53 protein-coding genes (1 of these 53 only partly in view) are annotated in these 56,601 nt (G+C 65.7%); 27 read left to right on the forward strand and 26 right to left on the reverse strand.

Annotated features, from left to right (window positions below):
* Positions 1-155: 155 nt before the first annotated feature.
* The 3 genes from VGN62_RS11295 to VGN62_RS11305 form a co-directional block, all read right to left on the reverse strand.
* Complete coding sequence (locus VGN62_RS11295; RefSeq protein WP_327453818.1) at positions 156-824, reverse strand: DUF4197 domain-containing protein; 669 nt, start codon at positions 822-824, stop codon at positions 156-158.
* 635 nt (positions 825-1,459) lie between these two features.
* On the reverse strand, positions 1,460-3,244 hold the full coding sequence (locus tag VGN62_RS11300) for a sensor domain-containing diguanylate cyclase (protein ID WP_327453820.1): 1,785 nt from the start codon (positions 3,242-3,244) through the stop codon (positions 1,460-1,462).
* 88 nt (positions 3,245-3,332) lie between these two features.
* Positions 3,333-3,947, reverse strand: a complete 615-nt coding sequence (locus VGN62_RS11305; RefSeq protein WP_327453822.1) for a TetR/AcrR family transcriptional regulator — start codon at positions 3,945-3,947, stop codon at positions 3,333-3,335.
* An 85-nt stretch (positions 3,948-4,032) separates the two neighbouring features.
* Between VGN62_RS11305 and VGN62_RS11310 the strand changes: the two genes are divergently transcribed.
* Entirely contained in the window at positions 4,033-5,475 is a 1,443-nt protein-coding gene (locus tag VGN62_RS11310) for a carotenoid oxygenase family protein (RefSeq protein ID WP_327453824.1), read from the forward strand.
* Here VGN62_RS11310 and VGN62_RS11315 read toward each other — a convergent pair.
* Positions 5,396-6,256, reverse strand: coding sequence for an NTP transferase domain-containing protein (locus VGN62_RS11315; RefSeq protein WP_327453826.1), 861 nt, complete (start codon positions 6,254-6,256; stop codon positions 5,396-5,398). The two genes, VGN62_RS11310 and VGN62_RS11315, sit on opposite strands and share 80 nt — an antisense overlap.
* Positions 6,253-7,281: a phosphoribosylglycinamide synthetase gene (locus VGN62_RS11320; RefSeq protein ID WP_327453828.1), complete on the reverse strand. Its 1,029-nt coding sequence runs from the start codon at positions 7,279-7,281 to the stop codon at positions 6,253-6,255. The genes VGN62_RS11315 and VGN62_RS11320 overlap by 4 nt, the downstream gene beginning before the upstream one ends.
* Before the next feature lie 287 nt (positions 7,282-7,568).
* Here VGN62_RS11320 and VGN62_RS11325 point away from each other — a divergent pair, with 287 nt between their 5' ends.
* Positions 7,569-8,615: a hypothetical protein gene (locus VGN62_RS11325; RefSeq protein WP_327453830.1), complete on the forward strand. Its 1,047-nt coding sequence runs from the start codon at positions 7,569-7,571 to the stop codon at positions 8,613-8,615.
* A gap of 123 nt (positions 8,616-8,738) precedes the next feature.
* On the opposite strand, the gene rplL is transcribed toward VGN62_RS11325, so the two are convergent.
* On the reverse strand, positions 8,739-9,110 hold the full coding sequence (rplL, locus tag VGN62_RS11330) for a 50S ribosomal protein L7/L12 (RefSeq protein ID WP_093513122.1): 372 nt from the start codon (positions 9,108-9,110) through the stop codon (positions 8,739-8,741).
* A gap of 59 nt (positions 9,111-9,169) precedes the next feature.
* Positions 9,170-9,685 (reverse strand): 50S ribosomal protein L10, encoded by a 516-nt coding sequence (rplJ, locus tag VGN62_RS11335; protein WP_056373887.1) that lies wholly within the window; start codon positions 9,683-9,685, stop codon positions 9,170-9,172.
* A gap of 373 nt (positions 9,686-10,058) precedes the next feature.
* Between rplJ and VGN62_RS11340 the strand changes: the two genes are divergently transcribed.
* From VGN62_RS11340 to VGN62_RS11365, 6 genes are all read left to right on the forward strand, one after another.
* Entirely contained in the window at positions 10,059-10,502 is a 444-nt protein-coding gene (locus tag VGN62_RS11340) for an acetyltransferase (protein WP_327453835.1), read from the forward strand.
* Positions 10,503-10,602: 100 nt separating this feature from the next.
* Positions 10,603-11,208, forward strand: coding sequence for a PadR family transcriptional regulator (locus VGN62_RS11345; protein ID WP_414713277.1), 606 nt, complete (start codon positions 10,603-10,605; stop codon positions 11,206-11,208).
* Positions 11,208-11,525 (forward strand): DUF2218 domain-containing protein, encoded by a 318-nt coding sequence (locus tag VGN62_RS11350; protein WP_327453837.1) that lies wholly within the window; start codon positions 11,208-11,210, stop codon positions 11,523-11,525. Before VGN62_RS11345 ends, VGN62_RS11350 begins: the two co-directional genes overlap by 1 nt.
* Positions 11,526-11,686: 161 nt before the next feature.
* Positions 11,687-12,211, forward strand: coding sequence for a DUF2975 domain-containing protein (locus tag VGN62_RS11355; RefSeq protein WP_327453839.1), 525 nt, complete (start codon positions 11,687-11,689; stop codon positions 12,209-12,211).
* Positions 12,211-12,420, forward strand: coding sequence for a helix-turn-helix domain-containing protein (locus tag VGN62_RS11360; protein WP_058539484.1), 210 nt, complete (start codon positions 12,211-12,213; stop codon positions 12,418-12,420). Before VGN62_RS11355 ends, VGN62_RS11360 begins: the two co-directional genes overlap by 1 nt.
* A 122-nt stretch (positions 12,421-12,542) precedes the next feature.
* Positions 12,543-12,857, forward strand: a complete 315-nt coding sequence (locus VGN62_RS11365) for a zf-TFIIB domain-containing protein (protein ID WP_327453843.1) — start codon at positions 12,543-12,545, stop codon at positions 12,855-12,857.
* Here VGN62_RS11365 and VGN62_RS11370 read toward each other — a convergent pair.
* The 3 genes from VGN62_RS11370 to VGN62_RS11380 form a co-directional block, all read right to left on the reverse strand.
* A complete protein-coding gene (locus tag VGN62_RS11370) occupies positions 12,854-14,251 on the reverse strand; it encodes an amino acid permease (protein ID WP_327453845.1) in 1,398 nt (465 codons plus the stop codon). The genes VGN62_RS11365 and VGN62_RS11370 overlap by 4 nt on opposite strands.
* Positions 14,252-14,325: 74 nt before the next feature.
* A complete protein-coding gene (locus VGN62_RS11375) occupies positions 14,326-14,967 on the reverse strand; it encodes a YoaK family protein (RefSeq protein ID WP_327453847.1) in 642 nt (213 codons plus the stop codon).
* 5 nt (positions 14,968-14,972) lie between these two features.
* On the reverse strand, positions 14,973-15,260 hold the full coding sequence (locus VGN62_RS11380) for a 4a-hydroxytetrahydrobiopterin dehydratase (protein WP_327453849.1): 288 nt from the start codon (positions 15,258-15,260) through the stop codon (positions 14,973-14,975).
* Positions 15,261-15,311: 51 nt separating this feature from the next.
* Here VGN62_RS11380 and VGN62_RS11385 point away from each other — a divergent pair, with 51 nt between their 5' ends.
* Genes VGN62_RS11385 through VGN62_RS11400 form a run of 4 tightly spaced genes read left to right on the forward strand, consistent with a single transcriptional unit; the run spans position 15,312 to position 17,363 of the window.
* Positions 15,312-15,731 (forward strand): metallopeptidase family protein, encoded by a 420-nt coding sequence (locus VGN62_RS11385; protein WP_327453851.1) that lies wholly within the window; start codon positions 15,312-15,314, stop codon positions 15,729-15,731.
* Positions 15,728-16,312, forward strand: coding sequence for a heme ABC exporter ATP-binding protein CcmA (gene ccmA / locus VGN62_RS11390; RefSeq protein WP_327453853.1), 585 nt, complete (start codon positions 15,728-15,730; stop codon positions 16,310-16,312). Before VGN62_RS11385 ends, ccmA begins: the two co-directional genes overlap by 4 nt.
* On the forward strand, positions 16,309-16,956 hold the full coding sequence (locus VGN62_RS11395; RefSeq protein WP_327453855.1) for a heme exporter protein CcmB: 648 nt from the start codon (positions 16,309-16,311) through the stop codon (positions 16,954-16,956). Before ccmA ends, VGN62_RS11395 begins: the two co-directional genes overlap by 4 nt.
* A complete protein-coding gene (locus VGN62_RS11400; RefSeq protein ID WP_327453857.1) occupies positions 16,953-17,363 on the forward strand; it encodes a VOC family protein in 411 nt (136 codons plus the stop codon). The genes VGN62_RS11395 and VGN62_RS11400 overlap by 4 nt, the downstream gene beginning before the upstream one ends.
* A gap of 213 nt (positions 17,364-17,576) precedes the next feature.
* On the opposite strand, the gene rplA is transcribed toward VGN62_RS11400, so the two are convergent.
* The 7 genes from rplA to VGN62_RS11435 all read right to left on the reverse strand — a co-directional run bounded on the left by rplA (position 17,577) and on the right by VGN62_RS11435 (position 22,830).
* A complete protein-coding gene (gene rplA, locus VGN62_RS11405) occupies positions 17,577-18,275 on the reverse strand; it encodes a 50S ribosomal protein L1 (RefSeq protein WP_327453859.1) in 699 nt (232 codons plus the stop codon).
* 4 nt (positions 18,276-18,279) lie between these two features.
* Positions 18,280-18,711 (reverse strand): 50S ribosomal protein L11, encoded by a 432-nt coding sequence (rplK, locus tag VGN62_RS11410; protein WP_293644906.1) that lies wholly within the window; start codon positions 18,709-18,711, stop codon positions 18,280-18,282.
* Positions 18,712-18,864: 153 nt separating this feature from the next.
* The gene (locus tag VGN62_RS11415; protein ID WP_327453863.1) at positions 18,865-19,803 is read right to left on the reverse strand and encodes an acyl-CoA thioesterase; all 939 of its coding nucleotides are present in this window, start codon (positions 19,801-19,803) and stop codon (positions 18,865-18,867) included.
* A 52-nt stretch (positions 19,804-19,855) separates the two neighbouring features.
* The gene (gene nusG, locus VGN62_RS11420) at positions 19,856-20,392 is read right to left on the reverse strand and encodes a transcription termination/antitermination protein NusG (protein ID WP_037516051.1); all 537 of its coding nucleotides are present in this window, start codon (positions 20,390-20,392) and stop codon (positions 19,856-19,858) included.
* A gap of 34 nt (positions 20,393-20,426) precedes the next feature.
* Positions 20,427-20,624, reverse strand: a complete 198-nt coding sequence (secE, locus tag VGN62_RS11425) for a preprotein translocase subunit SecE (RefSeq protein WP_137752919.1) — start codon at positions 20,622-20,624, stop codon at positions 20,427-20,429.
* Between the two features lie 186 nt (positions 20,625-20,810).
* Positions 20,811-22,097 (reverse strand): MFS transporter, encoded by a 1,287-nt coding sequence (locus VGN62_RS11430; RefSeq protein ID WP_327453869.1) that lies wholly within the window; start codon positions 22,095-22,097, stop codon positions 20,811-20,813.
* Between the two features lie 127 nt (positions 22,098-22,224).
* Positions 22,225-22,830, reverse strand: a complete 606-nt coding sequence (locus VGN62_RS11435; protein ID WP_327453871.1) for a TetR/AcrR family transcriptional regulator — start codon at positions 22,828-22,830, stop codon at positions 22,225-22,227.
* 140 nt (positions 22,831-22,970) lie between these two features.
* Here VGN62_RS11435 and VGN62_RS11440 point away from each other — a divergent pair, with 140 nt between their 5' ends.
* From VGN62_RS11440 to VGN62_RS11455, 4 genes are read left to right on the forward strand one after another with little or no spacing between them, the layout of a single operon-like run.
* Positions 22,971-24,125 (forward strand): efflux RND transporter periplasmic adaptor subunit, encoded by a 1,155-nt coding sequence (locus VGN62_RS11440; protein ID WP_327453873.1) that lies wholly within the window; start codon positions 22,971-22,973, stop codon positions 24,123-24,125.
* Between the two features lie 6 nt (positions 24,126-24,131).
* Complete coding sequence (locus VGN62_RS11445; RefSeq protein WP_327453875.1) at positions 24,132-27,296, forward strand: efflux RND transporter permease subunit; 3,165 nt, start codon at positions 24,132-24,134, stop codon at positions 27,294-27,296.
* On the forward strand, positions 27,289-28,689 hold the full coding sequence (locus tag VGN62_RS11450) for an efflux transporter outer membrane subunit (RefSeq protein ID WP_327453877.1): 1,401 nt from the start codon (positions 27,289-27,291) through the stop codon (positions 28,687-28,689). The genes VGN62_RS11445 and VGN62_RS11450 overlap by 8 nt, the downstream gene beginning before the upstream one ends.
* 9 nt (positions 28,690-28,698) lie before the next feature.
* On the forward strand, positions 28,699-29,805 hold the full coding sequence (locus VGN62_RS11455; RefSeq protein WP_327453879.1) for a DNA alkylation repair protein: 1,107 nt from the start codon (positions 28,699-28,701) through the stop codon (positions 29,803-29,805).
* 15 nt (positions 29,806-29,820) lie between these two features.
* Here the strand turns inward: VGN62_RS11455 and VGN62_RS11460 are convergent, their stop codons facing one another.
* The gene (locus tag VGN62_RS11460; RefSeq protein WP_327453881.1) at positions 29,821-31,884 is read right to left on the reverse strand and encodes a transglycosylase domain-containing protein; all 2,064 of its coding nucleotides are present in this window, start codon (positions 31,882-31,884) and stop codon (positions 29,821-29,823) included.
* A gap of 185 nt (positions 31,885-32,069) precedes the next feature.
* Here VGN62_RS11460 and VGN62_RS11465 point away from each other — a divergent pair, with 185 nt between their 5' ends.
* From VGN62_RS11465 to VGN62_RS11515, 11 genes are all read left to right on the forward strand, one after another.
* On the forward strand, positions 32,070-34,283 hold the full coding sequence (locus VGN62_RS11465; RefSeq protein ID WP_327453883.1) for a polysaccharide lyase 6 family protein: 2,214 nt from the start codon (positions 32,070-32,072) through the stop codon (positions 34,281-34,283).
* On the forward strand, positions 34,280-36,442 hold the full coding sequence (locus VGN62_RS11470; protein WP_327453885.1) for a heparinase II/III domain-containing protein: 2,163 nt from the start codon (positions 34,280-34,282) through the stop codon (positions 36,440-36,442). The genes VGN62_RS11465 and VGN62_RS11470 overlap by 4 nt, the downstream gene beginning before the upstream one ends.
* Positions 36,439-37,722 carry an MFS transporter gene (locus VGN62_RS11475; RefSeq protein WP_327453887.1) on the forward strand — a complete coding sequence of 428 codons (1,284 nt, stop codon included), beginning with the start codon at positions 36,439-36,441 and terminating at the stop codon, positions 37,720-37,722. The genes VGN62_RS11470 and VGN62_RS11475 overlap by 4 nt, the downstream gene beginning before the upstream one ends.
* Positions 37,723-37,735: 13 nt before the next feature.
* Positions 37,736-38,488 (forward strand): SDR family NAD(P)-dependent oxidoreductase, encoded by a 753-nt coding sequence (locus VGN62_RS11480; protein WP_327453889.1) that lies wholly within the window; start codon positions 37,736-37,738, stop codon positions 38,486-38,488.
* A 22-nt stretch (positions 38,489-38,510) separates the two neighbouring features.
* Positions 38,511-39,350 (forward strand): rhamnogalacturonan acetylesterase, encoded by an 840-nt coding sequence (locus VGN62_RS11485; protein ID WP_327453891.1) that lies wholly within the window; start codon positions 38,511-38,513, stop codon positions 39,348-39,350.
* A 115-nt stretch (positions 39,351-39,465) separates the two neighbouring features.
* Positions 39,466-42,342, forward strand: coding sequence for a TonB-dependent receptor (locus VGN62_RS11490; RefSeq protein ID WP_327453893.1), 2,877 nt, complete (start codon positions 39,466-39,468; stop codon positions 42,340-42,342).
* Positions 42,343-42,352: 10 nt separating this feature from the next.
* The gene (locus tag VGN62_RS11495) at positions 42,353-43,243 is read left to right on the forward strand and encodes an alpha/beta hydrolase (protein WP_327453895.1); all 891 of its coding nucleotides are present in this window, start codon (positions 42,353-42,355) and stop codon (positions 43,241-43,243) included.
* 83 nt (positions 43,244-43,326) lie between these two features.
* On the forward strand, positions 43,327-44,073 hold the full coding sequence (locus VGN62_RS11500; protein ID WP_327453897.1) for a FadR/GntR family transcriptional regulator: 747 nt from the start codon (positions 43,327-43,329) through the stop codon (positions 44,071-44,073).
* Positions 44,074-44,092: 19 nt separating this feature from the next.
* Positions 44,093-44,878, forward strand: a complete 786-nt coding sequence (locus VGN62_RS11505) for a 2-keto-4-pentenoate hydratase (protein ID WP_327453899.1) — start codon at positions 44,093-44,095, stop codon at positions 44,876-44,878.
* Between the two features lie 2 nt (positions 44,879-44,880).
* Entirely contained in the window at positions 44,881-45,900 is a 1,020-nt protein-coding gene (locus VGN62_RS11510; protein WP_327453901.1) for a sugar kinase, read from the forward strand.
* Between the two features lie 94 nt (positions 45,901-45,994).
* Positions 45,995-47,926, forward strand: a complete 1,932-nt coding sequence (locus VGN62_RS11515) for a hypothetical protein (protein WP_327453903.1) — start codon at positions 45,995-45,997, stop codon at positions 47,924-47,926.
* Here VGN62_RS11515 and VGN62_RS11520 read toward each other — a convergent pair.
* The 8 genes from VGN62_RS11520 to VGN62_RS11555 form a co-directional block, all read right to left on the reverse strand.
* Complete coding sequence (locus VGN62_RS11520) at positions 47,923-48,405, reverse strand: DUF421 domain-containing protein (RefSeq protein ID WP_327453905.1); 483 nt, start codon at positions 48,403-48,405, stop codon at positions 47,923-47,925. The two genes, VGN62_RS11515 and VGN62_RS11520, sit on opposite strands and share 4 nt — an antisense overlap.
* Positions 48,405-48,920, reverse strand: coding sequence for a hypothetical protein (locus VGN62_RS11525; RefSeq protein ID WP_327453907.1), 516 nt, complete (start codon positions 48,918-48,920; stop codon positions 48,405-48,407). The genes VGN62_RS11520 and VGN62_RS11525 overlap by 1 nt, the downstream gene beginning before the upstream one ends.
* Before the next feature lie 102 nt (positions 48,921-49,022).
* Positions 49,023-50,201 (reverse strand): dipeptidase, encoded by a 1,179-nt coding sequence (locus tag VGN62_RS11530; RefSeq protein ID WP_327453909.1) that lies wholly within the window; start codon positions 50,199-50,201, stop codon positions 49,023-49,025.
* On the reverse strand, positions 50,198-51,775 hold the full coding sequence (locus tag VGN62_RS11535; RefSeq protein WP_327453911.1) for a serine hydrolase: 1,578 nt from the start codon (positions 51,773-51,775) through the stop codon (positions 50,198-50,200). Before VGN62_RS11535 ends, VGN62_RS11530 begins: the two co-directional genes overlap by 4 nt.
* A complete protein-coding gene (locus VGN62_RS11540; RefSeq protein ID WP_327453913.1) occupies positions 51,775-52,911 on the reverse strand; it encodes a hypothetical protein in 1,137 nt (378 codons plus the stop codon). Before VGN62_RS11540 ends, VGN62_RS11535 begins: the two co-directional genes overlap by 1 nt.
* Positions 52,908-53,948: a DUF1611 domain-containing protein gene (locus VGN62_RS11545; protein WP_327453915.1), complete on the reverse strand. Its 1,041-nt coding sequence runs from the start codon at positions 53,946-53,948 to the stop codon at positions 52,908-52,910. Before VGN62_RS11545 ends, VGN62_RS11540 begins: the two co-directional genes overlap by 4 nt.
* A 19-nt stretch (positions 53,949-53,967) precedes the next feature.
* Complete coding sequence (locus tag VGN62_RS11550; protein WP_327453917.1) at positions 53,968-56,154, reverse strand: TonB-dependent receptor; 2,187 nt, start codon at positions 56,152-56,154, stop codon at positions 53,968-53,970.
* 4 nt (positions 56,155-56,158) lie between these two features.
* Positions 56,159-56,601 carry the end of a dipeptidase gene (locus tag VGN62_RS11555; RefSeq protein WP_327453919.1) on the reverse strand. The gene runs 700 nt beyond the window's last position, so only the last 443 of its 1,143 coding nucleotides appear in the window; the start codon falls outside the window, past its right edge; its stop codon occupies positions 56,159-56,161.

The following is a 56,601-nucleotide window of genomic DNA, read 5'->3' on the forward strand; positions in this document are numbered from 1 at the left end:
TCCCCTCTCGCTTGCGGGAGGGGCAGCGAGGCTTGCGAACTTGTTCGTTAGCCGCAGCGGGGTGGGCCTGATCGTAACGTGGCTGCCCACCCCCGACCCCTCCCGCAAGCGGGAGGGGAGAAGAACGGCCGCTTCCGGTCGAAACCCGCCGCCGCCTAAAACACACCCTTCAACAGCCTGGCCGGGTTACGTCGCAGGTCCGCCTCCTCCCCCGCCATATAGTGAAAGATGCCCTTCAGCGCCTGCTCGGTCACCGACCGGGTCAGCCCGTCGCGCGTCAGCCCCGCCGACGCCATCAACTGGTTGCCCCTCGACAGCTGGTCGAGTTGGCGAAAGGCGCCGACATTCTCAAGCGCCGACCCGATCAGCGGCGACACCTTGCCGAACAGCACGTCCCCCGCACTCGTCTGCAAATAGCGCGTCGCGCCGTCATTCTTCGTCACCAGCGCGGGCGCGTCGGTCCAGCGCAGATTGTCGATCGCGGCGCGAAACACCGGCTTCGCCTCGCCCGCCGCCTTGCCGCCGGCATCGTTCAGGCTTTTGGTGAGGTTGGTGGTGAGGCCGAGCTTGTCGCCCATGCCGAACAGCTTCGAGGCGAGCTTCCCGTTCGCGCCCGGCAACAGGATGCGCACCGCGGTATCGGCGTAAAAGGCACCGGGCTGCGACAGCCGGTCGAGCGCGCCGTCCGACGCGCCCGCGATCAGCCCTTTGACGCCGCTCTTCGGCAACTTCGCCATCGCCCAAGGCGCATGCGCCAACGCAAACAGTCCCGCCGCCCCCGCGAGCAGCATCCGCCGCGCCATCATTGTTTCGTGCGATTCCATGGCGCCCGCCTCCCTTGCCTTGCGATCCGGTATCAAGGTCTATCAGCAAAATCGTCACCGCCAAAGCGCGACGAACCGCGATGGAGCCGTCGAGGAGCTTCCGTCCACCGCTCGGGGCATTCGGCAGCCATGGGGTGGGAAGCGGACCTTCGCTTTGCCTCTTTCGTCATCCCGGACTTGATCCGGGATCCATAGCTGCAGCGAATTCATGGACCCCGGATCAAGTCCGGGGTGACGATGATGGATAGGGCAGTAACGTTAGCCGCCAAGCCCTGCTAGGCCAAATGAACTATAATATCGGGGCCGTCATATCCGCTGTCACTGAGCCACATGAAGTCTACAAAATGTTCGTGATCCCAGAGGTCAAACTCCTGGGTCTCGCGCGCGCATTTCGCCAAGAATTCTGACAGTTTTAGCATTTCATCTGGACTAAGGTATAAAGACGCCTCCGAGAGACGGCCTAAGCCCCCGCCTGAATCACGCTTTCCGCTCGTATCTGGCGTGCCGAACAACTCCATGCTTCCATCATCCTAAACGGGCCGATGCGGACCGCAGATAGTTCGGTTTGTCGAACAGATGTTTAACGTCCGCCAACGCTCGAAACCAGTCCTCTCAACCTCGACCGAACGCTCGCGTCACGCCGCGCTGCGCAGCCGGTTCCGCCCCTCGCGCTTGGCGACATAGAGCGCCTTGTCGGCGCGGTGCAGCAGTTCCTCGACGTCGGGCTCGCCGTCATAGACTGCCAGCCCTATGCTGATCGTCGCCTGCGGCAGCCCCTCCTCCGCTGCGGTGCCGGCTTCGACTGCCTTGCGCACGCGCTCGGCAACGATTTCGGCGGCCTGCGCGCTCGACCGCTGGAGGATGCAGACAAATTCCTCGCCGCCGATGCGCCCCAGCATATCCTCGTCGCGCAATGCGGCCTTCGCGCGCTGGCCGACGCGGTGGATCACGCGGTCGCCCATCGCATGGCCGTGCGTGTCGTTGATCCGCTTGAAATGGTCGATGTCGAAGATCGCGACCGCGAGCGGCGCGCCATTCTCGCGCGCGCCCGCGAGCGCCTTTTCGAGGAACGCCAGCGTGTGGCGGCGGTTCGGCAGACCGGTGAGCATGTCGGTGTTCGCCACGCGCTCGGCGGCGCTGCGGGCGGCCTCCAGGATGCGGGCATTCTCGACCGTCTCGGTCACATCCTGCACGGTGCCGAAGATACCGATCGCGCGGCCGTCGCGCCCTCTTTCGATCGATCCGTGCGATTTCACATGGCGGATCTGGCCGTCGGCACGCCGGATCCGCCCTTGGAATTCAAAGGGTTCGCCCGTCCGGACCGCCGCTTCCAATATCTTCCGCACCGCCACTCGATCCGCGGCGACATATTGTTTGACGCTATATTCGACGTCGACGGGTACGCCGGGCTCCAGCCCGTGCACGCGATAGGTCTGGTCCGACCAGCTGATCGTCCAATGGACCAAGTCGACGCGCCAATGGCCGACAAGCGCCGCCGCCTCCGCCTGCAACAGCCAGCGATTACTTTGTTCGAGCCGCCTTGCCAGCCGCTGGCGACCGATCAGCAACGCCGCGAGCGGCAAGGTCGCGAACAGCAGCGACAGCAGGTAGAATTGCAGGAAGAGCACCTTGACCTTCGGCACCGTCTCGATCGCCGCAATCGGCCCATATCCCTGGCCGGTCAGCAGCGACGCGGCGATCGTCACGATCAACACCCCCGCCGCGGCGCCGAACGGACCCAGCCGGTACGCCGCGGCAACGACCGCGATGCACGGCAGGAAGGTCACGGGAAACTGCGACTGCGAAAAGGACAGGATGGTGACCAGCCCGGCGCCGGTCAGGATCGCCGTCGCTTCGGTCTTCATCCCCGCGGGCGCGTTGTCGAACGCGTTCATCCCGATCATCCGCGCGAGCATCACGATCGGCGGGGTCACGATCAACATGCCAAGCAGCACGGTCGTCAGCCACGAGAGGAGGAAGTCGATCCCCGTCCCGGCGAGCGTCGATGCCAGCACCGCACTGACCGCGCTTGCCGCAAACGCCGCGATGCAAAAATTGACGACCGAGCGTGGGACCATGAACGACAGCTCGCCGGGTTCGCGGCGGCGGATCAGCCACAGCGCGACCACGGCTTCGCAGGCGTTCGAAAAGGTGAAAGCCAGGCACGACCAGAGCGGTGCGCCGCCGTAGATGTTCGCGGCGAGGCTGGCCGACACCATGCCGGCGAAAGCGGCGACCCGCGCCGATGACGGCATCAGCAACAACAGCGCGAGGAAATAGCCGCTCGCCGGCCATACCGCGGCGATATTGTCGGCGCCCTTGGTGGCGTGCAGCGACAGGCTCGCAAGCAGGAAATATCCCGTTGCGGTCAGGAGGAACCAAAAGACCGCCTCGACTCTGGGGGACAGCGACCGGGTCATGCGCCCAATTAACCGAAAAGGGGAAAATAAACCGCTAATATTATACGGGATACCCTGTGCCGGCGTCGCCGCTATATCGCGCCGCCCGTCAATCGATCCCGCCGAAGGTCAGCCCGACGACCTCTTCGACCATCGCCTCGTCCCATTCGATGCGCCGGTCGAGGATCAGCATCGCAAGGCCGTGAACGAGCGCCCACGCGTGCAGCGCGGCGGTGTCGGGGTTCGCTACCCCGGGCAGCGCTTCGCCGACCCCCGCACGAAGCAGGTTATAGGCGACTTCGCTCCCGTCGCCGGCATCGTCGGCATAGCGTTCGGGCATCTGGCGCGTGAAGCTCAGGCGGAACAGCGCGGGCTCGTCGTGCGCGAAGCGGACATAGGTCGCGCCCGTCGCCTTGAAGCCCGCGCGGCCGCCGCCGGCCTTCAGCCACGCCTGCGCCTGCAACGCGCCAAGCCGACGGAGCCCCTCGTCGGCGAGCGCGTCGAGCAGCGCCTCCTTGTCGGGAAAATGGCGATAGAGCGCGGTTGCGCTCACCCCCACATCGCGTGCGAGCGCGCGCAGCCCCAGCTCGGCGCCGTCGCCTTCGGCCAGCCGCTTGAGCCCGGCGGCGATGACCGCCGCGCGGAGGTCGCCATGATGATAGGTGCCGGCCGCCTTCGCAGCGCCGTCGCCTTTTATGTTGACACTGTTATCTTTGCTTGCCATATGTTGTCACTGTAAACATATCGAGTCGCCGTTGCAACCCCACGCTGCGCGGCACTTTCGCCACCATCCGTTAAGGAGCATCATCATGGCAAGCAACGTCGAAACCCTGATCCGCGGCGCCGTCGTCAAGGGCATCGGCAAGGTCGCCGATTTCAATCGCAAGCGCCTGCCCCGCCCCACCGACGCGCATCCCTTCCTCACCGGCATCCACAAACCGATGACCGAGGAATTCACGCTCGAGGCGCTCCGCGTCGACGGCGAAATCCCCGCCGCGCTGACCGGCCGCTACCTGCGCAACGGGCCGAACCCCGCCGCCGAGCCCGATCCCGCCAGCTATCACTGGTTCACCGGCGCCGGCATGGTGCACGGCATCCGCATCGAGGGCGGCAAGGCCGACTGGTACCGCAACCGCTGGGTCCGCGGCAGCGAGGCGTGCGAAGTGCTCGGCGAGGAACTGCCCCCCGGCCCGCGCGAAGACCGCAACGATGCGCCGAACACCAATGTCGTCGGCCTCGCCGGCCGGACCTTCGCGATCGTCGAGGCCGGCGGCAAGCCGGTCGAGCTGGGCTATGAACTCAACACCGTCGCGCACAACCCGTTCGACGGCACGCTGGCCGGCGCCTATACCGCGCATCCGCATCACGACCCCTTCACCGGCGAGATGCACGCGATCACTTATCGCGGCGACGAACCGAACAAGGTGTGGCACGTCGTGCTCGACAAGGATGCCCACGTCGTCCGCGAGGAAGCGATTTCCGTCAGCGACGGCCCGTCGATCCACGATTGCGCGATTACCGAAAATTACGTGCTCGTCTTCGACCTGCCCGTCACCTTTTCGATGAAGATGCTGCTCGGCGGCTATCGCTTCCCCTATGCGTGGAACGAGGCGCATCAGGCGCGCGTCGGCCTCCTTCCCCGCAACGGCAGCGGGGACAGCATCGTCTGGGTGCCCGTCGAGCCCTGCTATGTCTTCCACCCCGCCAACGCGTATGAGACCGCCGACGGCAAGGTGATCGTCGACGTCGTCGCGCACGAAACGATGTTCGCGCAATCGAAGCGCGGCCCCGACAGCGAAAAGTCGCGCATGGAACGCTGGACGATCGATCCCGCCGGCGGCACCACGATCCGCGCGGTCATCCATGACCATGCGCAGGAATTCCCGCGCTACGACGAACGGCTGACGACGCGTCCCTATCGCTTCGCCTACAGCGTCGCGATTCCCGACGGCGCATCGGCGGAATGGGCACTCGCCGAGACGCGGCTGTTCCGCCACGATCTGAAAGATGGCACAACCGACGCCCATGACTTCGGGCCCGGACGCCACCCCGGCGAGTTCGTGTTCGTCCCGCGCAGCGACGACGGCGCCGAGGACGATGGCTGGCTGATCGGGCTGGTGGTCGACATGAACGACGAGACCACCGACCTCGTCATCCTCAACGCCGATGATTTTACCGGGTCACCGCAAGCTGTCGTTCATCTGCCGCACCGGGTTCCCCCGGGGTTTCACGGCAACTGGGTCGCGGATTGACGATATCGGGGCGCCGCATCAGCGCCTCGGTCACCGCCAGCGACCGCATATTGTCGACATCGATCGCGGTGGCCCCGTCGCCGATCAGCAGCGGGGCCACCTCGACCTTCAGCCGGCGCGAGATGCGCGCGAAGATATGGTGGATCGGGCCGAGCCCGAACCGGAAGCGCAGCAGGTTGACGAGGCCGAAGGCCTGCATCACCCGCAACGGCTTCTTGACGAACTGGCCGCCGCCGCGAAACGCCTCGGCCGCGCGAAGCGCGTTCGGATGCCCGATCCAATAGGCATTGCAGTTCGATACCGCGACGTCGGAAAATTCGTAAAAACGCCGTTGGCCTTCGGGATGGACCGCCAGCACATCCTCGCGCCGCGCCAGCGCGACACCTGCCTCGGCGCCCAGCCGGTGCGCCTCGGCTTCTATCTCGGCGATCGTCGCCGCGGTGAGCAGGCAATTGTCGGCGGTTGTGACGAGCAGCGGGAAGCTGGCGACCCCCGCGACCGCGAGAACCGAATCCGCCAGATTATCGGCCGCGGGAACGACGATCAGGCGTTTGCCGAGCAGATCGACCACCGGATCGATCAGATCGGCGAGCAGGGCGGCGTGATGCGTAGAAACGAAAACCTGCCGGGCGCTGCTGTCGGCCGCGCTTTCCAGCACATATGCGATCATCGGCCGCCCCGCGACGGGCACAAGGCATTTGTCGGCGACGCCATGCGCCTCGGCCAGCGCGTCAATGGAACCGGGCCGGCGCCCGGCCAGGATCAGGATCGACCCGCTCATGCCGCGTCGCGCCGCGCGGCGGCGGGCGCGATCTGGCGGATCATGCTTTCGGCGACGATCGTTTCGATCAGCTGCGCATGGGTGAAACCCGCCGCGACGGCTGACCGCGAGAACAGCTTTTCAGACCAGAGGTTGCAGTTGAGGTTGACCTCGATAAGCCGGACATCGCCGCTCGTATGATCGACGCGAAACTCGAACCGGCCATAATCGAACGGGCGAAAGACATCGGCCATGCGCTTCGTATATTCGATAATCTGCACCGCGATCGCGGGATCGTCGAACCGCTTGATGCTGTATCCGACGTTGCCGACCAGATCGCGCTTTTCCTGATAGGTGCGAAGCTGCGTCGGATCGGCCTGTTCGAAGATCATCATCGGCAGCATCGCCGGCTCGCCGTCCAGCGTGATCACGGGCACTTCGATATCGCTGCCGTCGATAAAGGGTTCGACGAGTGCGTCATGGTCGAGCGCGTGGATCTCCGCGACAGCCTGCGCAAGCTGGCCCCGATCATGCGCGTCGCGCACGCCCCATGAGGCCGAGCTGTTGTTCGGCTTGATCACCCAGCGCCGCGCTGGGGGGCAGCGCGACACATCGACCGGCGCATCGCGGCGGAACAGCGTCCACGGCGCGGTCGGCACCCCGCGCGCGGCCGCTTCGAGCTTCGTCAGATGCTTGTCGTCCGACAGGCCGCGCACGATGGGCGACGCCCCAAGATACGGCAGGCCGTGCCGGTTGCAGAGCAGCGGCAGCAGCATTTCCGAGTTGAAGAAGCCGCCGCGGTTGAGGAGCGGAAAGACGAAGTCCGCCGCAGGCCGGTCGAACAGCGCTGCATAGCTGTCGGCAATCAGCAACTCGGCACCAATTCCCTCCAGTGTCTCGCGCATCTCGCGATGGTATGGCGCGTGATTGCCGTCGTCGGGATGCAGTCCGCCCGTCCAGCGCGCATGCTTGGCGATAAAGAGCAGCCGCTGCGTTTCGCGCAGATGGGCGGGCAGCCGGGTCGGGGCAAGGTCGGTCGTTTTCATGCGCCGCGTGGACCATGCGGAGATTGCGCGCGAATGACGAATTGATGAATGGGCCGACGCCAAAGCGCAAAGAGACTGTCATCTTGTCCGGGAAACCCACCGAAAAACAGGCATCTTCCACCCGGTCGGCAACAAGAACAATCACTGATCGTCCGGTCGCAGAAGCGTTTGTGCAGTACGACCGGCCGCACCCGAATCCTCGCCGCGCCGTCCGGGGCGCACGGCTCATCGTGGAAACAGCGTCCGTCGAGCAGCATTTTCGCAGGGCAGTTCGTTGGCCCTTCACTATGACGAAGAATATCGCCCTCTCCCGCCCCGCCATGAGCGCGATTGCCGCGTTCCTGGTCCTTTCCACGCCCGGCGCCTTTGCGCAGGAAACGCCGACCGTCACGATGACGCCGCCGGTGGCAGCGCCGACGCCGCAGACCCCGCCGACGGTCGCCGAACCGAGCATGACCGCGCCGGTCGCGGCGCCGCAGACCGCCGAGCCGCCCGCTCCCAAGCCCGTCATCCGCGTGCCGCTGGACATTGCGCCCGCCGAAACCGCTCCCGCGCCCAAGACGGCCGAGCGCGCGGCGCCGCCCGCCCGCACCGAACGCAGTACGGCGCGCGCTCGAACGGCTGTCGCAGCGCCGGCTGCCGCGCCCGCAGCCGCAGCGCCGGTGACCGAAGCCGTATCGACCGAAGCCGTAGCGACCGAAGACTTCACCCCGATGGCCGCACCGGCCGTCACGCCGGCCGAACCCGTCACCGAGCCCGTCTCCGCACCCGCCGAAAAGACCGCGGCAACGGGCGGCGACTTCCCTTGGGAAATCGCCGGCGGCGCAGCCGCGCTGTTGATTGTCGGCGGTGCCGGCCTCGCCTTTGCCCGTCGCCGCCGTGTCGCGGGTGCCGCGGCGGAGGAAACGACGACCTATGCTGCGGAACGTACGGCGCCGGCAGAGCCGCTTGTCGACGGCGCCCAGCCGTGGGTGACGCCCGCCTATGCGCCGCGTCAGGAACCCGCCGCGCCGCGCAGCACGCCGGCATTCGCCGCCGCACCGAGCGGCAGCATGGGGCGCCACGAAGCGATGGCGCTCGCCGGCCCGACGCCCGACAACCCCTTCGCAACGCTTAGCAAGCGCCTCAAGCGCGCGCGCTTCCTCGATCGTCAGGAGCGCACGACCTATGACGAAGCGCTCGCCAGCCAGAAGGATATGACGCGCAAGCCCGTCAGCGCGTGGGAAATCGCCCAGCGTCCTGCCCCCGCGGCGCAGGAGCAGGAGGTGCGCCGCTCCGAACCGGCGCGCGTGCGCACCTCGACCAGCTTCCGTCCGGGCTTTTCCAAGAGCTGAGCATTCGGATAATCCGCGGTGGTCCCCTCACCGCAAAGAAAAAGGGCGGTGCCGCGAGGCACCGCCCTTTCTCATTTTCGCAGGAACGCGGCCGGACGAACCGGCCGGCCCCATGGAACCGAATTACTTCAGTTCGACGGTCGCGCCGGCGGCGATCAGCTTCGCCTTCAGCTCTTCAGCTTCAGCCTTGCTGGCGCCTTCCTTGACGGCCTTCGGCGCGCCTTCGACGAGCGCCTTGGCTTCGCCCAGGCCCAGGCCGGTGATCGCACGGACTTCCTTAATCACGTTGATCTTGTTGCCGCCGTCACCGGTCAGGATGACGTCGAATTCGGTCTGCTCTTCAGCAGCCGGGCCAGCAGCGGCAGCGGCCGGAGCGGCAGCAACAGCAGCAGCAGCCGAAACGCCCCACTTTTCTTCGAGCAGCTTCGAAAGTTCAGCAGCTTCCAGAACGGTCAGCGCCGACAGGTCTTCAACGATCTTTGCGAGATCAGCCATGTTATTTCTCCATCAGAACCGGGATATCCCGGCAGTAAGTTTCAAGGTTCAGTTCGAAATCACGCTGCTTCTTTGGCGGCATATGCGCCAAAAACCCGCGCCAACTGGCCGGCCGGAGCTGCGGCAATCTGCGCAACCTTGGTGGCCGGAGCCTGCACCAGACCGATGATCTTGGCGCGGAGCTCGTCGAGCGAGGGAAGCGAAGCCAGCGCCTTCACGCCATTCACGTCGAGGACCACGTCGCCCATGCCGCCGCCAACGATTTCAAGTTTGTCGTTGGTCTTGGCAAATTCCACGGCGATCTTCGCAGCCGAGACCGGATCGGTCGAGGTTGCAAGGGCCGTGGGACCGGTCAGCAGTTCGCCGATACCGGTGTAGGACGTGCCATCGAGCGCGATTTTGGCAAGACGGTTCTTCGTGACGCGAAAGTCGGCTCCTGCGTCGCGCATCTGCTGGCGCAGCACCGTCGACTGAGCGACGGTCATGCCGAGGTTGCGGACGACCACAACCGAGGCAGCTGATGCCAGCGTAGCGTTCAGCGAGGATACGGCTTCGGCCTTTTCCGTACGATCCATGCCTATACTCCACTCATCTGCCCGGATGCGCCCACGCCGAAACGCACGCGCCGCCGGGCGGCTAACACACGCAAACACAGACGCGAGCCAAGGCTCGCCTGTCTTTGCGCAACGATGTCCGATGGGGTCGGTCAAGACGCGTCGCCTGATCGAACAGGCGGGCGACCGAAAAAGACTGTTCCCCGTCTCGGCTGGAAATTAAGAAGGGCAAATCCCCTTCACCAACTGTCTCGGACGGAATTGCCACGGCCGAGGCCGGGACAACACGGGGGCGCTAATAGCGTCGATGGCCGCAGAGTCAAGGCCGATGGCCGCCCCCCTATAGCAGCTTCGGGCTTTTCCGATCCCGCCACGATCGACTAAAGCCCTGCCCATGATACGCATCCGCCCTTCCACTCCTGCCGACGGCGAACGCGCCGTCGAGATATGGTGCGCGGCCGTCGACGCGACGCACGACTTCCTGTCGGCCGAAGACCGCGCCGCGATCGAAGCCGAAGTCCGGGGCTTCCTGCCCTCTGCGCCGCTCTGGCTTGCGGTCGATGGTGCCGACCTGCCGGTCGGTTTCATGCTGCTCGACGGAACGAGCATGGAGGCACTGTTCATCGATCCGGCGCATCGCGGCGCCGGGGTGGGCCGGGCGCTCGTCGCGCACGCGCTGGACCGCCACCCCGTGCTGACCACCGACGTGAATGAACAAAATGGGCAAGCCGTCGGCTTTTATGAACGCCTCGGTTTCGTGCCGACCGGGCGGTCGGAACGCGATAGCCAGGGACGGGCGTATCCGCTGGTTCACTTGCGTTTCGCTTCCCCGACCTGATCGCCCCGGCCTTCACCGCGCAATTTTTTCCTGACGCCCCTTGCGCATCCCATCTTAAGATATATCTTAGACGCATCTAGAATCACTTTAAGGAACGAAAATGATATTCTACGCAAAAATGGATGGCCGCGGCTGCGGCGGACGGCATGCAATGCACCGCGGCGGCCGCGGCTTTGGCCACGGGTTCGGGCATGGCTTCGGCGGCGGTGGCCGTCGCGGTGGCGGCCGGGGCGAGCGCGGTGAACGCCGGCGCATGTTCGACGGCGGCGAGCTGCGGCTGGTGCTGCTCAAGCTGATCGCCGACGAACCCCGCCACGGCTATGACCTGATCCGCCACATCGAGGAACTCACCGGTGGTTCCTACGCGCCCAGCCCCGGCGTCATCTATCCGACGCTGACGATGCTCGACGACATGGGCTTGATCGAAGCGCAGCAGAGCGATGGCGCGAAAAAGCTGTTCGCGATCACCGACGCCGGCCGCGCCGAACTCGAAACCAACGCCGAAATCGTTGAAGCCGCAATCGCGCGCCTGACCGCGGTCGGCGAAGAAACGCAGCGCACCGACTCGGCCTCGGTTCGCCGGGCGATGGGCAATCTTCGCCAGGTGCTGATGAACCGGCTCGGCGACCGGGACCTCGACAATGCGGCGCTGCACGACATCGTCGCGCTGATCGACGAGGCGGCGCAAAAGATCGAGCGGCTGTGATGAGCAGCGTCGTCGCCAATGTGCCAACCGCCCACGCGAGCAAATATCTGCAGCAGCTGTGCAAGCACTGGCAGCATAATCTCGCGGTCGAATTCACCCCCGACCATGGCACCGTGACCTTCCCCAAGGACGCGCGCGGTGCGGCATGGACCGGCGACGCGCTGGTGACGTTCAACGCGGGCGCCGACGCATTGTCGGTCCGCATCGACGCCAGCAGCGGCGAGCATCTCGAAGCGATGAAGGGCGTCGTCGCCCGCCACCTCGATCGCTTCGCCTTTCGCGAGGCGCCGCTGACATTCGACTGGCACGCGGCCTGACGCCCTTCCCATCGTCACCCCGATTTGATCCGGGATGACGACACGGGGGCGGTGCCGGTGGCCGCAAAGAGGCCATATTATCGTTTTTCGATATTATTGATTGACGATATGCACGACTCGTGATATATCGATCTTCGATACATAAAACATCGGAGATCGATATGCCAAAGACACATTCGACATTGTTGGGAGTGACGGGCGGACTGCTCTGGCTGATGCTGGCGCTGATTGCTGTCCTGTTCCTCCTTGTGATCGGCACCGGCGCCGCGCTGGTCGCGATTTGGCCCGAAATCGCCGCCGAAGCGAAGAACAGCCAGGTCTTCCTCGACGCCGCCACGATGCGCCCGCAGCTTTTCGCCCTGCTCGGCCTGTTCGCCGCGGTGCTTGCCGCCGCGCTCTATATCTTGCGGAAGCTGCAGGCGCTCGTCGCTTCGGCAGCGAGCGATCCCTTCATCCCCGCCAACGCCGGCCGGCTCCGCCATATCGGCTGGGCACTCGTCGCGGTGCAGTTGCTCGCACTACCGCTCGGCTCGGTCGCGCGCAGCATCGCGGTGCCGACGAGCCAGTTCGCCGACATGGGCGGGATCAACCTCAACGGAATCCTGTCGATCCTGCTCGCCTTCGTCCTCGCCGCGGTCTTTGAAAAAGGCGCCGCGATGCGCGCCGATCTCGAAGGGACCGTGTGATGGCGATCGTCGTGAAACTGGATGACCTCCTCCACGCCAAGCGGATGACGCTGACCGATCTGTCCGACCGTATCGGCATCACGCTGGCCAACCTTTCGATCCTGAAAACCGGCAAGGCGAAGGCGATGCGTTTTTCGACACTCGAAGCGATCTGCACCGAGCTCGATTGCCAGCCCGGCGACTTGCTGGCGTTCGAAGCCGACAGCTGAAAACGGCGCGGCGAAACTCTGCCCCGTTCCGCCTCCCCGGTCGGAGCGGGGCCTTTTCCGTGCGGAACGCAAAGTGCGATGACACGTTGAAACAGGTGGCGGTCCTTCGGGCCGCCTTTGTCATGAAAGGAAAATTCGTGTCCGATGCCCAGGGGCTGCTTTGCCCGACCTGCCGCGTAAACCTGACGATGTCGGAACGGCAGGGAATCGAAATCGACTATTGCCCGCAATGCCGCGGCGTCTGGCTCGACCGCGGCGAGCTCGACAAGATCATCGAGCGCAGCGAAGCCGCGAACGCACCCGCCCCGCGCGCGTCCGCCCCTCCCCCGCCGCCGCAGCCCGAATATCGCGAGCGCGGCTATGACGACCGCCACTATGGCAAGCCGTACAAGAAGAAGAGCTACGCCAAGAGCTTCCTCAGCGACCTGTTCGACTAGCCGATGATGGCGTGCCGGCGGGCGTAAAGGAAATAGACGGCCAGCCCGCCGACATTCCACACGAGGAACCAGAGCTGCGTCTGCGCCGGCAGGCTGAAGAACAGATAGATGCAGCCGAGCACCGCGATGCTGCCGACCACCCACGGGAGCGGGGCACGGAAAGTGCGCGGCGCGTCGGGCGCGCGGCGGCGCATGATCAACATGCACACCGACACCGCGGTGAACGCCGCCAGCGTCCCGGCATTGGCGAGCGCAGCCAGCTCGCCCAGCGGGATGAAGCCCGCCAGCACCGCGACGACGAGCGCTGTGAAGATGGTGATGCGAACCGGCGTCCCGCGCGACGACAGCCGGGCGAGGCTGGCGGGCAGCAGGCCGTCGCGCGCCATGGTGAAGAAGATGCGGCTCTGCCCATAGAAGAAGGCGAGGATGACGGTCGGCAGCGCGATGATCGCCGACACCGCCAGATATTGTGCGGCCAGCGGACTGCCGAGTTCGCGCAGGATCAGCGCAAGGGGTTCGGGGCTATTGGCGAAACGGCTGTAAGCGATCGCCCCGACCGCCGCGACCGCGACCGCGATATAGATGAGCACGCAAACGAACATCGACCCGACGATTCCGATCTTCAGGTCGCGGTCGGGATTCCGCGTCTCTTCCGCCGCCGTCGCAATCGCGTCGAAACCGTAAAAGGCAAAGAAGATGATCGCCGCGGCGGCCATGACCCCGCGCTCGACCCCGTCGGGGCCCATATGTTTGGAAAAGCCGTACGGGCTGAACGGTTCGAGGTTCGTGGCATTGAACGCCGGAAGCGCCACCGCCACAAAAATGACGAGCGCCAGCACCTTCACCAGCACGAGGATCGCGTTGAGCGTCGCGCTTTCGCGCGTACCGACGAGCAGCAGCCCCGCGACGACGGCGATGATCGCGATCGCGGGCAAGTTGACGATGCCATCAAGCTCGGGTCCCTGCATCAGCGCCATCGGCACGCCCGCCCACGCTTCAAGCAGCGGCGCGGCATAGCCAGACCAGCCGACCGCGACCGCGCTGACGACCAGCGAATATTCGAGGATCAGGCTCCATCCGACGACCCAGGCGAGCAACTCGCCGATGACGACATAGCTGTAGGTATAGGCGCTGCCCGACGCGGGGATCATCGTCGCCATTTCGGCATAAGCCAGCGCGGCGCAGGCGCAGATGAGGCCCGCAATGCCGAAGGAGAGAATGACCGCAGGGCCCGCCTTGTCGGCACCGACCCCGATCAGGGTCAATATGCCCGTCCCGACAATCGCACCGACACCCAGCGCAATCAGGTGCGGCCAGCTCAGCGTTCGCGCAAGGCCATGCCCCTCGTGCGTCTCGGGAACGATGGCCTTACGGCGCAGCAGGCTGTCACTCATGCGACTCTCTCCTAAAGGAAAAATTTTTTCCGCTTGTGGAGGCCGATCGCGCGGAAGGCAATATAGCCCGGACGTCAACCCGGCGATCGGGTGATCATCGCGGCCCTGATCGTCAGCAATCCCGCAAGCATGACGGCAAGGCCATAGGCGGCCGATGGCGACCACAGGGCCACGCGCGCGCCGATGATTGCGCCCGCAACGAGGCCCGCCCACAGCCAGAGATGATGCGGCCACCGCGCGTCGCCCGCGCCGCGCAACGCATTGGCGATTTTCTGTCCCGCCTGGACAAGCGTGCCGGTCATATAGGTCACCCCGACGACCGCACCGTCGCGCCCCTCGATTGCGGCATTGGCGGCGCCCATCGCCAGCGCAAGGAAGGCGATGGCGGGCGGGACTGCACCGGCCAGCCGGAAGCTGGCGGCGACCGCGAGGAGAAGCGCGACGAGGGTCAGCACCACGGGTGCCCGCGGACGCCGGCTGTACGCGGCAACCAGCGAGCCGGCGACGACCCCGGCAAGGAACATCAGGATGATCGCACCGGCAACCAGCGCCGCATCCTGCCATTCGGCGGCCCCCACCGCGAGCCGCGTCGAATTTCCGGTCATGAAGGACACGAAAAAACCCGACGAGTCGATGAATCCGACCGCATCGACAAAGCCGGCAAGCATCGAAACGCCGACCGCCAGCGCCTGATAGGACCGGTCGAAGCGGATCACCGCTGCTAGACCAGTGCTTCGATCGCCTCGGCCAGCTTCGCGTCGCGCTCCGACAACCCATCGGCGTCGTGCGTCGTCAGCAGGATGTCGACGCGGTTATAGACGTTCGACCATTCGGGATGATGGTCCATTTTTTCGGCGATGATCGCGACGCTCGCCATGAAACCGAACGCCTGCGCGAAATCGTCGAATTTGAAGCGGCGCGTGATCGCATCACGCGCGGGCTCGTGCGCCCATTGGGGAAAGCGGGCAAGCAGCGCCGCGCGGGCGTCATCATCGAGTTTCTGGACCATATTTCTTCTCCCGCTGGTCAATGTCGTGCGCTCGCCATAAGGAAGGGCGCGATGAGCGACAAGAGCAGCCTGCCCGCCGGATGGACCGGAACCGCCCCCGATGCCGACGCGCTGTTCGCGATGGCCGAGGCGGCGCTGGAAACGATGCCCGACGTGTTCAAGCCGCATATCCGGGGCGTCGTGATCAGTATCGAGGAATTCGCCGACGACGAAACCCTCGCCTCGCTCGATATCGAGCACCCCTATGACCTGACCGGGCTATACGAAGGCCGCCCGCTGACCGAGCGCAGCATCGGGGAGAGCGGCGGGATGCCCGACCGCGTGACCCTCTATCGCATCCCGATCCTCGTCGAGTGGATCGAGACGGGCGAGAAGCTCGAAGGACTGGTGCGCCATGTACTGATCCACGAATTCGGCCATCATTTCGGCTTTTCCGACGACGACATGCATGCGCTGGAAGATATGGCGTGACCGAGCTTCTGCGGCTCGACAATGTGGCGTGTATCCGCGGTGACCGCCTGTTGTTCGAGGGGCTGTCGCTGACGCTGAACCGCGGCGATGCCTTATGGCTGCGCGGCCCCAATGGCGCGGGCAAGTCTAGCCTGATCCGCCTCGCCGCCGGACTTCTCCGTCCGGCCGCGGGTACGGTCGAACGCCGCGAGCGTGTGGCCTTGATCGACGAGGCGGCGGCACTCGATGCCGAGCTGCCGCTACGCCGCGCGCTCGATTTCTGGGCGCGGGTCGACACCGTCGACGGCCACAGGGTCGACCGTGCGATGGACGAAATGGCGCTGGCACCCCTCGCCGAGGTGCCGGTATCGATGCTCTCGACCGGCCAGCGCAAGCGCGCCGCAATGGTGCGCGTCATCGCCAGCGGCGCGCCGATCTGGCTGCTCGACGAGCCCGCGAACGGCATGGACGATGCGGCGCAGGCGCGGCTCGTTGCTGCAATCGCGAAACACCGCGCCGACGGCGGCGCGGTGCTGCTCGCATCGCATTTCGCGCTCGGGGTGCCCGACCTCGCCGAACTCGACATGGGCGCGCTCGCATGACCGCGCTGATCGCCCTCTTCTGGCGCGATCTTCGCCGCGCCTGGGGCAGCGGGGCGCTGTGGCTGCCGGTGCTGTTCTTCCTGCTCGTCGCGACCGCCTTCCCCTTTGCAGTCGGACCCGACGCGCCGCTGCTCAGGCGCGCGGGCGGCGGGATGGTGTGGGTCGCGGCGCTGCTCGCGGCGCTGCTCCCGATCGACCGACTGATACGCCCCGACAAGGATACGGGCGTGCTCGACCAGCTTGCGGTGCGCGGCTTTGCCGACGAGGTCATCGCGGCCGTAAAAATCGCGGCGCACGCGATTGGCTTCGGATTGCCGCTGATGATCGCATTATTCCCCGCATCGGCGCTGCTCGCACAGGACGCGGCTCGCGTCGAACTGCTCGCGACCGGGATCGCCATCGCCATCCCCGCACTCGCCTCGCTGGCCGTGCTGAGCGCGGCACTGACCGCGAACCACAAGGGCGGCAGCGCGATCGGCGGGCTGCTCGTCCTGCCGCTGGCGGTGCCGATGCTGATCTTCGGCGCCGGAATGCTCGACCCGTCGGGACGCGGCGCGATGAAATTGCTCGCGGCGACGAGCCTGCTGCTGACGGTGATCGGACCGTTCGCCGCGGGTTCGGCGCTGCGCGGCCTGCGCGAATGACCCGCCAGTCGCTCGCGCATATCGCGCTCGTCGTGCGCGATTATGACGAGGCGATCGATTTCTATGTCGGCACGCTCGGCTTCTCGCTGGTCGCCGACGACTATCAACCCGCACAGGACAAGCGCTGGGTGCTCGTCGCCCCGCCGGGCAATCCGCCGGGCGGCGCGACGATCCTGCTGGCGCGGGCTTCCAATGAAGAGCAGGCCGAATTCATCGGCGATCAAGCGGGCGGCCGCGTCTTCCTGTTCCTGCAGACCGACGATTTTTGGCGCGACTATCAGCGCCTGCTCGACAAGGGCGTGCGCATCGAGCGCGAACCGTTGGAAGCTGATTATGGCACCGTCGCGGTCTTCCTCGATCTTTATGGCAATAAATGGGATTTGATCGAATTTCGCCAGCCGGAATGACGGCTCACGACCGGTTGCGGACATTGCGTCCCATCTTAGTTTGTCATTCCCGCGAAAGCGGGAACCTAGTGTGGGGTCAGCTTACGCACGCTCTGGGTCCCCGCTTTCGCGGGGATGACGAATATTGCGTGTGACAGCTTTCCACCCCTAATCCGCCCATAAGAAAAGGGCCGGAGTTTCCCCCGGCCCTTCCCTAATTCGTTGGCGCTTCGATCAGGCGCCGGTCACGTCGGCCGTGTCGACCTTGATGCCGGGGCCCATCGACGACGACAGCGCGATCTTGCGGACATATTTGCCCTTCGCGCCGGCCGGCTTGGCCTTGACGATCGCGTCGACGAAGGCGTCGAAGTTCTGGCGGAGCTTTTCCTCGCCGAACGACAGCTTGCCGAGGCCGGCGTGGATGATGCCGACCTTTTCGACGCGGAATTCGATCTGCCCGCCCTTGGCGGCCTTCACGGCTTCGGCGACGTTCGGGGTCACGGTGCCCAGCTTCGGGTTCGGCATCAGGCCCTTCGGACCCAGCGTCTTGCCGAGGCGGCCGACGATGCCCATCATGTCGGGCGTCGCGATGACGCGGCCATAGTCGAGGTTACCCGCGAGCATGTCTTCCATCAGGTCTTCGGCACCGACCTTGTCGGCACCGGCGGCCAGCGCCTTCTCGGCATTGTCGCCGCGTGCGAACACGGCAACCTTGACGTCCTTGCCGGTACCGGCGGGCAGCGTCACGACGCCGCGGACCATCTGGTCGGCGTGGCGCGGATCGACACCGAGGTTCATCGCGATTTCGAGCGTTTCGTCGAACTTGGCCGAGGCCAGCTCGCGAACGGTCTTGATCGCTTCGTCGACGGCGTGAAGCTTCAGCGCGTCAACCTTGCCCTCGAGGGCCTTCTGCTTTTTGGTCAGCTTTGCCATCGGTTCAGCCCTCCGTCACTTCGAGGCCCATCGAGCGGGCGCTGCCTTCGATGATCTTCGTCGCCTGTTCGATGTCGTTGGCGTTGAGATCCTTCATCTTGATCTCGGCGATTTCGGCGAGCTTCGAGCGCGCGATCTTGCCACCGCTGATCTTGCCCGGCTCCTTCGAACCCGACTTCAGGTTCGCGGCCTTCTTGATCAGATAGGTTGCCGGCGGGGTCTTCGTGACGAACGAAAAGCTCTTGTCGGCATAGACGGTGATGATGGTCGGGGTCGGGGTGCCCTTGTCGAGGGAATCGGTCGCGGCGTTGAACGCCTTGCAGAATTCCATGATGTTGACGCCGCGCTGACCGAGCGCCGGCCCAAGCGGCGGCGACGGGTTGGCGGTGCCGGCGGGCACCTGCAGCTTGATGTAGCCGCTGATCTTCTTAGCCATGATGGCCTCCTGTCTTTCTGTCGCCCCGGACGGATCCGGGGCTCAAAATTAGCGGTCGAACAGAAGGGCATCACCCCTTCCTCCCGCGCGGAATCACGCCCGTATCTGACGCGAAGCGGCGCGCATAAGCGCAAATGCCGGGAAAAACAAGCCTTATGCGCCGGGCGCGGGCGGCGTGATGCGCAGCAGGCCTTCCTGCATCGCCGATGCGATCAGCGTCCCGTCGCGGCGATAGATCAGCCCGCGGTTGATCCCGCGGCTGCCGCCGGTCCAGTCACTGTCCATCACATAGACGAACCAGTCGTCGACGCGGATGTCGCCATGGAACCACATCGCGTGATCGAGGCTGGTCGAGAACAGCCCCGGCGTCGACCAGGTGAGGCCGTGCGGGAGCAGCGACGAGGACAGCAGGCCCATATCCGACACATAGGCAAGGAAGGCGCGGTGGAGCAGCGGATCGTCGCCGATCGGCGCCGCAAGCCGGTACCATTGATAATGCGTCGTCCCGCGCTCGGTCGAGGACGGACGGAAATTGCGCGTCTCGAACGGCCGCAGCCGCGCCATGCGTTCGAGTTGCGCGTCGCTGACATTGGGATCGGCGGCGAGATTTTCGACGAGTTCGGCGCACTCCTCGGGCGGCAGCACGTCGGGCATCGGTGCCTGATGCGTCGCGCCGGGTTCGGGCGCGTGGAACGAGGCGGTCAGGTTGAAGATGACCTTGCCGTCCTGCCGCACGACGACGCGGCGGTTGGCGAAGCTGCGCCCGTCGAAGTCGCGATGAACGCGGAAATGGAGCGGCTTCGCTTCGTCGCCGCCGCGCAGGAAATAAGCGTGGAGCGAATGCGCGGGCTTGCCCGGATCGACGGTGCGCGCCGCAGCGGCGAGCGCCTGCGCGATCACCTGTCCGCCGAAAATGCGCTGGCGGGTCGGTTTCTCAAACGCGGGAAAAGTGAATTCGTCCTCAAGGCCCGGGACGGGATCGAGTTCGAACAGGCGCGTCACCGCAGCGACGACCTTTTCGGGCGAAAACGCCGCCTGGATTTCGCGCGCGCGATCAATGCGAGCCTGGATCTCGTCGGGAGAAAGGCTCATGCGCATGTTCCGTTCGATGGACTCCGCGCGCCCTCACAGGCGCGCGGCGATGTTATTTGAAGCGTTCGACCTGTTCGAAGTCGAGTTCGACGGGGGTGGCGCGACCGAAGATCGACACCGACACCTTGACGCGTGCCTTTTCGAAATCGAGTTCCTCGACCAGCCCGTTGAAGCTGGCGAAGGGACCGTCGAGCACCTTGACCTGATCGCCGATTTCGTAATCGACGCGGATTTCCTGCTTCGGACGCGCCGCAGCCTCTTCCTTGCTGTTCAGGATGCGCGCGGCTTCGGCTTCGCTGATCGCCTGCGGCTTGCCCATCGAACCCAGGAAGCCCGTGACCTTCGGCGTGTTCTTGACGAGGTGATAGACATCATCGGTCATCGTCAGCTTGGCGAGCACATAGCCGGGGAAGAACTTGCGTTCGGCCTGGACCTTCTTGCCGCGCTTCACCTCGGTGACGGTTTCGACCGGCACTTCGACCGCTTCCACGAAGTCGGTCAGGCCCATGCGCTCGGCTTCGGAAAGCACCGAATCGCGAACCTTGTTCTCGAAACCCGAATAGGCGTGAATGATGTACCAGCGCGCCATGTGTATCCGTATCCTGTCCCTGTAACCGCGGCGATTAGCGCGCGAGCGACGTCAGCCAGCTGACGATCGCGTTGAAAACCGTGTCGACGCCGAAAAAGAACAGCGACAGGATCGTCGTCATGATGAGCACCATGATCGTCGTCTGCACCGTCTCGCGGCCCGTGGGCCAAACGATCTTGCGGGCTTCGGCGCGTACCTGATTGATGAACTCAGCCGGGCTGGTCTTCGCCATGTCGATCGTCCTGTCCTAATAACGTCCTTGATCCGGGCCAGATGGGTTGCCGTTGCCCAAGCGTCAAGCGCGCTTTGGGCAATAGTCCGCCCACCCTCCCCGAGCGTGTCGGCGAAAGGCGGGAGAAAAACGGCGCATCTGTCCGAATGAAAGCGGCCTTTACTTCTGCGGCGCAGCGATTGCAAGTCAAAGGCGGGCGGGCGAACGCGCCAGCGCGCGCTGCATCAAAAGCAACAGGCCGACCATGACGATCCAGCTCACCGTCGGCTGGAGCGCGAAGATAAAGTGAAGTTCGCGCGCCGCCGCCGCTCCGTTCCGCGGATCGAAGCCGACAAGGTCGAGCGCCGCGTAGCTGACCGCAATCGCGGCGGCTACACCGAATTTCTGCATCAGGTTGAGCAGCGCGAACAGGAAGGCCGCGCGCCCCCGCCCACAGCGCTCGGCGTCGTGCGGGATCAGGTCCGCGAGCATCGAGTAGGTGAAAAGCAGCCCGACAAAGCCCGTCCCGAGCATCAGCGAAAAACCGACTGCCTGCCCAATGCCTTCAGGCTCCTGGAACAAGGTCGTGACGAGCAGGCTGGATATCAGCAGCCCCATCGCCATCATCATCGGCGGCTTGCCGAACCTCCGCGCGAGAAAGGTCCAGATAGGCGACGCGAGCGCGCCGCCGATGAAGCTCGCAAAAAGGAGCACCGCACTCTGCCCATCAAGGTCGAGCACCGCGGCGGCGAAGAAGACGAAGAGCGACGTCAACGACCCGAACGCGAAGCTGTTGAGGAACTGCACGCCGAGCAGCAGCATCAGCGGCGGGAAGGACAGCGAGGCACGAATTTCGGCGCGCCAGCCGATCCCCGGCTCCGCGACCACGGGGCGCGGCGGGACCAGCCGGATCGCGAACAGCGCGATCGGCACCATGAGCAGGAAGAGGCTCGCATAAGCCATGATCCGCCCTTGCAGGCTGAGCCCGGGGATCAGGAGCTGCGCCGCCGCGGGCGCCGCGAAGGCGAGGATCAGCGCGATCTTCGCAAACCAGTCGCGCATCCCGTAGAGGAGCGCGCTGTCGGCGGGTGAGCGCACCAACGCGGCGCCCCACGACAGTTGCGCAACCTCATAGAGGCTGTAGCTCGAATAGAAGAGCACCATCATCAGGAACAGCGCGGCAAAGGGCAGCTGGTCGCCGACCGTCACCAGCGCGAGCAGCAGCAGGAACAGCGGCACCACCGCGAGCAGCATCCAGCGCCGGTGCGCGCCAAGTCCGGTGCGCACGCGGTCGACCATCGTGCCGATCAGCGGGTCGACGACGCCGTCCCATATCGTCGTGAGCGAGAAGAGCAGGCCAACCAGCGCCACCGAAATCACCCCGCCCTCGGCAATATAGGGCGGCAGATAGACGCTGAACGGCAGTCCCAGCATCACCGTCGGCCCCGCGGTCGCGGCATAGGCCGCCACCGTGCGCGGGCGCAACACCGGCATCTCATCCGCTTGGGCGACCGAAGGCAGGGCGTTACTGGCCAAGGCGTGAGGCTCCCGAAGCAGGAGCCGCACGCTTTCAGCTATTGACAGTCATGTCAACATGCCGCGGACGCGGCCGGCACGCCCCCTAGCGAATCTTGAAATGCGAAAGGAAAGGCTGGAGCCGCCAGTCGATCTGTTCGGAATCCAGCCATTCGGTCTCGATCCCCATCAGCGTGTTCAACATCGAATCGCCGACAACGATATCGAAAAACAGGCGCGCGGCGGCTTCGGGGCGATCGATTTCGGCCCTGCCCGTTGCCGCCCATTCGGCGAATAACTCGACCAGCTCCTCCAGCGCGGGCACATGAAGGTCGAGATAGATTTGCATGGCAAATTCATGGTCGCGCAAACTTTCGGATATCAGCATGCGCATCAGGCCAACGGCGTGCGGCGATTCCATCAGCTCGCTCTGTCGATGCGCGTAGCGCCGCAATATCTCGACGCCCGACATTCCCTGCATGGCATCATCGTCGAGCGACCGCAGCATGGCTTCGTCGCACCAGCGGGTCGCGATCGCACGCAGCAGCCCCTGCTTGTTGCCGAACAGTTCATAAAGCGTCGCCAGCGAGCCCCCCGACCGCTTGACGATTTCGGCAAGGCTCGTGCGCTCATAACCCTGTTCGAGGAACAGCGTCTCGGCCGCATCGAGGATCGCACCTTGGCGCCGTTCGCGTGGCGATAGCCTATCCATTTGACATAAAGCCGATTCCGACATGCCCAAAATTTTCTCCCTCCCTTGCGCTTTTTTGTAATTTAAATTACAGGGCGCCTCAACGCAAGCTTTTGCGTATAAACAAATCCCGCACAACTGCGATTTTTTCAGGGGTCCTTATGAGTCGCCTTCGTCCTCTCAGCTGCGCCGCCGGCGCTGCGCTGGCCCTGTTGCTGGCTTCCTGCTCGTCCGAAGCGCCGCCCGCGCCGCCGCCGCCCGAGGTCGGTATCGTGACGATCCGCACGCAAGCCGTGCCGAACGTCATCGAGCTGCCCGGCCGCGTCCAGGCGTATCGCACTTCGGAGGTCCGCGCCCGCGTCAACGGCATCGTCGAGCGCCGCCTGTTCAACGAGGGCAGCTATGTCCGTGCCGGGACGCCCCTGTTCCGGATCGATCCGCGCGAGTTGGTCGCGACCGCAAATGCTGCGCGCGCGCAGCTTGCCCGTGCGCAGGCAACCGCCGCCAATGCCCGGCAGGTGGTTGGCCGCTACCAGCCGCTGCTCGCCGACCAGGCGATCGGCAAGCAGGAATATGATGCTGCGGTCGCCGCGCAGCGCACCGCCGAAGCCGATGTGGCGGCGGCACAGGCCAATCTGGAATCAGCACGCCTCAATCTGGGCTATGCGTCGGTCACGGCACCGATCTCGGGCCGAGCGCGCCGCGCCGAAGTCACCGAAGGCGCGCTCGTCAATGCGGGACAGGGCACGCTGCTCACGACGATCGAACAGATCGACCGCGTCTATGTCAATTTCGGTCAGTCGAGTTCGGACTTGCTCGCGACGCGCCGCGACATGGAGGCTGGCAAGGTCAACGCGCCGCAGCTCGAACGCGTCGAGGTCCAGCTGATCCTTGAAGACGGCACCGCCTATCCGGTTGTCGGCCACCTCGATTTCTTTGACCTTTCGATCGACGAGGCGACGGGCACCGCGGCGCTGCGCGCCGAATTTCCGAACCCGTCCTCAGCGCTGCTTCCCGGTCAATTCGTCCGCGCGCGCATTTTCGCTGGCAATCGGGCCAACGGAGTGTTGATCCCCCAGCGCGCGGTCAAGCTGGCGGCAGACAATGCGAGCGTCATGGTTCTCGACGCCAAAAACAATGCAACGCCGCGCCCCGTGAAGCTCGGCACGATGGTGGCAGGCCAATGGGCGATCCTCGAAGGACTGAAACCCGGCGACCGGGTCATCGTCGACGGGTTGCAAAAGGTGCAGCCGGGTCAGCCAGTGCGCATTGCCCAGCCCAAGGGCGCGGCGCCCGCTCCCGCGGCGAAGCGCTGACCTGACATGACCCCCCGTTTCTTCATCGACCGGCCCATCTTTTCCTGGGTCATCGCCATCGGCATCCTGCTTGCCGGGATCATCGCGCTGCGCGGGCTTCCCGTGGAGCAATATCCGTCGGTCGCGCCGCCGTCACTGACGATCGGCGTCACCTATCCGGGCGCCGACGCCAAGACGCTCGAGCAGAATGTGACGCAGGTCATCGAGCAGGAGCTGAACGGGGTCGAGGGCTTCCTCTACATGGCCTCGACCAGCGAATCGAACGGCACCGCGTCGATCAACCTGACCTTCGAGGCGGGGACTGACATCGATAATGCGCAGATGGAGGTCCAGAACCGCCTGCGCCGCGTCGAGCAGCGACTGCCCGAGGATGTCCGTCGCCAGGGCATCTCGGTCACCGAGGCCAATTCGGGCTTCCTGCTGATCGTCGCGATCACCTCGAAGAGCGGCAACACCGACCCGATGGAGGTCAATAATTTCGCGAACACGCGCGTTCTCGACGAACTGCGCCGCGTGAACGGGGTCGGCAACGTCCAGGCCTTTGCGCCCGAATATGCGATGCGCATCTGGCTCGATCCGCAAAAGCTCGCCTCGCATAACCTGTCGCCCGCCGAAGCGCTCGGCGCGGTGCAGGAACAGAATAGCCAGACGCCCGGCGGCCAACTCGGCGACCAGCCGATTGCCAAGGGCGCCGAGCTCAACGCCGTCATCACGACGCAGGGCCGCTTTACCAAGCCCGAGCAGTTCGAGAGCATCATCCTGCGCGCCAACCCCGACGGGTCGGCGGTGACGCTGGGCGACGTCGGCCGCGTCGAACTGGGTGCGGCAAGCTATCTCTTCTCGTCCGAACTCAACGGCAAGCCGATGGCGGGCCTCGCGGTCCAGCTCACGCCCGGCGCCAACGCGCTGGCAACGGCGGAGGGCATTCGCGCGCGGATGGACGAGCTGTCGAAGGGTTTCCCGCCCGACATTGTCTGGTCGATCCCCTATGACACCACGCCCTTCATCAGCCTGTCGATCGAAGAGGTGGTGAAGACGCTCGCCGAAGCGATGGTGCTCGTCTTCCTCGTCATGTTCCTGTTCCTCCAGAACTGGCGCGCGACCGTTATCCCCACCGTGGTCGTTCCAATCGCGCTCGCGGGCGCGTGCCTCGGCCTCTGGATGTTCGGTTTCTCAATCAACGTGCTGACCTTGTTCGGCATGGTGCTGGCGATCGGTATTCTCGTCGACGACGCGATCGTCGTGATCGAAAATGTCGAGCGCATCATGAACGAGGAACATCTGCCGCCCTATGAGGCGACGGTGAAGGCGATGAGCCAGATCACCTCGGCGATCATCGGCATCACGCTGGTGCTGATCGCGGTGTTCATCCCGATGGCTTTCTTCCCCGGATCGACCGGCGGCATCTATCGCCAATTCTCGATGACGCTTGCGATCTCGATCGCCTTCTCGGCCGTGCTTGCACTCACGCTGACGCCCGCGCTTTGCGCGACGCTGTTGAAACCGCACGACAAGACGGCGCGCAAGGGCCGGATCGGTGCCTTCTTCGACCGTTTCTTCGGCCGCTTCAACGACTGGTTCGGTCGCACCACCGACCGTTATCAGGGGGGCGTCGGCAAGATGCTCGCAACCCCGCTACGCTGGCTCGGCGTCTTCGTCGCGATGGTCGCGGTCACGGCCCTGCTGTTCACCCGCCTGCCGGGATCCTTCCTGCCGCAGGAAGACCAGGGCTATCTGATCACCGTGATCCAGGCGCCGCCGGGCGCGACGACGCAGCGCACCAACGAGGCGACCAAGCAGGTCAAGGCCTTCTTCGCCGAACAGCCGCAGGTCGCCAACGTCGTGTCGGTCAACGGCTTCAGCTTCTTTGGCCAGGGCCAGGCGAATGCGATCATGTTCATCCCGCTCAAACATTGGGACGAGCGCAAGGGCGACGGCGACAGCGCCGACGCGATCGCCGGCAAGGCGATGGGCACCTTCATGGGCATCAAGGAGGCGTTCGCCTTCTCATTGAGCCCGCCGTCGATTCCCGAACTCGGCACGTCGAGCGGCTTCACCTTCAAGTTGCAGGATCGCGGCGGCAACGGGCGCGACGCGCTGATCGCTGCGCGCAACCAGATCCTTGGCGGTGCGATGCAGAGCAAGCTGCTCGCGAATGTGCGTCCCGAGGGTCAGGAGGATGCACCCGTGCTGAAGGTCGATATCGACCGGATCCAGGCGCGTGCGCTCGGCCTGTCGATCGGCGACGTCAACGCGACGCTCGCGATCAGCTTCGGCAGCGCCTATGCCAACGACTTCACCCGCGAAGGCCGCGTGCTGCGCGTGCTGCTCCAGGCCGACGCCGCGAGCCGCATGACACCGCAGGACGTGCTCGACCTGCGGGTGCGCAGCGCAAACGGCGGCATGGTGCCCTTCGGGTCGTTCAGCAAGGCCGAATGGTCGGCCGAAGCGCCGCAGCTCCAGCGTTATAACGGCTATCCCGCGATGACGATTTCGGGCGAACCCGCACCCGGCCAGTCGACCGGCGAAGCGATGGCCGAGATGGAACGGCTCGCATCGCAGCTCCCGCAGGGCTTCGCGTTCGAATGGACCGGCATTTCCTATGAGGAAAAACAGTCGGCGGGCCAGATCGGGATGCTGCTCGGGCTGTCGCTCGTCGTCGTCTTCCTGCTGCTCGCGGCGCTCTACGAAAGCTGGGCCGTGCCGGTTTCGGTGTTGCTCGTCGTGCCGCTCGGCGTGCTCGGCGCGGTGCTCTTCTCGATGATGCGCGGGCTTTCGGCGGATATCTATTTCAACGTCGGCCTGATCACGATCATCGGCTTGGCCGCGAAGAATGCGATCCTGATCGTCGAATTCGCGATCGAGCAGGAGGCCGAGGGCAAGCCGACGCTCGATGCGGTGATGGAAGCGGTGAAGCTGCGCCTGCGCCCGATCATCATGACCAGCCTTGCCTTCATCCTCGGCATGGTGCCGCTCGTGATCGCGAGCGGGGCCGGCGCCGCCAGCCGCATCGCGGTCGGCTCGGGCGTGATGGGCGGGATGATCGCCGCCACGCTGCTCGGCATCTTCTTCATCCCGCTCTTCTACCTGTCGGTGCGCAAGTGGATCAGCCGCAAACGGCCGCCTGCACCGGCGGAAAAAGGACATCATGAGGAACCCGGCCATGCGTAACCTGATCGCCCTCGTCGCGGCGACGACGCTCGCCGGATGCGTCAATATGGCGCCACCGCACGAGCGGCCGCCGCTGTCGACCGCCCCCGCCTATCCGGCTGAATTCGCCGGCGACGTGACGCTCGGGCAGCGTGCCACCGAAGTCAGCTGGCGCGACTTCTTCGCCGATCCGCAGCTCGAGGCGCTGATCGCGCAGGCGGTCGAACGCAACCGCGACCTCGCCGTTGCGGTCGCGCAGATCGAGGAAGCGCGCGGGCTGTACCGCATCCAGGACGCGGACCGCCTGCCCACCGTCGGCGCCAGCGCCGATGCGACGCGCAGCCGCGGCCCGTCGCTGACGGGTCCGGGAACCGACACGACCAACCGCTATTCGGTCGGGGTCGGGGTGACCTCGTTCGAGCTCGATTTCTGGGGCCGCGTCAAGAATCTGTCCGAAGCGGCGCGCAGCCAGTATCTCGCGACCAAACAGGCCGAACGCGCCTTCCGGCTCGCGCTCGTCCGCGACGTGGCCTCTTCCTATTTCGCCTCGCGCGGCGCCGACGAGCAGATCACGCTCGCCGAAGCGACGGTGACGAGCCGCAAGGAAGGGCTGCGGATCGCGAAACGGCGGCTCGACGCCGGGGTGACCTCGGCACTCGACTATCGCCAGTCGGAAACGTTGCTGACGCAGGCCGAAACGCAGCTCGCAAGCCTGAAGCTCGGCAAGGCGCAGGCCGACAATTTCCTCGCCGTGCTGACCGGCGGACCGGTGGCCGGTCCCCTGCCCGCGCCGCTGCCGCTCGTCGCGCAGGGCCAGTCGCCGACGCTGACTGCCGGGCTGCCGTCCGACCTGCTAGTCGCGCGGCCCGATGTGCTTGCGGCCGAAGAACGCTTGCGCGCCGCGCGCGCGAATGTCGGTGCGGCGCGCGCCGCCTTCTTCCCGTCGATCTCGCTCACCGGCAATTTCGGCTTCGCGTCGGGATCGCTCGACAATCTGTTCAGCGACAATGGCATGAACTGGAGCTTCGGCCCGTCGATCCGACTGCCGATCTTCGACTTCGGACGGAACAAGGGCAATCTGACCGTCGCCGAAGCGCGCGAGAATATCGCGGTCGCGACCTACGAGCGCACCGTGCAGGGCGCGTTCCGCGAGGTCGCCGACGCGCTCGCCGGGCGCCGCTATCTCGCCGATCAGGTCGCGGCGCAGGAACGCGGCACGCTTGCGCAGCGACGGATCGCCGACCTCGCGCGCAAACGGTACCGCGAAGGCGTTTCGACCTATCTCGAAGTGCTCGACGCCGAACGTAACCTGTTCGCCGCCGAACAGGCGCTGATCGAACTCAGGCGTGCGCAGGTCGACAATCTGGTGACGCTTTATGTCGCGCTCGGCGGCGGGCTCGTCGAGCGGCGGTAAAGCGCTGCGATGACGACCGAAGCCGCCGCCCCCGCCCTGCTCAAGGACCTTCTCGGTCCGCCGGCGCTCGAAACGATTGCCGATGCGGGGGCGGCGGCGTCTCCGCGTTTCGACCGGCCGGCCTTCGTGTCCGCCGCGTCGGAAGGTCTCGAAGCATTGTCGATCATGGAACGCGTGCGGCATATCGCCGACGCGCTCCATATTGCGCTGCCCGGCGACTATATCGCGGCGCTCGGCATTCTCCGCGCCATGGCGCCTCGACTGACGAACAGTTTTCAGGCGATCGCGATCACCGAATATGTCGCACGATACGGACTCGACGATTTCGACACATCGATGGACGCCCTCGCCGACCTGACACGCTTCGGTTCGGCCGAGTTCGCGATCCGGCCCTACCTGGCGGCAGATACGCCGCGCGCGCTGGCCACCATGACGCGCTGGACCGAAAGCGAGGACGAGCATGTCCGCCGGCTCGCTAGCGAAGGCGCCCGGCCGCGGCTGCCATGGGCTTCGCGCGTCCCCGCGTTGAAGGCCGACCCGACACGTGCGGCGCCGATCCTCGAAGCGCTGAAGGCCGATCCGAGCCTTTATGTTCGCAAATCGGTCGCGAACCATCTGAACGACATCGCCAAGGACCGCCCCGACTGGCTACTGGGCCGCCTTGCGGGCTGGCAACAGGACGATCCGCAAACGGCGTGGATCGTGCGCCATGCGCTGCGCACGCTGATCAAGAAGGGCGATCCCGGTGCGCTCGCGCTCATCGGCGTCGGCCATGGCGCAGCGGTCATCGTGCGCCATTTCGGCATCGCTCCCGCGACCGTTCGCCTCGGCGACCGGATCGTGCTCGCCGTCGAGCTCTTGTCGGATGCGGCCGAGGACCAGCGGCTGGTTGTCGATTACCGCGTCCATTATGCGCGCGCCGGCGGCAAGAGCGCGCCCAAGGTGTTCAAGCTCAAGACCTTCGAGCTGCCGGTGGGTGACACCGTCCGCCTCTCCATCAGCCAGACGATCCGCGATTTCAGCACACGGCGCCACCATCCGGGGCGCCACGAGGTCGAACTGATCGTCAACGGGCAAACGATGGCGACAGCCGCGTTCGAGATCTTGCCGGGCTGACCGGCTCGCGCCACCTTAGAGCGGCGGCGGCGGCGGCTCGCTCGCAGTGGGCGGCGGACGTCCCTCCGAAACGGTAGGACGCCCTTCCTGAATCGGCAGGCGCAGGTCGATGCGGCTACCGTTGATTTCGGTCGAGATCACCGCGTCGCCACCCTCGATCCCGACACGCGTGCGGTCGCCGATCGGGATGTCGCCGATATCGGGGATGTCGAGCGGTTCGACCGGCCCGGCGGGGTCGACCGCCTTCGGGCGCGGCGCCGTGCGCTTGCCCGATGCTTCAGTCATGAAGTCGCGCCAGATGCGCGCCGGCAACCCGCCCCCCGATACGCCCTGCAGCGGTGTATTGTCGTCGTTGCCGATCCACACACCGACGACTAGGCCATTGGCGTAACCGACGAACAGCGCATCGCGATTGTCCTGGCTCGTCCCCGTCTTGCCGAAGTTGGCCTGCGGCAGCCGCGCCGCGCGGCCGGTGCCGCGATTGACCGCAGCGCGCAGCATCTGTTCGATATCCTCATGCTCGCGCGACCCGAAACGGCTCGGTCCCGAAATGAGGTTTTCGAACCAGCCCTTTTCCTCGCCCTTGAAAGCGCGCGGTTCGACCGGATAGCTGTTCGCGGCGACCGCGGCATAGGCGGCGGTGAGTTCGAGCAAGGTCATGCTCGACGTGCCGAGCGCAAGACTGGGGTCGCCCTTGGTCATCGGCGCCGTGACGCCAAGGTCGCGCGCCATGTCGATCACCTTGTCGTCGCCGACCTCGCGAAGCAGCCGCACCGCCGCAACATTGCTCGACGAGGCAAAGGCGTCTTCGAGGCTGATTTCCTTCGAATAGGCGCCGCCCGAATTTTTAGGCCGGTACGACCCTGTCTCGATCGCGCTGTTGTCGATCATGTCGTCGGGTTCCCAGCCGGCGCGAAGCGCGGCGAGATAGACAAACAATTTGAAGGTCGAACCCGGCTGGCGCCGTGCCTGCGTCGCACGGTTGAAGGGCGACGCGGCATAATCCTTGCCGCCGATCATCGCGACGACCTCGCCGTTCGGGCGCATCGCGACAAGCGCGACCTGCGCCTTGCCGAGGCCGGCGCGGCTCGTGACGCGCCGCGCCGCCGATTGCAGCCGCGCATCGAGCGTCGTCGTGATCGTCTGGCGCGAATAGCCGACATCGCTCAACTTGCGCGCCTCGGGCAGCGCCCAGTCGGCAAAATAAGTCCCGGTCGGCAGCGTATTGCGCGTCCGCACGTCGATGCGCGGGGTACGCAGCGCCTTCGCTTCGCTTGCCGTCAGATAGCCGGTGTCGACCATCGCGCTCAGCACCAGCTTCATCCGCTTTTCGGCCAAGTCGGGATTGCGTGTCGGCGCGAGGCGCGAGGGTGCCTGCACCAGCCCCGCGAGCATCGCCGCCTGCGCCGGGGTCAGCTTCTCGGGCTGGCGATAGAAATAATGGAGCGACGCGGCGCGCAGCCCATAGGTGTTGTCGCCGAAATAGGCGTTCGAGAGATATCGTTCGAGGATCTCGTCCTTGGTCAGCCAGGATTCGAGCCAGAAAGCGATCAGCGCCTCGCGCGCCTTGCGCCCGAGCGTGCGCTTCGGCGTCAGGAAGGTGAATTTCGCGAGTTGCTGGGTGATCGTGCTGCCGCCCTGCGTCCGCCCGCCGGTGACATTGCTCCACACCGCGCGCGCGATGCTGCGCGGATCGACACCCCAATGGGTGTAGAAACGCCGGTCCTCGATCGCGAGAAAGGCGCCCGTCACATGCTTCGGCAGGTCTTTCGCCTTCACCGGCGTGTCGACGATCGCGCCGATGCGCGCGATCGGCGTGCCGTCGGACGCGAGCAAGGTGATTTGCGGCGGCGCGATCGGTTCGAGCGATTTCGACAGGGGCGCGGTGAGCGCGAGCCAGCCGACGAGCAGGAGGAAGGTCACGCAGAAGATTGCAAAGCCGCGCGAAAGGCGGCGCACCCATTTGCGCCGGCGCGTTTCAGGAACCGGCGGCGGCGGCGCTGCGATGTCGGCGAAAGGGTCACCCGGCGTCGCGGCGAGGGTGGAATCGGGGCCTTGGGGTTTACGGAACCATTTCATGCGCGGCACCCGTATTACAACCCCAACACAGCATAAGCAAATGGCTTATAACGAGCGCACCGCGACGCCATGACAGGTGGCGCCCAAAATTGGTTTGGCAAATCGTCAATCAAACTGGGTTGAAATCGTCATACCACTTATGTAGACCAATACGCGATAACAATGCCGATACCGGGGAGAGATTCATGCTGCTACGCGCTGCCTTGACGATCGCGATCAGTGCTTCGACGGCGCATACCGCGCTCGCGCGCGACATTGCGGTCGCCGATCAGGCGCAGTTCAAGGCGGCGGTCAAAGCAGCCAAACCCGGCGACTCGATTATCCTTGCCGACGGCGAGTGGCGCGACTTCCAGATCGTCTTCACCGGCACCGGCACCGCCGACAAGCCGATCAACCTCACCGCGCAGACCAAGGGCAAGGTCATCCTGACCGGCCAGTCGAACCTGCGTCTCGGCGGCCGGCACCTTGTCGTGTCGGGGCTCGTCTTCCGGAGCGGCGCCAGCCCGACCGACCAGGTCATCAGCTTCCGCCGCGATTCGAAAATGCTCGCGTCCGACAGCCGCGTCACCGAGGTGGTGATCGACGGCTACAGCAAGGCCGACCGCCGCGCCGTTGATATCTGGGTCGCGCTCTATGGCACCGGCAACCGCGTCGACCATTCGCATTTCGAGGGCAAGACCAACAGCGGCGTCACACTCGCGGTGATCCGCCGCGCGGGCGACCCGCTCGATAACCGCCACCGCATCGATCACAATTATTTCGGCCCGCGCCCGCCGCTCGGCTCGAACGGGGGCGAAACGATCCGCATCGGAACGAGCGAGGAATCGCTGTCGGCGTCGAACAGCGTCGTCGAACGCAACATCTTCGACCGCACGAGCGGCGAGGTCGAAATCGTCTCGGTCAAGTCGGGCGGCAATATCATCCGCGAAAATCTGGTGCTCGAAGCGCAGGGGGCCTTCGTGCTCCGCCACGGCAACGGCAACCTCGTCGAGCGCAACATCTTCCTTGGCAAGAACGTCCCCGACACCGGCGGCGTACGGGTGATCAACCGCGACCAGATCGTCCGTGGCAATTATTTCGAGGGCCTCGCGGGCACTTCGTTCAAGAGCGCGATCAGCGTGATGAACGGCGTGCCCAATTCGGTGATCAACCGCTATCATCAGGTCGCGAACGCGCGGATCGAGAACAACAGCATCATCGACAGCGCGCGCATCACATTGGCGGCCGGAGCCGACGCCGAACGGTCCGCCGCCCCCATCGACAGCAAGTTCGAGCGCAGCCTGATCGTCGGCGCCAAGGGGCTGGACCCGTTCCGCGCCGAGGGCGAAATCACCGGCATCGCGTTCGCAGGCAATGTCGAGGCGAAGGTAGCAAAGCCGCTGCTCGGCGCGGGAGTCGAACAGCGTGACATCGCGCTCGAACGCGCGCCGAACGGCCTGCTTTATCCCACCGACCCGGCGCTTGCCGCCGTCGGCGCGCCGCGCGACCTCAAACCCGTGAAGCGCGAAGAAGTCGGCGCGAGCTGGTATCGCGGCAACGCGCCCGAAGCCGCGTTCGGCACCGGCACCACCCGGCCGATCGCCGCGGGCGCTTCGCTTGCGCAGGCGGTCTCCGGAGCCAAAGCAGGCGACACGCTCGCGCTCGCCTCCGGCACCTACGATGTCGCGGCGCCGCTCGCGCTTCGCCACCGGCTGACCATTGCGGGCGTAAAGGGTGCGAAACCGGTTGTCCGCGTCGCCTCGGGTCTCGCCCAGATCGAAAGCGGCGGCGGGCTGCAGCTCGAAAATCTCGCGGTCGATGCAAGCAAGGCATCGGGCGAAGGCGCATTGATCGCGACCACCGCAGGCGTCGCGCCGAACTACAGCATCGCGCTCGAAGGCGTATCGGTGCGCGGTCCGGGTAAGGGTCGTCTTGATGGCATCGCCATGGCGCCCGGAACCTTCGCCGACGATGTGACGATCACGAACAGCGACTTCGCCGAGATGGGCGTCGTCGTCGCCGCGACCGGCGAGCAGGAGCCGAAAGGCTGGTATCCGATGGAGCGACTGACGATCGCCGGCAGCAACTTCGCGCGCGTTGCGATGGTCGCCGACCTCTTGCGCAAGGGCACCGACGAAAGCACTTTCGGCCCCTGGTTCGCGATGAGCGGATCGAGCGTTGCCGACAGCGGCCGCGACGGCGCATCGCTGCGCATTTCAGGCGCGCAGCACGCCGACATTGCGCAGAATAATTTTGCCAAATCCGACGGCATTCTCGTCATCCATTCGGTCGGCGCGCCCGAAACGCGGATCGCATCGAACGCGTTCGCGGCGACCCCCGCACCACGGATCGAGGAACTGGCATGGAAAGGCCCCCCGCGCGGCCTGATCGCGGGCAATATCGTGGAGGCCCGCCCGTGACCCGTACGCTCGCCCTGCTGCTCGCCGCCGCGGCATTTTCGACGGCTCCGGCCACGGCGCAGCCCGCCTCCGCCGCGACGGTACAGGCCGCCTCCCCGCTCTTCGCCGCCGAGATCGAGCGCGCGAAAGCGGACGTCGAGGCATCGATCCGCGCCGGCGTGAACGTTCCGGTTCCGAAGGACCCCGGCGGCGGCTTCACCCACGAACAGCACAAGCGCAACTACCGCACGATTTTCGAAGGCGGGCAGCTTTTCCGCCTGACCGGCGACGTGCGGTACCGCGACCATGTCCGCGACCTGCTGCTCGCCTATGCCGACCTCTATCCGAAACTCGGGCCGCATCCCGCTGCGTCGAACCAGGTCCCCGGTCGCCTCTTTTGGCAGAGCCTGAACGACAGCGTCTTCCTCGTGAACGCTGTGCAAGGCTATGCCGAGATCCGCGGCGCGCTACCTGCCGCCGACCGGCAACGCATCGACGACCAGGTGATCCGCCCGATGGCGCGCTTCCTGTCGGACGGATCGCCCGAGGTGATCAACCGCATCCATAACCATGCGACGTGGGCCGCGGCGGGCGTCGGCCTGTCGGGCTATCTGCTCGGCGACCGCGACCTTGTCGACAAGGCGCTGCTCGGGCTCGACAAGAGCGGCAAGGCGGGCTTCTTGCGCCAGCTCGACCTGCTCTTCTCGCCCGACGGATATTACGCCGAAGGCCCCTATTATCAACGCTATGCGCTGCAACCTTTTGTCGTCTTCGCAGCGGCGATCGCGGCGAACGATCCCGACCGCAAGATCTTCGAGTATCGCGACGGCATCGTGTTGAAGGCGATCCGGACCGCAATCGACGTCACCCACGACGGCTATTTCCTGCCGATCAACGATGCGATGCCCGACAAGAGCCTGCGCACCGAGGAACTCTATCACGCCGTCGCCATCGCCTATGGCGCGACGAAGGACCCGGCTTTCCTGTCGATCGCCGACTGGCAGGGGCGCACCGTGCTGACCCCTGCGGGACAGGCGATGGCGGCAGACCTTGCGGCGGGCAAAGCGAAGCCCTGGCCCTTCGGCTCGCGCCTGCTGTCCGACGGCCCCGACGGCAAGGGCGGCGCACTCGTCCTGCTGCGCACCAAGCCCGATCCGACCGGCCCGCTGCTCGTCGCCAAGAACACCGTACAGGGCATGGGGCACGGCCATTTCGACCGGCTCGGCTGGCTCTATTATGACGAAACCGGCGCGGTGGTGACCGACTATGGCGCGGCGCGCTTCCTGAATGTCGAAGCCAAGCGCGGCGGGCGCTACCTGCCCGAAAACGACAGCTGGGCAAGTGCGACGATCGCGCACAACACACTTGTCGTCGATGAACAAAGTCATTTCGCAGGTGACTGGAAAGCTGGTGAAAAATCGCCGACCCGCCAGCTCGCCGCTTCGCTCGAAGGCCCGACCCGTTACGCGATCGGCGCAATCGACAGCGCGTACAAGGATGTCCGTATCCGCCGCGCCCTGCTGCTGATCGAAGTCGACGGCCTCGCCAACCCCCTCGCGCTCGATATCCTCCACGGAACTGGCAGCGGCAGGCATCGCTATGACCTGCCGCTGCATTTTTCGGGGCAGATCATCGACAGCGACATCGCGTTTGCCCGCAGCCTGGCCGAGCGGCCGGTGCTGGGCAAAGCCAACGGATATCAGCATCTGTGGGTCGACGGCGAAGGCACGAAGGCCGGCAAGGCGCGGCTGACGTGGATGCAGGGCAGCCGCTTTTATTCCTATCACATGGCGCCGCCCGCGGGCGCGCGCTTCATCGTCGCCGAAAGCGGCGCGAACGATCCCGAATTCAACCTGCGCCGCGAGCCCGCGCTGATCCAGCGCGTCGATGGCGCGGCGGACGCGACCTTCGTCAGCCTGCTCGAACCGCACGGCGCCTATGACGCGTCGGCCGAAACCGTCGTCGCAAGCAGCGCGCGCGTCGCGGCGCTCGAACATCGCAAGGAACAGGGCGTCGATCTCGTCCTGATCACCCTCGTCGACGGGCGCCGCATCGCGGTCGCGGTCGCCGACGATGTTGCGGCGGGCGCGAAGCACAGCGTCACCGTCGACGGCCGCACCCTCGCCTGGACCGGCCCCGTCGGCCGCCTCGACCTCGCCAAGACCGGAGCGAAGAAATGAGCAATGTCAAAGGTCGCTTCCGTTGGTGCGTTATCGCGCTGATCGCGCTCGCCACCGTCATCAATTATATCGACCGCAACGCGCTCGCGGTGATGTGGCCCGAAGTGTCGAAGGAAATCGGCGCCACCAAGGAAAATTATGCGCTGCTGGTGACGATCTTCATGATCTTCTACGCCTTTGGCCAGTCGCTGTTCGGGCGCATCTTCGACGCGATCGGCACGCGGATGGGTTTCACCATCTCGATCGTCGTCTGGTCGCTGTCGATCGCGGCGCACGCGCTGGTGCGCTCGATGCCGCTCCTGATGGTCCTGCGCGCCACATTGGGGGTCAGCGAGGCGGGCAATTGGCCCGGCGCGGCCAAGGCGAACGCGCTGTGGTTCCCCTCGCGCGAACGCGCCCTCGCGCAGGGCATCTTCAACGCCGGCGCCTCGCTCGGCGGGATCGTCTCGGCGCCGCTGATCGCGCTGCTGTTCGTCCAGTTCGGATGGCACGGCACCTTCCTCTTGATCGGCGTGCTCGGCTTCATCTGGCTCGTACCCTGGCTCTGGTTCTACAAGGCCGACCCCGAAAAGCATCCGGGGCTGAGCGAGGAAGAGCGCGAATATATCCTGACCGGGCGTACCGAAGCGGGCCAGGGCGACAGCCGCCGCGTGCCGCTCGGCGAACTGCTGCGCTATCGCCAGAGCTGGGGCGTGATCCTCTCGCGTTTCTTCCTCGACCCCGTGTGGTGGCTCTTCGTGTCGTGGCTGCCGATCTACCTTGCCGAAACCTTCGGCTTCGACGTCAAGCAGATCGGGCTTTTCGCGTGGGTGCCCTTCGTCGGCGCGATGCTCGGCAGCCTGTTCGGCGGCTGGTTCGCGGGGCGGATCATCAGCAAGGGCGGCGGCGTGCACAAGGCGCGCATGACGACCATCGCGATCGGCTGTGCGATCATGCTCCCGTCGCTGCTCTTCACGATCGGCGCGAGCGACCCACTGACCGCGGTGCTGCTGATCGCGTGCATCCTGTTCGGTTTCCAAATGGCGATCGGCAATATCCAGACGCTACCGAGCGACTATTTCGGCGGCGGCGCGGTCGGCAGCCTCGCGGGGATCAGCGGCACCGCCGCGGTCGCCGGCACGCTGATCACGACCTGGCTCGTCCCCGTGCTCACGAAGACGAGCTACGCGCCGATCTTCGCGCTCTCTGCGGCGATCGTGCCGATTTCCTTCCTGTGTTTCTGGCTGGTCGGCGGTCGCGTCGAACCGGTCACCATCAAACCCTCCCACAATCAAGAATAAGGATCTGCATCACATGACTCTCCAGGGGAAAACCGCGCTCGTCACTGGCGGCGGCCGCGACATCGGCCGATCGGTCTCGATCGCCCTCGCCCGCGCCGGCGTTCGCGTCGCGATCAACTATAACAGCGGCCGCGAAGCCGCCGAAGACACGCTGAAGACGATTCAGGAGGCGGGCGGCGACGCCTTCCTCGTACAGGCCGACGTCACCGACAGCAGCGCGGTCAAAACGATGCTCGAAGAAGTCGGCGTCGCGTTCAGCGGCCGGCTCGACATCCTCGTCAACCTCGCGGGCGGCATGGTCGCGCGCAAGACGCTCAGCGAAATGGACGAGGAATTCTTCGACCATGTCATGACGCTCAACCTCAAATCGGCCTTCCTCGTCCTGCAGGCGTCGCAGCCCTTCCTCGGCGAAGGATCGGCGGTCGTGAACGTATCGTCGCTCGCGGGCCGCGACGGCGGCGGTCCGGGCGCATCGGTCTATGCGACCGCAAAGGGCGCGCTGATGACCTACACGCGTTCGATGGCAAAGGAACTGGGGCCGCAGGGCATCCGCGTCAACGCCGTCTGCCCCGGCCTGATCGGCACGAGCTTCCACGACATCTTCTCGAAGCCCGAAGGGCGCGCCGCGGTTGCGGGCAACACGCCGCTCCGCCGCGAAGGCCATCCCGACGAGGTTGCCGACACGATCGTCTATCTCGCGTCGCCGGCGGCAAGCTTCCTCGCCGGGGTCTGCCTCGACATCAACGGCGGCCTCGCCTTTTCCTGAGTTCATCCGAAAGGACGTGAATATGCGCTGGCTTCTCGCCACAGCCACGGCCGCCCTGCTGACCAGCGGGGCGCAGGCCCAGACCCGCGAGCGGACCGATGCCGAACCGCTCGAGCCGTACAAGATCATCCTTGTCGGCGATTCGACGATGGCGCCGCACAGCGGCTGGGGCGGCGCCTTTTGCGCGCAACACGTCAAATCGTCGGTCGCGTGCGTCAACGCCGGACGCGGCGGGCGCAGCACGCGCAGCTATCGCCAGGAAGGCGGCTGGGACATCGCGCTCGCCGAGGCGAAAGTGCCGGGATATCGCGGTACCTGGGTGCTGATCCAGTTCGCGCACAATGACCAGTCGACGCGCCCCGAACGCTGGACCGACGAAACGACGGAGTTTCCCGCCAACCTTCGCCGCTTCGTCGAAGAGGTGAAGGCGGCGGGGGCAACCCCCGTGCTCGTGACGCCGCTGACCCGGCGCGAGTTCAAGGACGGCAAGCTCAAGAACACGCTCGCGAGCTGGTCCGACCAGGTGCGCGGCGTCGCCAAGGCAATGGATGTGCCGCTGGTCGACCTCAACGCCCTCAGCGCGCGCCAGGCGCAAGAGATGGGCGCCGAGATGGCGACCAAGCTCGCGCAGGAGCCGCCGACGGCGGAGGAGCTCGCGGCGGCCAAGGCGGGGACCACCCTGCCCGCGCCGCCGGCCCCGCCGTCGCCGCCGCCGATCACCGGCGACGGCGCGCGCGGACAGGTCACGCGCAAGTTCGACTACACGCACCTCGGTGCCATCGGAGCCGAAGTGACCGCCAAGCTCGTCACGCAGGCCTTGGCGCGCGCCGTTCCGGCGCTGCGGAGCCAGCTCGTCCGATGACGACAAGTGTATGGCAAATTGGACTAACCAATTTGCCATACACAGTGGTTGACAATTTTGCTGCAATGCCTGACATTATTGGTCAGAACAGAATCGACATTTGGGGAGAGACGAAGTGAATTCTCGTAATCACGCGCGCACGCTGCGCGCAGCCTTGCTGGCCGGCGCAGGCTCGACGCTGCTGATCGCCGCGATGCCCGCAATGGCGCAGGACGCGCCCGCCCCGGCGCCGCAGGCCGAGAATGAGGAAGACGCGATCGTCGTCACCGGCATTCGCGAGACGATCCAGAATTCGATCAATACCAAGCGTGAGGAAACCGCGATCGTCGACGCGCTGTCGTCGGACGATATCGGCGACATCCCCGCCATCTCGGTCGGCCAGGCGATCCAGACGATCACCGGCGCGACGACGCACCGCGAAAAGGGCGACGCGTCCGAAATCGCGCTGCGCGGCCTTGGCCCCTTCCTGTCGAACGCGACTTTCAACGGCCGCGATGCCACGAACGGCAGCGGCGACCGGTCGGTGAACTTCAACCAGTTCCCGTCCGAACTCGTCAACAATATCAAGATCTACAAGACCCAGCAGGCAAGCCTTGTCGAAGGCGGCGTCGCGGGCACGATCGAGATCGGGACGCTGCGCCCGCTCGATTTCGGTAAGCGCCGCCTGCAGGGCGAGGTCAAGGCGCAGTATAATCCTTATGGCGACCGCATCACCGGCGGGTCGGGCGGCATCGGCTGGCGCGGCACGCTGAGCTATGTCGACCAGTTCGCGAACGACACGATCGGGATTGCGATCGGCGTCCAGCGCAACGACACGAACAATCCGGAAGAAACCTATGCCGCATCGTCAACCTGGACGGCGTGCCGGGCCGACAATGTCGCGACCGGCAACTGCACCGAACTCCAGCGCGCGGATTACGGCAAGAATCCGTTCTTCCTCGTCCCCAACGCCTATACTTTCCGGCAGATCAGCGAGACCGACAAGCGCGACGCGGTGTTCGGCGCGATCCAGTGGCGTCCGACCGACACCCTCGATATCAACCTCGACGTCCAATATTCGGACCGCACCTTCGTCGAGAGCCGCCGCGACCTCAATATCTCCGAAGCGCGCAACGGCCTGACCAACGTCGTTTATGACGAAAATGGCGTGGTCCAGAGCCTGAACGGCCTGTCGGCGCTCGAATCGAACGGATCCGAACTGTCGCGCGCCGAGGAATATCTGGGCGGCGGCCTGTCGGTCGACTGGAAAGCGAACGACCGGCTGACGATCAAGCTCGACGGCAGCTATTCGCGCACGGTCCGCACCGAGATCGAGCGCAACGTCCGCCTGCGCACCGATCCCTTCGACGTCAATGGCACGCGCAATTTTTTCAGCGTGACGGGGAACGGTTTCGCGTCGAACAACATGCGCGTGCCCTACAAATACGAGATCACGCCGGGCAGCTTCGTGCCGACGATCACCATCGATCCGCGCTTCGACCTCAACAACCATAATCTCTTCTGGGACGACGCGCGCTTCCGCCGCGACGAGAGCAAACGCCACAACGAGATTTTCGCGGGCCGCTTCGACGCGATCTACGAACTCGACGGCTTCCTGAAGAGGATATCGGCGGGCGGGCGATGGTCGCAGCTGACCTATCGCGACTATGATGTGCGCAACGGCGACTTCAACCTGAACCCGGCGATGACCGAGGACCGGCGCATCAACAATCTGTGCCGTCAGGCCTTTCCGCAGACCAACTTCCTGTCGGCGGCCAAGGGCAACAGCATCAACAGCTGGGCGACCTTCGACGTCGACTGTCTGTTCCGCGAATATATGGGTGCTGAAGATCCCGGCAACCTCGACGACACCCGCGCGACGGCCAACCGTGACGTTACCGAACGGACGCTCGCAGGTTATGTCATGGCAGACTATGACGCCGACCTCGGCAACATGCCGGTCCGCGGCAATATCGGCGTCCGCGTCGTCAACACGCGCGTCGTCTCCGACGGCCTGCGCAGCGATCTCCAGATCGTCGACAATGGCGACGGCACCTTCCAGATCAAGACCATCAACGGCCAGTTCGAAACGGTCACGTCCAAGAGCAGCAGCACGCGCATCCTGCCCAGCATCAACGCGATCTTCGAAGTCGCGCCCAACACGCAATTGCGCCTTGCGGGCTATCGCGCGATGTCGCGTCCGAACCCCAGCGCGCTCGGAGCCGGCCGCACGATCACGATCGACGGCAATTTCTCTTCGGTCGCCGAAGCGATCCGCAACATCCAGTCCAACGGGAGCCCGGGCCTGAAACCGCTGATGTCGTGGAACGCCGATGCCGCGATCGAATGGTATCCGAACAAGGACAGCCTGCTGTCGGCGACCGTCTATTACAAGCAGTTCAACGGCGGCTTCGAGCCGGTCGTCTATGACGAGACCTTCACGATCAACGGCGAGAACACCACCGTCCCCGTGACGCAGACGCGCAATAGCCCCGACAAGTCGCGCATCTATGGCCTCGAACTGACCGCAGCGACGCGCTTCAGCTTCCTGCCGAAGCCGCTCGACGGGCTCGGTGCCAAGGTCAGCTACAATTATGCGGATTCGAACTTCGAAACGCAGGACATCCGCCTCGGTGACCAATATAATCCGGCAACCGAAACGACGTCCGAGGGTCTCATCCCGCCTGCGAATCTCTCAGGCTATTCGAAGCATGTGCTGTCGGCGCAGGCCTATTACGATATCGGCCCCGTGTCGCTGCAGGCGATCTACAATTACCGGTCGAGCTATTTCCAGGACTTCGTCGGCGGCAACAGCCAGCTCCGCTACGTCGGGCCCAGCGAGACCGTCGATTTCCGTGCGTCGCTCAACCTGATGAAGGGCGTGTCGCTCCGCTTCGAGGCGCTCAACATCTTCAACGAGCCGAAGGCGACCTATATGCCGGTCTATGGCAGCAGCCGTCAGTACCACTATTATGGCGCCAAATATTTCGTCGGCATCCGGGCGCGGATCTAGGGCCCGGACGATGCGGCTCGCCATACTCGGCTTGACGATGGCGGCGGCGCTCCCGGGAACGGGCGCGTCCGCCGCCGACGGCGTCGAACCGCGTATGATCGTGAAGGACGCGGTCTATCGCACCGTCGGCGGCCTGCCGCTGCACCTCGACATCTATGTCCACCCCGATACGGGGAAAACACCCGGCCCCGTGCTCGTCCATTTCCACGGCGGCGGATGGGCGCGCGGGGCGCGCCCCGAAAGCTGGACCGGCTTTCGCCCCTATCTTGCCGCCGGTTTTTCGCTTGTCACGGTCCAGTACCGGCTCGCGGGCCAGGCCCCCGCCCCCGCGGCGGTAGAGGATGCGCGCTGCGCGCTGCACTGGGTCGGTGCCAACGCGGCGCGGCTCGGTTTCGACAGCAGGCGGATCGTCGTTTCGGGAACCTCGGCCGGCGGCCACCTCGCGCTGATGGCCGGGCTGTTGCCGCCCGCGAACGATGTCGATCCCGATGATTGCAAACAGGGTCCGAAGGCCGCGGCGATCCTCGATTTCTATGGCCCCGCCGACCTGACCGCGACCGACGGCGGCAAGCGACACCCGACGGTCGCGAACTGGATCGGCACGGGGCCCGGGGCCGCCGCGATGGAGCGCCGCATGTCGCCCGTCACCTGGCTCTCCGCCGCCAGCCCGCCGGTTTTTATCGCCCACGGCGACGCCGATCCCGTCGTCCCGGTCGCGCAATCGATCGAGCTCAAAGGGCGGCTCGACGCGCTGGCGGTCCCTTCGGACATCTTCGTCGTCGCGGGCGGCGGGCATGGCAAGTTCGATCCGGCCAGCCAGTCGGCGATGACCGCGCGCGCGCTGGCTTTCCTGTGCGGCCACGGCGTAACGCCTCCGGCTGCCTGCGGGACGAAAAACTGATGCGCGCGTCGGTCATGGGCTTCAAACTTGTCATACCGGATTGTATGGACTCCCTGAGACATAGTTGGGGAGATGACTGAACCATGGCCGAACGCCGCCTTTTCGAGGATGTCGCCGACACGATCCGGCGCCTGATCCTGGACGGAACCTATCCGCCCGGGACGCGGTTGCCTGGCGAGCGCGAGCTGTCCGAACGGTTCGAGGTCAGCCGCGTGACGATCCGCGAAGCCGAGATCGCGTTGCAGGCGACGGGCTGGATTCACATCCGGACCGGCGCCGGCGCCTATGTCGAAGCCGTGCTTCCGGGCGACAATGCCGTCCTGCCCAAGGTCAGCGCGTTCGAACTGACCGAGGCGCGATCGCTGTTCGAGGCCGAGGCCGCGGCGCTCGCCGCACCGACCATCTCGGCCGAGACGCTCGAAACGCTCGAAACGCTGCTGACCGCGATGGCCGACGAAAATGCCAGCGAGGACCAGATCAGCGCGATCGACCGCGAATTTCACATGACGATCGCCGCGGCGTCGAACAACAAGGCGATCATCCATGTGATCGAAAGCCTGTGGCGGATGCGGATGGAATTGCCCGAAGTGCGGACAAGCCATTCGATGGTCTGTCAGAAGGACGGCAAGGCCCGCCAGTCCGAACATTCGGACGTCGTCGAAGCGCTGCGCAAGCGCGATGCGTCGGGCGCGCGGCTCGCGATGCGGCGCCATTTCAACCGCCTGCTCGAATCGATGCTCGACGAAACCGAGGAACGCGCACTCGTCGAACTGCGTCAGCGCTCGGCCGAAAGCCGCGAACGCTATCTGCTGAGCGCCAAGCTCGCCTGATGCCGCCGGAACCGCTGCCATGAGCGCCGCGACGCGCGCGCAGGACGCGGTTTCCGCCCTCCTCGAAGCCCGGCGAACCGGTCGCGCGTTGGAGCATTTCCCCAGGCCGGTGCCCGCAACCCTCGCCGATGCCTACGCGATGCAGCAGGACTTGCTCGCCGCACTCGGCGGGCCGGTGCTCGGCTGGAAGGTCGGACGTATTCCGCCGGCGCTGGTCGGCGCGCTCGGCGCCGAGCGGCTTGCGGGCCCGATCCTCCGCTGCGCCGAGCTCGCTGGCGACACGCCGGGCGAAGCGCGCGTCTTCATAGGCGGCGCAGGTGCAATCGAGGCCGAGACGATGCTCCGCCTTCGCGCCGTGCCCGATCGCCCGCTTGTTGCCACCGACGATGCGCGCGGCTGGGTCGACGCCATCCATGCGGGTTTCGAGATCGCGAGTTCGCCCGCCCCCGACGTCCATTCGCACGCGCCCTTCGGCATCATCGCCGACATCGGGATCAACAACGGCCTGCTCATCGGCCCGCGCCTCGACGCCGCCGATTTCGACCGCCTTGAGGTGACAACCGCAATCGACGGCGCCCAGGTCGGCACCGGGCGCGCATGCGACGTGCTCGACGGCCCTTGGGGTTCGCTGCGCTTCCTCGTCGGCCTCCATCACGACGGGGTGATCCGGCTCGAACCCGACCAGTGGATTTCGGCGGGCGCGATCACCGGGGTCCATCCGATAACCCCCGGCCAGTCGGCGACCGCCCGTTTCGGCGATCGCATCCGCATCGCCTGCACCGCCATCCCCGACCCCGGAGCCTGACCATGATCGACCCGACCAAGAAAATCGCCTGTTTCGGCGAGGTCGTTTTGCGGCTCGGCGTCCCGCACGGCGAGTTGCCGCTGCAATCGGCGCGCTTCGACGTGCATGTCGGCGGCGCCGAAGCGAATGTCGCGGTCGCGCTGGCATCGCTCGGTCATGACGTCGCGATGCTCGGCACGGTTCCCGATGGCGCGCTCGGCGATGGCGTCGTCGACCGGCTGCGCAGCCACGGGGTCGACACGCGGCGCCTGTTGCGGCCGGCGGGCCGGATGGGCCTCTATTACCACCTGCCCGGCGGCCCGATGCGCCCCGACGATGTCCAGTACGACCGCGCCGAAACCGCCTTCGCGACGATGGCGCCCGCCGATTGGGACTGGGACCATCTGCTCGCGGGCGTCGGCTGGCTGCACCTGTCGGGGGTCACCCCGGCGCTCTGCCAGCGCAGTGCCGACGCGGTGCTCGAAGCGGTGCGCCGCGCGCGCGCCGGAGGGATCGGCGTCTCGTTCGACGGCAACTGGCGCGGCAAGCTTTGGGAACGCTGGCATGACGACCCCGCCGCGATCCTGCGGCCGATCGTCGCCGAAGCTACGCTGCTGTTCGGCAACCACCGCGACGCCTCGTTGCTCCTCGGCCGCGATTTTTCGGGCGATGGTGCCGACCGGCGGCGCGAGGCGGCGCTCGCGCTGCTCGACGCCTTCCCACGGCTCGAACGCGTCGCGTCGACCGCGCGCCGCATCATCGAGCCGACGCGCCACGAGCTGAGCGCGCGGATCGACACGCGCGGCGATCAGGCACAGAGTGACGCCATCGTCGTCACCCCGGTGATCGACCGGATCGGCACCGGCGATGCGTTCGCCGCAGGGATACTCGACGCGCTTCTTAACGGCCAACCCCTTGCGGCCGTCGCGCAAAACGGCCTCGCCGCCGCAGCACTCGCACACGGCATCCGCGGCGATTTCGCCCCGCTGTCGCGACGCCTGCTTCAGGGCGCCTCGCCTGCGGCGAGCGACGTGGCGCGCTGACCCGGCGCTATTGTCCAACAACGGCAGCGACTTGACCGGCGCGCCGGGGTAAGAAGGGGCAAAGAAAGCCCCGTTCGTCCCGGAGAGCGTGACCATGAGCCAGACGCCGACCCGCTATTGCGACCTCGTAATGAAGGGCGGCATCACAAGCGGCGTCGTCTATCCCAACGCCGTCCTCGCACTCGCGCGCGATTTCCGCTTCAAGAATATCGGCGGGACGTCGGCGGGCGCGATTGCCGCGGCCGCCACCGCCGCGGCAGCGCTCGGCGATCGCAAACATATCGCATCGGGATCGGCCGCGCCCTGCCCCGCGACCCTCGGCTTCGCCGGGCTCGAACGTGTCGCGGCGCAGCTTTCCTCGCAAGGCTTCATCTTCGGCCTGTTCCAGCCCGCTCGCGGGGCGAAGAACGCCTATCGGTTGATCGTCACCCTCGCCGGCAATGCCGGCCCGCTCCGCAAGCTGTTCGCGGCCATGATCGCCGTGGTGGCGGTCGCGCCGCTGGAGGGACTCCTCCTGCTCGGGCTGTTCCTTTCGCTCGGCTATTGGTTCGCGGGCGCGCCGGGGCTGGCTGCCGTCGCACTTCCATCCGCTATTTGCGCCTATCTGGGTGCGGCGATCGCCGCGGTGCTGCGCGTCGCGCGCGTCGCCCGGCGCAACCTCCTCGGGCTGTGCTCGGGCCGGACGGTGCGTCAGGGCGCATCACAACCCGCGCTGACCGAATGGCTCCACGATGTCCTGCAGTCGCTGTCGGGCAAGGCGGCGACGGATCCGCTCCGCTTCGACGACCTGTGGTCGGCGCCGCGCTATCCCGGCGAGCCCGCAACCGAAACCGCGATCACGCTCCAGATGATCACCACCGGCGTGTCGCATCACGAACCGCGAACGCTGCCCTTCACCGACGCGACATTCTGGTTCCTGCGCGAAGAGTTCGACCTGCTGTTTCCCCCTGTCGTCGTCGACGCAATCGTCGCCGAAGCAGGCGCGCCCGACCGGGTCGGCGACAAGGCCTATTACCGCTTGCCCTCGAAGGGACGGATGCCCGTCCTCGTGGCAATGCGGATGAGCCTGAGCTTTCCGCTGCTGATCAGCGCGGTGCCGCTCCACGAACCGGTCGGCAGGCGGACGCAGCGCGGCGACGACGAAGGCGAGACGTTCGACGGCGAAGAGGCCGGCAAGGAAACCACGCTGAGCCAGAGCACCGACAGCCTCGCGACCGGCGGCGAGGCGCCCGCCTCGTCGATCGAAGGCTTTCGCATCTGCTGGTTTTCGGACGGCGGCGTGTCGAGCAATTTCCCGCTCCACCTCTTCGACGCCCCGCTTCCGCGCTGGCCGACCTTCGCGATCAATCTCGTCTATCCGCAGGACAGCGACACCGGCCCCCCGGTCGAGAGCGGCGAACCACCGAACCCGCGCGACGCGGCCGAAGCCGCGGTATGGCTTCCGCTCCACAACAATCGCGGGTGGCGGCGCAGCTACCGCTCGATCGCGCGGCCGGTGGCGCTCGCCGAGATTTCGGGCTTTCTGTTCGGGATCATCAGCACGATGCAGAACTGGCGCGACCTCCTGCAATCGCGCGCGCCGGGACAGCGCGACCGGATCGTCCACGTCTCGCTCGACGCGACCGAAGGCGGCATGAACCTCGACATGTCGCAGGCGATCCTCGACAGCATTTCGCTGAAAGGGACCGCCGCGGGCGAGCGGCTATACAGCTTTTCCTTCGCCAACCATTATTGGGTGCGATGGCGCAATGTCGCGTCGGGACTTCAGCGCTATACGATGCGGATCGCCGTCAGCGCCGACGTCGCGCCGCCGATACCGGCCTATGAAGGCGCGTTCGCGACGGTGCGAACCGGAACACCGTCACCCGTTTCCTATAAATTCCGCTCGGCCGAGGCGCAGTCGGCGTCGCAGAATCTCTACGCCGACCTCGTCGCCCGCGGCAAGGAATGGGCCGACCTCGGCCCCGATCTCGGCGACGGCACACCCAGGCCGCTGCCGCAGATGCAGATCACGCCGATCTACTAGCTGGCGGGCCCGTCCCGATCCCGCTGCGGCGAAGCCTGATCGCCCTTCTTGATGAAGCTCATCTTGCCCTGCGGTTCGAGGATCGCCCACGCGACGTCCGACATCCGGCCGATGCCCGCGAGGCGCATTTCGGACAATATCTCATCGCGCGTCAGCCGGTCGCGGCGCAGATTTTCCTCGACCACCTTGCCGTCGCGCACGATCACCCGCGGCGCCCCCTCGAGAAGGTCCTTGGCGCGCGGGAAGAGATAGGCGGTCCAGCTGAGCACGAGCGCCCAGAAGGCGAAAGTGCAGATCGCGAGCGTCGCACCCGTCAGGCTGAAGTCATTATGCGTCACGCCCTGCTGGATCAGATCGCCGAGCACGACGAGCACGACAAATTCGAACGGAGTCATCTGGCCGAGTTCACGCTTGCCGAGCAGCCGGATCAGCAGGAACAGGATGAAGAACATCACCGTGGCGCGCAGGACGATATCCATCAGGGACGCACCTTGATGCGCAGCGGCATCGCGCCGATGCGACGGTCGCCGTCGAAGACCGCGATCTCGCCTTCGGTCCCGGCGAAGAGCGGCGGGTTGATCTGGCCGTCGATCTTGACGTGCAGGCTGTCGCCCGCATCGAGCCGCCCGTAAGCGAAATGGAACCGGCCGTCCTCGACACTTTCCTCGGCGGCGGCCGGGATCATCGTGTTCACCGTCATGTCGCGCCAGAGCGCGGGCGACACGGCGATGACCGCGTCTTCGATCGGCACCTTGGCGATCAGCGTGATGTCGGTTTCGAAAAATTCGCCGTTACGGATCGTCATCGGCGTCTTCACGGTCAGGCGAGCATCGCCGAAATCCACTGTCTTGGGCGGGCTGGGCTGCCCCCCGGTAACACCCAGCCAAGCCGCGAGCAGGATGCCGCCCAGGATCAGGATCGAAATCGGGCTGGCGTGCCGGTCCCAAAGGCGCGGACGCGATGGCCCGGATTCGATTCCTTCGAGCGGCTGCATCCGATCCTCCGGCCTGCACCCCGCCGCTGCGTGACGTCGGGGAACTGACCAATGGACGCACGGCTCGGCCGTTCGTTCCGCTTTCCGGCGGGAGGCGGGTCTCTATTTCCCCTGCGCGGCGAGCACGCGCAGGACGTTGCCGCTCCACATCTTTTCGATGTCGGCATCCGAATAGCCCGCGGCCTTCAGCCGTTCGGTGACCTTGGGCAGCGCGGTGATATCCTCGATGCCCGGCAAGCCGCCGCCGCCATCCCAGTCGGCGCCGAAACAGACATGATCGACGCCGCCGACCTCGATCGCGCGCAACACCATCTTCATATAGGCCTCGAAATCCGCGGCCCACATCCGTTCCTTCGCATCGAGCGCGCGCCACTCGCGGTTGAGGTCCGCCTGTTCGGCTGGCGTGAGCGTACCGATGCGTTCGAGTTTGCCGAACAGCGCGGCGCGCGCGGACGACATGTTCATGTCCGACAGGAATACGGTCGAAAGGCACATCGCGCCGCCCTTGGCGGCAAGCTTCCTCAATCGCGCCTCGTCGAGGTTGCGCGGGTGATTATGCGCCGAGCGCAGGCTCGAGTGCGAAAGCAGGATCGGATATTTCGACAGCGCGAGCAGCTGGTCGAAGGCCGCGTCCGACGCATGGCTCGCGTCGATGACGATGCCGAGCCGGTTCATCTCGGCGACCCACTGCTTGCCGAGCGGGCTCAGCCCCTTCCAGCGCCCCTCGCCCGTCGCGCTGTCGGCAAACTGGTTGTCTTTCGAATGCACCGGCCCCGCAAGCCGCACGCCCTTTTTGTAAAATTCGTCCAGCAGCGACAGGTCTTCGCCGATCGGATAGCTGTTCTCGATCGACTTGAAGGCGATAAGCTTGCCTGCCTTGTTCAGCGCCCGCGCGTCGCCCGCGGTCAGCGCAGAACCGATCTGCGCTGCCTGTGCGCCCAGCGTCCGGTCGATCAGGTCCGACCGCGACCGCGCATGGACAAGCGCGTCGGCGTAGCCCTTTGCGGTCAGCGGCCCCTGATCGGTATAGATGACGAAGAAGCCGCCATCGAGGTTACCGTCCTTCATCCGCGGGATGTCGAGCTGGACGAGATCGTCGGCCAGTGCGTGGCGATCGGCGAAACTCCATCCCTGCCGCTCGAAATGCGTCGGCGTGTCGAGATGCGTGTCGAGCACGAGCATCCGGCTGTGCAGCGGGCCTTCCGGCGGCTTCGCCGGCTTTTCGTCCGCTGTGCAGCCGGCCAGCGCGGTGGCGGCAAGCAGGACGGCGATGCGCCTCATTTCGCGTTCTTCACGGGCTTCAGGTCGAGATCGTGATAATCCCAACTGAAGTCGGCGATCTGGCTGACCGCCTTCATCGTCACGCCGGTGATCTTGCCGTCGGCGTCGAGCGCGAAGGTGACATAGGCGGGTTCGATCGCCGGATCGTCGAAATCGGTGACGAAGCTGTCATATTGCCAATGCTTGAGCCGCCCCGCCATCCGCGGCGTCGACGTGAAGTCGATTGTCAGCCCCTTGCCGGCCTGCCCGATCACGATGTCGCCATACCAGGGATCGCGGTAGCGCCCCGCATAGCTCGCAAGCGCGAGCGAGGGTCCCGATTTCACCGGCGACGCCTTCGATTTTTTCAGGAACGCTTCGCCGCCCGCGAGCCGCGCCTCGAACCAGTCCTGCCATTTGGTCGTCCAGCCAAAATCGGGCTGATCGAGATAATGATCGAGCAGCTCGTACGTCAGGCCGAGGATCATTCCGCTGTCCTCGCTGTTGAGCATGATCGCGAAACCGACATTCCGGTCGGGGATCATCACCACACGCGTGATCGAGCCGAAGACCCCGCCGCTGTGCTGGACGATGCGGTGCCCGCGATAATCCTGCACCTGCCAGCCAAGCGCATAGGCCTGTTGCGTCGGCTGCGCGGGCTTGAGCGCCTCGGGCAGTTCACCGATCGGCATCGGGGTAACCGGCGCCCACATTTCGGCGGCCTGCTTTTCGCTGAACAGCCTTTTGCCGTCGGGGAGCGCACCGTGCGCAAGCTGAATCTTGAGCCACGCCGCCATGTCGTCGGCGCTGAGCGCAAGCCCGCCCGCGGGCGCGCCGTTGCGTCCCAGTTCGTCGCGTTCGTCGAGCGCCTGCTGCGGACCAAGCCCGCGCAGTGCGCCCGACAGGCGCGCGTGCGGCCACGACCGGTTCGCGATGCGGAAGCGGTCCTCGCTATCGCTCGTCGCATTTTTCATGCCGCCCGCGCGCAGCACGCGGTCGCGCATGAACACTTCCCACGTCTGCCCGGTGACCTCTTCGATCAGCTGCCCGGCGACCGTGTAGAGGATATTGTCATAGGCATAGGCCGAGCGGAAACTCGTCACGGGTTTGAGGTAGGCGACACGCTCCACCGTCTGCTTGCGCGTCAGGTGCGTGCGCGGCACGAACATCAGGTCGCCTTGCCCCAGCCCCAGCCCGCTGCGATGGACGAGCAGGTCGCGGATCGTGATCTCGCGCGTGACCCATGCATCATACATGCGGAACCAAGGCATATGCTTGATCACCGGGTCGTCCCACGCAATCTTGCCTTCGTCGACGAGGATGGCGAGCGCGGTCGCGGTCATTGCCTTGCCCGTCGAACCTGTCTGGAAGATCGTCTGTTCGTCGACCGGCGCCGGATCGCCGATCTTGCGCACGCCCCAGCCGCGCGACAGCGTCGTCTTGCCGTCCTCGACGATCGCGATCGACACGCCCGCGGCGCCGATCTTCTTGCGAAGCGCCTCGACGCTTTCCCCGATATCGGCGGGCGGCTCGGCCCAAACAGGCGTCGCCACCGAAAGCATCAGCGACAGGGCAAGCAGGCGAACGGCTTTCATCAGAGAGTCTCCATTTCGGGAACGGGCGAACGGCGCAGCAGGCGCCAGACGCCCACAGTGAGCAACGGCAGCACAAAGACCGCAAGGAACAGCCATGCGAGGAAGCGGTATCCGCTGGCGATCAGGTCGACGAGCCCGATGCGTCCCGCGACGAACATGCAGCCCGCAAGGATGACCGCGCCGATCACGGCACGCGCGCCGGGCGTCAGCGCGGGACGCCCGCGGCTCTCGACAGCGCCCGAAATGCGCTCGTTGATCGCATGGACCGCGCCTGCTCCGCTTTCGAGCAATGCGGCGAAGATCATCACCTGGAACAGGACGTGGAACCCCGGCACCGTCATCTGGCGGAGCAGGAAGTCCGACGGCAGGGTCTCCGCACCGATCGCGGGGTAGAAAGCCATCATCGCAACGAAAAACAGGATTGCCGGCAGCATCGACAATGGCCCCGCGATCAGCCCCGCGACGACCGCATCGCGCTGGCTGGTCAAATGGCGCAGCACCGGCAGGATCACGACGGCACCGACGATGTTATAGCTCGCATAGGTCAGCCCGCCCGCCATCCAGTTGCCCGATGGCGGCGGCGCATTGGCAAAGCCCTGCCCGATCAGCCCGCCGAAGCTGGCGAGCGCGAGGATGAGAAAGAGGCCGTAGACGCCGTAGAGCAGGAACGAGACATATTTGAACATCTGTTCGACGACGCCCGTCCCCCACGCGGTGACCGCGACGATCGAGACGGCGAGCAGGATCACGCCCGCAAGTTCGGGCCAGCCGAAGGTTGCCGCGCCGATCGCGCCGGCCGCGGCGCCGAACACCGCAAGGATGAGGACGACGAAAATCAGATACGCGGCTTCGAACGCGACCCACGCGGGTCCCAGAAGTCCCTTGAAGAAGGCGCGATAGTCATAGGCGCCGAGCTGGCGCGCGAGCGCGAAGGTCAGCGCCGCGACGACGCTCCAGATCAGCGTCGCGAGCAACATCGCGGCGAGCCCGCCCCACGGCCCCGACGGCACGAAATATTCGGCCAGCTCGCGCCCGGTTGCATAGCCGCCGCCGATGATGACCGCCTTCAGTGCAAAACCGGGCAGCAGGAAGCGCTGGAACCAGCTCGACTTGCTGCCCGCCTCGCCCACACTCATGCGAGGATATTTTCAACGAGCGCGTCGAACGCCGCGCCGCCGCGGATCGGATCGGCGACGGGAAGGCCGAGGCGCTCGCTCTCGGCCGCCATCAGCGCCTCTGCCGCGTCGGCTTCATAGCTCGACGTATTGAAGCTCACGCCGCCGCAGCGGATCGCGGGATTGGTGCGGCTGCCGAGCTGGATCGTCAGGTCGATCACCTCCTCGACCGAAGGCAGCTCGAAACTCTCCATGCCGAGAATCACCGTGCGCGACGGATCGTGGCAGACGACGAACACGTCGGGCTGGCTGCCGTGGAGCAGCCCAAGCGAGACCGCGGCATAAGCGGGGTTGAAGATCGACCCCTGCCCTTCGATCAGGTCCCAATGATCGTCGGTCGCGTCGGGGCTGAGCATTTCGGCCGCCCCCGCTTCGAAATCCGAAACCACCGCGTCCATCGGCATGCCGCCGCCCGCGATCATGATGCCCGTCTGCCCCGTCGCGCGAAAATCGGCGTCGATGCCGCGCTCGACGAACGCGCGGTGCAGCGCGAGCGCGGTATATTTCTTGCCGAGCGCACAATCGGTCCCGACGGTGAGAAGCCGCTTGCCGCTGCGCTTGCGCCCGCTCGCGATCGGGATCGCGGGCGGCGGGGTGCGGATATCGATCAGCCGCTGCCCCGTGCGCCGCGAGGCCTCGATCAGCGCCGGGATGCTGCCGAGCCGGACATGGAGGCCGCTGACGACATCGAGTCCGGCGTCCATCGCCTCGACCAGCGCGGCGATCCAGCTCTCACCGATGATCCCGCCCTGGTTCGCGACCCCGATCACCAGCGACCGCGCCCCCGCCGCCCGCGCTTCGGCGGGCGACAGGCGCGGCAGGCCGGTGGAGACGGTGCACCCGCCGATCGCCAGCTCGCCGACGCAACGATCGGCCGCCCAGTCGGCAAGGCCAAAGGCGGTCTTGGCATAGCTTGCCTCGGTCGTATCGCCGAGGAACAGCAGGTAAGGCTGCGGCAGGGCCAGTCTGTCGGCCAGCCTGCCGAGGGGCGCGTTCATCTTTTCCAACTCCAGACGATCAGAAAGCCATGTCGAGCGCGACGCCGATGGTGCGGGGCTGCAACGGCGAGATCGCCAGGAAGCTCGGCCGGTTGAGACCGTCGGCCATCGTCGATCGCGCCATCTCGCCCTTGTTGTCCAGCAGGTTGCGGGCATAGGCGCGCAATGTCCAGTGGTCGTTGAACGTGACCGATGCGTTGAGATCGACCGACGTGTAGGGCTTGGCGCGCGCGGCGAGCGGGTCGCTCTCGACCAGCGACAGACGGCTGCTTGCATGACGGACCCCGACGCCGAAGCTGCCCTTGTTGCTGCTGCCGAGTGCGAATTCATAATCGGCGCGCAGCGCGCCGCTGAACTTCGGCACCGCCGGCAGGCGGTCACCATCGACGCCGCTGATGTCCGGCACATCCTCGCTGAGCGTCGCGTCGGTGTAGCTGCCCGTCGCGCTGATCGTCAGGCCGGGCGCCGGGCGCAGCGCGAGGCTGCCTTCGAAACCCTTGCTCGTTGCCTTGCCACCATTCGCACCGCCCGAAACGCCGCCGAACGCGCGCGTGACCTGTATGTCGGTCCAGTCCATCCAGAAAAAGGCCGCGTCGACGGTCACCATCCGGTCGGCGAAATCCGCCTTCAGCCCAACCTCATAGTTGGTCATGCGGTCGGCATCGACGCTGGGCGGCACATTGGGAACGATGACGTTCGGGCCGCCGGGGCGATAACCCGTCGCGACGCGCGCATAGAGCATCGCGTCCTCGTTGATATGAAACTGCGGGCTGACCGAGAAGGTCCAGACGCTTTCGGCCGAGGTGCCGGGATTATCTGCCTTCGGTACGATTGCGCCCTCGCTCTGCTGGCGGAAGGTCTGCTCGTTGCGCGCCCAGCGGAGACCGCCGGTGATCTCGAACTGCTCGGAAAGCTTGAAGGTCGCGTTGCCGAAGACCGCATATTCCTTGTAGGTCGCTGGCAGGCCAACGGTCGCGAGTGGATCGAGCGCCGCGATCGGATTGCCTGCCATGTCGAACGAGCGGACCAGCTGCGCATTGCTGGTCGTTTCGTCGGTGAAGAAACCACCGATCATCCATTCGAAGCGCCCGCCGCTCGGCGAGGCGAGCCGGACTTCCTGCGTCCATTTCTTGAGCCCGAGGTCGAGCGCGAAGGGTGTGATACCCGGCGCGATCGCGCCGCCGGTGAGCAACGGAAAGAGCACCCCGAACGCATAGCTCGCGTCTTGCACCTGCCGGCTCTGCGTCTTGCTGTAGGTCGTCGCGGAGGTCAGCGTCGCGGCGCCGAAGTCATAGTCGATCGTCGCGGCATAATAGTCGAGATCGATGTCGTAGGATTCGGGCACATAATTGTTGAACGAATGGCCGTTGCCGAGCCGCCGCCCGGTGAGGTCGGCGGCATAGAGGCCGTTGCCGTCGGAATCGAGCGACTGCCAGATGCCGGCGAGCTTGACGCTGAGTTCCGGGGTCGGCTGCCACAGCAGCGCTGCGCGGCCGCCGCGCTGTTCATAGTCATTCTGGTCCTTCAGCCCGGCATTGTTCACGCTGTCGACCCAGCCCGGCGTCTTGCGCCACGCGAAGCTGCCCGAAATCGCGAGCGTGTCGGTCGCGATGGGCGCATTGACATAAACCTGCCCGCCCCAGCCAAGGCTGCCCGCGTCCTTGATCGTGAAACCCTCGACGCCCGCACGCACCTTGAATTCTCGCGTATCGGGCTGGACGGTCACATATTTGACGAGACCGCCGATCGAGCTGGCGCCGTAGAGTGTCCCTTGCGGCCCCTTGAGCACCTCAATCCGTTCGAGATCATAGGGCATGAGGTCGATCGTGAAGGCCCCTGCGCGATTATAGATCGCGCTCGACCCCACGGGCGCATCGTCGAGATAGATGCCGACCGTCTGCGCCGAGTTGAGCGGCGCGACGCCGCGCAAGGTGATCGTCGTCTGCCCCGGCGTGCCGCCGTTGCTGACGTTCATGCCGGGCACATAACCCGCATAATCGACGAGCGAGGCCGAGCCCTGTTCCTGCAACTCCTCGCCGCTGACGACGGCGATCGAAATCGGCACGTCCTGCACATTCTGCGTCCGCTTCTGCGCGGTCACGACGATTTCGCCGCTCGCCTCGACGGCGCCCGCTTCCTGCGCCTGCGCCGGCATCGCTGCCATCATCGCGCCCATGCTTGCTGCAACAAACAGTCCCTGTTTCATCGTCTTACCCCCAGACTTGGGCGAGCAGGCGGCGGAAATTGCCACCGAGCACGGCCCGGATGTTTTCGTTCGAATAGTTACGGCGGATCAGTTCCTCGGTGAGGTCGAAGGTCTTGAGCGGATGATCGAACCCGTCGATGTCGATCTTGTCGCGAAAGGCGTAGCTGCCCTTGTAGCTACCCTTGAGCAGCGCATATTCGTCGGGCTTCATGTCGTCATAGCCGTGGAGGTCGGCGTCCGACCCGATACCGACATGGTCGATCCCGACGAGCTTGGCGACATGGTCGATATGGTCGGCCATATGCCCGACATTCGTCGGGTCGGTCGTGCGCACGAACATGCGCACCCCGGTAATACCCATCACCCCGCCCTTCGCAGCGAGCGCCTGGATCGCCGCGTCGGTCTTGACGCGCGGATGATCGACGAGCGTGCGGGCGTTGCTGTGCG

The organism is Sphingopyxis sp. (assembly GCF_035998905.1).
Taxonomy (GTDB): Bacteria; Pseudomonadota; Alphaproteobacteria; order Sphingomonadales; family Sphingomonadaceae; genus Sphingopyxis.

What these genes read in the sequence shown, in the direction of transcription:
- VGN62_RS11310 (WP_327453824.1), top strand. Translation starts at nt 4,033, where the DNA reads ATGGCAAGCAACGTCGAAACCCTGATCCGCGGCGCCGTCGTCAAGGGC.
- VGN62_RS11480 (WP_327453889.1), top strand. Translation starts at nt 37,736, where the DNA reads ATGACTCTCCAGGGGAAAACCGCGCTCGTCACTGGCGGCGGCCGCGAC.
- VGN62_RS11445 (WP_327453875.1), top strand. Translation starts at nt 24,132, where the DNA reads ATGACCCCCCGTTTCTTCATCGACCGGCCCATCTTTTCCTGGGTCATC.
- VGN62_RS11415 (WP_327453863.1), bottom strand. Translation starts at nt 19,803, where the DNA reads ATGAGCCTTTCTCCCGACGAGATCCAGGCTCGCATTGATCGCGCGCGC.
- VGN62_RS11460 (WP_327453881.1), bottom strand. Translation starts at nt 31,884, where the DNA reads ATGAAATGGTTCCGTAAACCCCAAGGCCCCGATTCCACCCTCGCCGCG.
- rplA (WP_327453859.1), bottom strand. Translation starts at nt 18,275, where the DNA reads ATGGCAAAGCTGACCAAAAAGCAGAAGGCCCTCGAGGGCAAGGTTGAC.
- VGN62_RS11525 (WP_327453907.1), bottom strand. Translation starts at nt 48,920, where the DNA reads ATGCAGCCGCTCGAAGGAATCGAATCCGGGCCATCGCGTCCGCGCCTT.
- VGN62_RS11365 (WP_327453843.1), top strand. Translation starts at nt 12,543, where the DNA reads ATGAAAGGAAAATTCGTGTCCGATGCCCAGGGGCTGCTTTGCCCGACC.
- VGN62_RS11535 (WP_327453911.1), bottom strand. Translation starts at nt 51,775, where the DNA reads ATGAAAGCCGTTCGCCTGCTTGCCCTGTCGCTGATGCTTTCGGTGGCG.
- VGN62_RS11315 (WP_327453826.1), bottom strand. Translation starts at nt 6,256, where the DNA reads ATGAGCGGGTCGATCCTGATCCTGGCCGGGCGCCGGCCCGGTTCCATT.
- VGN62_RS11305 (WP_327453822.1), bottom strand. Translation starts at nt 3,947, where the DNA reads ATGGCAAGCAAAGATAACAGTGTCAACATAAAAGGCGACGGCGCTGCG.
- rplK (WP_293644906.1), bottom strand. Translation starts at nt 18,711, where the DNA reads ATGGCTAAGAAGATCAGCGGCTACATCAAGCTGCAGGTGCCCGCCGGC.
- rplJ (WP_056373887.1), bottom strand. Translation starts at nt 9,685, where the DNA reads ATGGATCGTACGGAAAAGGCCGAAGCCGTATCCTCGCTGAACGCTACG.
- VGN62_RS11515 (WP_327453903.1), top strand. Translation starts at nt 45,995, where the DNA reads ATGAGCCAGACGCCGACCCGCTATTGCGACCTCGTAATGAAGGGCGGC.
- VGN62_RS11325 (WP_327453830.1), top strand. Translation starts at nt 7,569, where the DNA reads ATGACGAAGAATATCGCCCTCTCCCGCCCCGCCATGAGCGCGATTGCC.
- VGN62_RS11430 (WP_327453869.1), bottom strand. Translation starts at nt 22,097, where the DNA reads ATGCCGGTGTTGCGCCCGCGCACGGTGGCGGCCTATGCCGCGACCGCG.
- VGN62_RS11545 (WP_327453915.1), bottom strand. Translation starts at nt 53,948, where the DNA reads ATGAACGCGCCCCTCGGCAGGCTGGCCGACAGACTGGCCCTGCCGCAG.
- VGN62_RS11370 (WP_327453845.1), bottom strand. Translation starts at nt 14,251, where the DNA reads ATGAGTGACAGCCTGCTGCGCCGTAAGGCCATCGTTCCCGAGACGCAC.
- rplL (WP_093513122.1), bottom strand. Translation starts at nt 9,110, where the DNA reads ATGGCTGATCTCGCAAAGATCGTTGAAGACCTGTCGGCGCTGACCGTT.
- nusG (WP_037516051.1), bottom strand. Translation starts at nt 20,392, where the DNA reads ATGGCGCGCTGGTACATCATTCACGCCTATTCGGGTTTCGAGAACAAG.
- VGN62_RS11500 (WP_327453897.1), top strand. Translation starts at nt 43,327, where the DNA reads ATGGCCGAACGCCGCCTTTTCGAGGATGTCGCCGACACGATCCGGCGC.
- VGN62_RS11450 (WP_327453877.1), top strand. Translation starts at nt 27,289, where the DNA reads ATGCGTAACCTGATCGCCCTCGTCGCGGCGACGACGCTCGCCGGATGC.
- VGN62_RS11540 (WP_327453913.1), bottom strand. Translation starts at nt 52,911, where the DNA reads ATGAGTGTGGGCGAGGCGGGCAGCAAGTCGAGCTGGTTCCAGCGCTTC.
- VGN62_RS11465 (WP_327453883.1), top strand. Translation starts at nt 32,070, where the DNA reads ATGCTGCTACGCGCTGCCTTGACGATCGCGATCAGTGCTTCGACGGCG.
- VGN62_RS11530 (WP_327453909.1), bottom strand. Translation starts at nt 50,201, where the DNA reads ATGAGGCGCATCGCCGTCCTGCTTGCCGCCACCGCGCTGGCCGGCTGC.
- VGN62_RS11345 (WP_414713277.1), top strand. Translation starts at nt 10,603, where the DNA reads ATGATATTCTACGCAAAAATGGATGGCCGCGGCTGCGGCGGACGGCAT.
- secE (WP_137752919.1), bottom strand. Translation starts at nt 20,624, where the DNA reads ATGGCGAAGACCAGCCCGGCTGAGTTCATCAATCAGGTACGCGCCGAA.
- VGN62_RS11320 (WP_327453828.1), bottom strand. Translation starts at nt 7,281, where the DNA reads ATGAAAACGACCGACCTTGCCCCGACCCGGCTGCCCGCCCATCTGCGC.
- VGN62_RS11400 (WP_327453857.1), top strand. Translation starts at nt 16,953, where the DNA reads ATGACCCGCCAGTCGCTCGCGCATATCGCGCTCGTCGTGCGCGATTAT.
- VGN62_RS11360 (WP_058539484.1), top strand. Translation starts at nt 12,211, where the DNA reads ATGGCGATCGTCGTGAAACTGGATGACCTCCTCCACGCCAAGCGGATG.
- VGN62_RS11340 (WP_327453835.1), top strand. Translation starts at nt 10,059, where the DNA reads ATGATACGCATCCGCCCTTCCACTCCTGCCGACGGCGAACGCGCCGTC.
- VGN62_RS11455 (WP_327453879.1), top strand. Translation starts at nt 28,699, where the DNA reads ATGACGACCGAAGCCGCCGCCCCCGCCCTGCTCAAGGACCTTCTCGGT.
- VGN62_RS11395 (WP_327453855.1), top strand. Translation starts at nt 16,309, where the DNA reads ATGACCGCGCTGATCGCCCTCTTCTGGCGCGATCTTCGCCGCGCCTGG.
- VGN62_RS11380 (WP_327453849.1), bottom strand. Translation starts at nt 15,260, where the DNA reads ATGGTCCAGAAACTCGATGATGACGCCCGCGCGGCGCTGCTTGCCCGC.
- VGN62_RS11505 (WP_327453899.1), top strand. Translation starts at nt 44,093, where the DNA reads ATGAGCGCCGCGACGCGCGCGCAGGACGCGGTTTCCGCCCTCCTCGAA.
- VGN62_RS11485 (WP_327453891.1), top strand. Translation starts at nt 38,511, where the DNA reads ATGCGCTGGCTTCTCGCCACAGCCACGGCCGCCCTGCTGACCAGCGGG.
- VGN62_RS11495 (WP_327453895.1), top strand. Translation starts at nt 42,353, where the DNA reads ATGCGGCTCGCCATACTCGGCTTGACGATGGCGGCGGCGCTCCCGGGA.
- VGN62_RS11475 (WP_327453887.1), top strand. Translation starts at nt 36,439, where the DNA reads ATGAGCAATGTCAAAGGTCGCTTCCGTTGGTGCGTTATCGCGCTGATC.
- VGN62_RS11300 (WP_327453820.1), bottom strand. Translation starts at nt 3,244, where the DNA reads ATGACCCGGTCGCTGTCCCCCAGAGTCGAGGCGGTCTTTTGGTTCCTC.
- VGN62_RS11350 (WP_327453837.1), top strand. Translation starts at nt 11,208, where the DNA reads ATGAGCAGCGTCGTCGCCAATGTGCCAACCGCCCACGCGAGCAAATAT.
- VGN62_RS11435 (WP_327453871.1), bottom strand. Translation starts at nt 22,830, where the DNA reads ATGGATAGGCTATCGCCACGCGAACGGCGCCAAGGTGCGATCCTCGAT.
- VGN62_RS11440 (WP_327453873.1), top strand. Translation starts at nt 22,971, where the DNA reads ATGAGTCGCCTTCGTCCTCTCAGCTGCGCCGCCGGCGCTGCGCTGGCC.
- VGN62_RS11550 (WP_327453917.1), bottom strand. Translation starts at nt 56,154, where the DNA reads ATGAAACAGGGACTGTTTGTTGCAGCAAGCATGGGCGCGATGATGGCA.
- VGN62_RS11355 (WP_327453839.1), top strand. Translation starts at nt 11,687, where the DNA reads ATGCCAAAGACACATTCGACATTGTTGGGAGTGACGGGCGGACTGCTC.
- VGN62_RS11520 (WP_327453905.1), bottom strand. Translation starts at nt 48,405, where the DNA reads ATGGATATCGTCCTGCGCGCCACGGTGATGTTCTTCATCCTGTTCCTG.
- VGN62_RS11295 (WP_327453818.1), bottom strand. Translation starts at nt 824, where the DNA reads ATGGAATCGCACGAAACAATGATGGCGCGGCGGATGCTGCTCGCGGGG.
- VGN62_RS11385 (WP_327453851.1), top strand. Translation starts at nt 15,312, where the DNA reads ATGAGCGACAAGAGCAGCCTGCCCGCCGGATGGACCGGAACCGCCCCC.
- VGN62_RS11510 (WP_327453901.1), top strand. Translation starts at nt 44,881, where the DNA reads ATGATCGACCCGACCAAGAAAATCGCCTGTTTCGGCGAGGTCGTTTTG.